The 54,684-nt window shown below is 70.1% G+C and carries 49 protein-coding genes; 28 read left to right on the plus strand and 21 right to left on the minus strand.

Features of this window, described 5'->3' with window-relative positions:
* Positions 1-100: 100 nt before the first annotated feature.
* On the minus strand, positions 101-439 hold the full coding sequence (locus HCR68_RS10545; RefSeq protein WP_167149289.1) for a hypothetical protein: 339 nt from the start codon (positions 437-439) through the stop codon (positions 101-103).
* Positions 440-457: 18 nt separating this feature from the next.
* Here HCR68_RS10545 and HCR68_RS10550 point away from each other — a divergent pair, with 18 nt between their 5' ends.
* Positions 458-634 (plus strand): hypothetical protein, encoded by a 177-nt coding sequence (locus HCR68_RS10550; protein ID WP_167149291.1) that lies wholly within the window; start codon positions 458-460, stop codon positions 632-634.
* 145 nt (positions 635-779) lie between these two features.
* Here HCR68_RS10550 and HCR68_RS10555 read toward each other — a convergent pair whose 3' ends face one another.
* Genes HCR68_RS10555 through HCR68_RS10565 form a run of 3 tightly spaced genes read right to left on the minus strand, consistent with a single transcriptional unit; the run spans position 780 to position 2,768 of the window.
* The gene (locus HCR68_RS10555) at positions 780-1,112 is read right to left on the minus strand and encodes a MoaD/ThiS family protein (protein WP_243859063.1); all 333 of its coding nucleotides are present in this window, start codon (positions 1,110-1,112) and stop codon (positions 780-782) included.
* A gap of 57 nt (positions 1,113-1,169) precedes the next feature.
* Positions 1,170-2,414 (minus strand): GTP 3',8-cyclase MoaA, encoded by a 1,245-nt coding sequence (gene moaA / locus HCR68_RS10560; protein ID WP_167149293.1) that lies wholly within the window; start codon positions 2,412-2,414, stop codon positions 1,170-1,172.
* 57 nt (positions 2,415-2,471) lie between these two features.
* The gene (locus HCR68_RS10565; RefSeq protein WP_126414012.1) at positions 2,472-2,768 is read right to left on the minus strand and encodes a DUF2249 domain-containing protein; all 297 of its coding nucleotides are present in this window, start codon (positions 2,766-2,768) and stop codon (positions 2,472-2,474) included.
* A 237-nt stretch (positions 2,769-3,005) separates the two neighbouring features.
* Between HCR68_RS10565 and HCR68_RS10570 the strand changes: the two genes are divergently transcribed.
* The 3 genes from HCR68_RS10570 to HCR68_RS10580 are packed head-to-tail and all read left to right on the plus strand — an operon-like array spanning position 3,006 to position 7,302.
* Entirely contained in the window at positions 3,006-4,292 is a 1,287-nt protein-coding gene (locus HCR68_RS10570; protein WP_167149295.1) for an NnrS family protein, read from the plus strand.
* Positions 4,289-5,668: a hypothetical protein gene (locus HCR68_RS10575; RefSeq protein ID WP_167149297.1), complete on the plus strand. Its 1,380-nt coding sequence runs from the start codon at positions 4,289-4,291 to the stop codon at positions 5,666-5,668. Before HCR68_RS10570 ends, HCR68_RS10575 begins: the two co-directional genes overlap by 4 nt.
* On the plus strand, positions 5,665-7,302 hold the full coding sequence (locus HCR68_RS10580) for a multicopper oxidase domain-containing protein (RefSeq protein WP_167149299.1): 1,638 nt from the start codon (positions 5,665-5,667) through the stop codon (positions 7,300-7,302). Before HCR68_RS10575 ends, HCR68_RS10580 begins: the two co-directional genes overlap by 4 nt.
* Positions 7,303-7,460: 158 nt before the next feature.
* Here the strand turns inward: HCR68_RS10580 and HCR68_RS10585 are convergent, their stop codons facing one another.
* The 6 genes from HCR68_RS10585 to HCR68_RS10610 form a co-directional block, all read right to left on the minus strand.
* Positions 7,461-8,201: a helix-turn-helix domain-containing protein gene (locus HCR68_RS10585; protein ID WP_167149301.1), complete on the minus strand. Its 741-nt coding sequence runs from the start codon at positions 8,199-8,201 to the stop codon at positions 7,461-7,463.
* A 131-nt stretch (positions 8,202-8,332) separates the two neighbouring features.
* Positions 8,333-9,010: a GNAT family N-acetyltransferase gene (locus tag HCR68_RS10590; RefSeq protein ID WP_167149303.1), complete on the minus strand. Its 678-nt coding sequence runs from the start codon at positions 9,008-9,010 to the stop codon at positions 8,333-8,335.
* Positions 9,011-9,152: 142 nt separating this feature from the next.
* Entirely contained in the window at positions 9,153-10,250 is a 1,098-nt protein-coding gene (locus HCR68_RS10595) for a ribosome small subunit-dependent GTPase A (RefSeq protein ID WP_167149305.1), read from the minus strand.
* The gene (aroA, locus tag HCR68_RS10600) at positions 10,250-11,740 is read right to left on the minus strand and encodes a 3-phosphoshikimate 1-carboxyvinyltransferase (RefSeq protein WP_167149307.1); all 1,491 of its coding nucleotides are present in this window, start codon (positions 11,738-11,740) and stop codon (positions 10,250-10,252) included. Before aroA ends, HCR68_RS10595 begins: the two co-directional genes overlap by 1 nt.
* Positions 11,737-13,995 (minus strand): NADP-dependent isocitrate dehydrogenase, encoded by a 2,259-nt coding sequence (locus HCR68_RS10605; RefSeq protein ID WP_167149309.1) that lies wholly within the window; start codon positions 13,993-13,995, stop codon positions 11,737-11,739. The genes aroA and HCR68_RS10605 overlap by 4 nt, the downstream gene beginning before the upstream one ends.
* A 137-nt stretch (positions 13,996-14,132) precedes the next feature.
* Positions 14,133-14,633, minus strand: coding sequence for a DoxX family membrane protein (locus HCR68_RS10610; RefSeq protein WP_167149311.1), 501 nt, complete (start codon positions 14,631-14,633; stop codon positions 14,133-14,135).
* Positions 14,634-14,992: 359 nt separating this feature from the next.
* Between HCR68_RS10610 and HCR68_RS10615 the strand changes: the two genes are divergently transcribed.
* The 3 genes from HCR68_RS10615 to HCR68_RS10625 all read left to right on the plus strand — a co-directional run bounded on the left by HCR68_RS10615 (position 14,993) and on the right by HCR68_RS10625 (position 17,438).
* A complete protein-coding gene (locus tag HCR68_RS10615; protein WP_167149357.1) occupies positions 14,993-15,661 on the plus strand; it encodes a sigma-70 family RNA polymerase sigma factor in 669 nt (222 codons plus the stop codon).
* The gene (gene rsrA, locus HCR68_RS10620; RefSeq protein ID WP_167149313.1) at positions 15,658-16,113 is read left to right on the plus strand and encodes a mycothiol system anti-sigma-R factor; all 456 of its coding nucleotides are present in this window, start codon (positions 15,658-15,660) and stop codon (positions 16,111-16,113) included. Before HCR68_RS10615 ends, rsrA begins: the two co-directional genes overlap by 4 nt.
* 593 nt (positions 16,114-16,706) lie before the next feature.
* The gene (locus tag HCR68_RS10625; RefSeq protein WP_167149315.1) at positions 16,707-17,438 is read left to right on the plus strand and encodes a hypothetical protein; all 732 of its coding nucleotides are present in this window, start codon (positions 16,707-16,709) and stop codon (positions 17,436-17,438) included.
* Between the two features lie 40 nt (positions 17,439-17,478).
* Here the strand turns inward: HCR68_RS10625 and HCR68_RS10630 are convergent, their stop codons facing one another.
* A complete protein-coding gene (locus tag HCR68_RS10630) occupies positions 17,479-18,072 on the minus strand; it encodes a GDSL-type esterase/lipase family protein (protein WP_003785741.1) in 594 nt (197 codons plus the stop codon).
* Positions 18,073-18,193: 121 nt separating this feature from the next.
* Positions 18,194-22,045 carry a multifunctional oxoglutarate decarboxylase/oxoglutarate dehydrogenase thiamine pyrophosphate-binding subunit/dihydrolipoyllysine-residue succinyltransferase subunit gene (locus HCR68_RS10635; protein WP_167149317.1) on the minus strand — a complete coding sequence of 1,284 codons (3,852 nt, stop codon included), beginning with the start codon at positions 22,043-22,045 and terminating at the stop codon, positions 18,194-18,196.
* A 223-nt stretch (positions 22,046-22,268) separates the two neighbouring features.
* Here HCR68_RS10635 and HCR68_RS10640 point away from each other — a divergent pair, with 223 nt between their 5' ends.
* The 20 genes from HCR68_RS10640 to HCR68_RS10735 all read left to right on the plus strand — a co-directional run bounded on the left by HCR68_RS10640 (position 22,269) and on the right by HCR68_RS10735 (position 39,970).
* The gene (locus HCR68_RS10640) at positions 22,269-22,439 is read left to right on the plus strand and encodes a hypothetical protein (protein ID WP_167149319.1); all 171 of its coding nucleotides are present in this window, start codon (positions 22,269-22,271) and stop codon (positions 22,437-22,439) included.
* Positions 22,436-23,773: a hemolysin family protein gene (locus HCR68_RS10645; protein ID WP_167149321.1), complete on the plus strand. Its 1,338-nt coding sequence runs from the start codon at positions 22,436-22,438 to the stop codon at positions 23,771-23,773. The genes HCR68_RS10640 and HCR68_RS10645 overlap by 4 nt, the downstream gene beginning before the upstream one ends.
* Positions 23,770-24,858 carry a hemolysin family protein gene (locus tag HCR68_RS10650; RefSeq protein ID WP_167149323.1) on the plus strand — a complete coding sequence of 363 codons (1,089 nt, stop codon included), beginning with the start codon at positions 23,770-23,772 and terminating at the stop codon, positions 24,856-24,858. The genes HCR68_RS10645 and HCR68_RS10650 overlap by 4 nt, the downstream gene beginning before the upstream one ends.
* 344 nt (positions 24,859-25,202) lie before the next feature.
* Positions 25,203-27,545: a M23 family metallopeptidase gene (locus HCR68_RS14465; protein ID WP_208320585.1), complete on the plus strand. Its 2,343-nt coding sequence runs from the start codon at positions 25,203-25,205 to the stop codon at positions 27,543-27,545.
* Positions 27,546-27,557: 12 nt separating this feature from the next.
* On the plus strand, positions 27,558-28,313 hold the full coding sequence (locus HCR68_RS10660; protein ID WP_167149325.1) for a glycerophosphodiester phosphodiesterase: 756 nt from the start codon (positions 27,558-27,560) through the stop codon (positions 28,311-28,313).
* Positions 28,314-28,853: 540 nt separating this feature from the next.
* The gene (locus HCR68_RS10665; RefSeq protein ID WP_143227115.1) at positions 28,854-29,168 is read left to right on the plus strand and encodes a hypothetical protein; all 315 of its coding nucleotides are present in this window, start codon (positions 28,854-28,856) and stop codon (positions 29,166-29,168) included.
* A gap of 17 nt (positions 29,169-29,185) precedes the next feature.
* A complete protein-coding gene (locus tag HCR68_RS10670) occupies positions 29,186-29,434 on the plus strand; it encodes a hypothetical protein (protein ID WP_076251292.1) in 249 nt (82 codons plus the stop codon).
* 83 nt (positions 29,435-29,517) lie between these two features.
* A complete protein-coding gene (locus HCR68_RS10675) occupies positions 29,518-30,117 on the plus strand; it encodes a single-stranded DNA-binding protein (protein ID WP_167149327.1) in 600 nt (199 codons plus the stop codon).
* Between the two features lie 20 nt (positions 30,118-30,137).
* Positions 30,138-30,524, plus strand: coding sequence for a DUF6248 family natural product biosynthesis protein (locus tag HCR68_RS10680; protein WP_167149329.1), 387 nt, complete (start codon positions 30,138-30,140; stop codon positions 30,522-30,524).
* A gap of 108 nt (positions 30,525-30,632) precedes the next feature.
* A complete protein-coding gene (locus HCR68_RS10685; protein ID WP_167149331.1) occupies positions 30,633-31,490 on the plus strand; it encodes a hypothetical protein in 858 nt (285 codons plus the stop codon).
* A gap of 69 nt (positions 31,491-31,559) precedes the next feature.
* Positions 31,560-32,147 carry a recombinase family protein gene (locus tag HCR68_RS10690; protein ID WP_167149333.1) on the plus strand — a complete coding sequence of 196 codons (588 nt, stop codon included), beginning with the start codon at positions 31,560-31,562 and terminating at the stop codon, positions 32,145-32,147.
* Between the two features lie 19 nt (positions 32,148-32,166).
* The gene (locus HCR68_RS10695; protein WP_017177503.1) at positions 32,167-32,436 is read left to right on the plus strand and encodes a hypothetical protein; all 270 of its coding nucleotides are present in this window, start codon (positions 32,167-32,169) and stop codon (positions 32,434-32,436) included.
* Between the two features lie 24 nt (positions 32,437-32,460).
* Entirely contained in the window at positions 32,461-32,796 is a 336-nt protein-coding gene (locus tag HCR68_RS10700) for a ribbon-helix-helix domain-containing protein (RefSeq protein WP_167149335.1), read from the plus strand.
* A gap of 43 nt (positions 32,797-32,839) precedes the next feature.
* Positions 32,840-34,420, plus strand: coding sequence for a hypothetical protein (locus HCR68_RS10705; RefSeq protein WP_167149337.1), 1,581 nt, complete (start codon positions 32,840-32,842; stop codon positions 34,418-34,420).
* Positions 34,421-34,423: 3 nt separating this feature from the next.
* A complete protein-coding gene (locus tag HCR68_RS10710) occupies positions 34,424-35,299 on the plus strand; it encodes a DNA adenine methylase (protein WP_167149339.1) in 876 nt (291 codons plus the stop codon).
* A gap of 751 nt (positions 35,300-36,050) precedes the next feature.
* Positions 36,051-36,224 carry a hypothetical protein gene (locus HCR68_RS10715; protein WP_167149341.1) on the plus strand — a complete coding sequence of 58 codons (174 nt, stop codon included), beginning with the start codon at positions 36,051-36,053 and terminating at the stop codon, positions 36,222-36,224.
* A 615-nt stretch (positions 36,225-36,839) separates the two neighbouring features.
* A complete protein-coding gene (locus HCR68_RS10720) occupies positions 36,840-37,727 on the plus strand; it encodes a tyrosine-type recombinase/integrase (protein ID WP_167149343.1) in 888 nt (295 codons plus the stop codon).
* 348 nt (positions 37,728-38,075) lie between these two features.
* Complete coding sequence (locus tag HCR68_RS10725) at positions 38,076-38,858, plus strand: ParA family protein (protein ID WP_167149345.1); 783 nt, start codon at positions 38,076-38,078, stop codon at positions 38,856-38,858.
* 239 nt (positions 38,859-39,097) lie between these two features.
* Positions 39,098-39,472: a hypothetical protein gene (locus HCR68_RS13990; RefSeq protein ID WP_208320586.1), complete on the plus strand. Its 375-nt coding sequence runs from the start codon at positions 39,098-39,100 to the stop codon at positions 39,470-39,472.
* A gap of 60 nt (positions 39,473-39,532) precedes the next feature.
* Entirely contained in the window at positions 39,533-39,970 is a 438-nt protein-coding gene (locus tag HCR68_RS10735; protein ID WP_167149347.1) for a hypothetical protein, read from the plus strand.
* A gap of 497 nt (positions 39,971-40,467) precedes the next feature.
* Here the strand turns inward: HCR68_RS10735 and HCR68_RS10740 are convergent, their stop codons facing one another.
* The 4 genes from HCR68_RS10740 to HCR68_RS10755 all read right to left on the minus strand — a co-directional run bounded on the left by HCR68_RS10740 (position 40,468) and on the right by HCR68_RS10755 (position 45,220).
* Complete coding sequence (locus tag HCR68_RS10740; RefSeq protein WP_167149348.1) at positions 40,468-41,361, minus strand: DUF2637 domain-containing protein; 894 nt, start codon at positions 41,359-41,361, stop codon at positions 40,468-40,470.
* The gene (locus HCR68_RS10745) at positions 41,358-41,960 is read right to left on the minus strand and encodes a hypothetical protein (RefSeq protein WP_167149349.1); all 603 of its coding nucleotides are present in this window, start codon (positions 41,958-41,960) and stop codon (positions 41,358-41,360) included. Before HCR68_RS10745 ends, HCR68_RS10740 begins: the two co-directional genes overlap by 4 nt.
* Before the next feature lie 888 nt (positions 41,961-42,848).
* Positions 42,849-43,937, minus strand: coding sequence for a hypothetical protein (locus HCR68_RS10750; protein ID WP_167149350.1), 1,089 nt, complete (start codon positions 43,935-43,937; stop codon positions 42,849-42,851).
* Positions 43,938-44,200: 263 nt separating this feature from the next.
* On the minus strand, positions 44,201-45,220 hold the full coding sequence (locus HCR68_RS10755) for a hypothetical protein (protein ID WP_167149351.1): 1,020 nt from the start codon (positions 45,218-45,220) through the stop codon (positions 44,201-44,203).
* A gap of 1,573 nt (positions 45,221-46,793) precedes the next feature.
* Here HCR68_RS10755 and mobF point away from each other — a divergent pair.
* Positions 46,794-50,639: a MobF family relaxase gene (mobF, locus tag HCR68_RS14470; protein WP_167149352.1), complete on the plus strand. Its 3,846-nt coding sequence runs from the start codon at positions 46,794-46,796 to the stop codon at positions 50,637-50,639.
* Here the strand turns inward: mobF and HCR68_RS10765 are convergent.
* The 5 genes from HCR68_RS10765 to HCR68_RS10785 all read right to left on the minus strand — a co-directional run bounded on the left by HCR68_RS10765 (position 50,634) and on the right by HCR68_RS10785 (position 54,525).
* Positions 50,634-51,341: a hypothetical protein gene (locus HCR68_RS10765; protein ID WP_167149353.1), complete on the minus strand. Its 708-nt coding sequence runs from the start codon at positions 51,339-51,341 to the stop codon at positions 50,634-50,636. The genes mobF and HCR68_RS10765 overlap by 6 nt on opposite strands.
* 65 nt (positions 51,342-51,406) lie before the next feature.
* Positions 51,407-51,931: a hypothetical protein gene (locus HCR68_RS10770; protein ID WP_167149354.1), complete on the minus strand. Its 525-nt coding sequence runs from the start codon at positions 51,929-51,931 to the stop codon at positions 51,407-51,409.
* Between the two features lie 2 nt (positions 51,932-51,933).
* Positions 51,934-52,338: a hypothetical protein gene (locus HCR68_RS10775; RefSeq protein WP_075406572.1), complete on the minus strand. Its 405-nt coding sequence runs from the start codon at positions 52,336-52,338 to the stop codon at positions 51,934-51,936.
* Positions 52,338-52,649: a glutaredoxin family protein gene (locus HCR68_RS10780; protein ID WP_167149355.1), complete on the minus strand. Its 312-nt coding sequence runs from the start codon at positions 52,647-52,649 to the stop codon at positions 52,338-52,340. The genes HCR68_RS10775 and HCR68_RS10780 overlap by 1 nt, the downstream gene beginning before the upstream one ends.
* 19 nt (positions 52,650-52,668) lie before the next feature.
* Positions 52,669-54,525, minus strand: coding sequence for a TraM recognition domain-containing protein (locus tag HCR68_RS10785; protein WP_167149356.1), 1,857 nt, complete (start codon positions 54,523-54,525; stop codon positions 52,669-52,671).
* Between the last annotated feature and the right edge of the window lie 159 nt (positions 54,526-54,684).

A 54,684-nucleotide genomic window follows, 5' to 3' on the forward strand; every position in this document is an offset into this window, starting at 1 on the left:
CCGAGGCGATCGTGCGGTCCTTCTCAATGACCTCACGCACGACCTGGGCCTTGAACTCCTCTGAGTATTTCGCTGCTGGCATGGTCTCCATCCTATCGACTCACGGGAAGAAAAACTCCCCCTGTCCGAGAAACACCACGCACTCCAGGCCCAGGTCGACGCCTTCGACCACGTCTACAACACCCAGCGCCCCCACCAGGGCCTGCCCGGACGCCTCACCCCGCAGCAGGCCTGGGACGCCACCGAGGTCGCCCAGGCGCCCCGACCAGACCACGACACCGACCCCATCACCCCCGGAGGCCCAGACCCTAAGCAGGACACCACCACTGGGCGCCGGGTAGGTCGGCACAAGCCCATCGGCACCACCGGGGAGCGCGAGCTGACCATCAACCGCAACGGCACCGCCCACATCGGCGGGATCACCTTCCTGGTCAACCACGCCCTGGCCGGATCCAAGGTGATCGCGATCTGGGACACCAGCACCATCACCTTCGCCGACACCCACGGCGAGATCCTGACCCAATACACCTGGCCACCCCAAGGCATCACCTACGTCTCCCACCACCCACCCGACCCCACCAACCAACGCGGAGGCCGCGGCCGCAAGAAGCCTCAACCGTCACCCATGTCCTGACACACCAACCGTCACCCATGTCCCGACACAGAACCGTCACCCATGTCCCGAGACATCACAGCATGTTTCGCGTAGCCCTACGGTTTTTCTGTCCGGCTACGCGAGAAATGTCCGACTCGATGTAGCTGGGGACGCAGCGGGAGGCTCACCCGCCGGCGAAGGGCGGCAGCACGTCGACGGCGTCGCCGTCGGCCAGGGGGGTCAGGGAGTCGGCCGGGGTGGAGACCGAGTTGACCAGGAAGCTGCAGATCGGGACCACCCGGGCCATCTCCAGGCCGCGCCCGGCCAGCTGCTCGCGCAGGCCCGCCAGCGTCGTGCCGGCGGGCAGGTCGAGGCGTTCCTCGGGGCGGCCGGCGGCGTCGGCCGCGGCGGCGAAGTAGCGCAGGGTCACCGACAGCGTCTCAGGGCTCGGTGCCGCGTCTGCCCGCGTGCCTGTCTGAGGAGGCGCCGCGCTCGCGGGCTCGGGGGTAGGGCTCATCTCGGTGACTCCTTCTCTGGTGCGGTGTGGGCGTGGCTGGGCTCGGGCGGTGAGCAGTCAGCCGCCGATGGCCGACATGGTGCGCTGCGGCCTGGCGAAGCCGTCGGCCGCGGGCGGCGCGTCCGAGCCGTGCGCGCGGGGCTTGAGCCAGGTGGCCCCCGCCCAGATGCGGATGAGCTCGTCGTCGTCGGCCCCGGCGCGCATGGGGCCGCGCAGGTCGGTCTCAGTGGTGGAGAACAGGCAGGTCATGAGTCGCCCGTCGGCCGTGATGCGGGTGCGGTCGCAGTCCGAGCAGAAGGGCGCGGTGACCGAGGCGATGACACCCACGCTCCCGGCCGGGTAGGCCCGGCCGGCGTGCGTTCCCGCGGCCACGCGCCACAGGGCCGCCGGACGCCGGTCGGGGCGGCCCGCCTCGGTCAGGGCGAAGCCCGCCTCCCTCAAGGCCGCCAGGACCTGCTCGGCCCCGACGACGTCCCGGCTGCGCCAGGTCTCGCGCGGTCCCAGCGGCATGTGCTCGATGAAGCGCAGCTGCCAGCCGCGGCGCAGGCACTCGGCCAGCAGCCGGGGGGCGCGGGCCTCCACGGTCCCGGGCAGGGCGACGGCGTTGACCTTGATGGGGGACAGGCCCGCCTCCTGGGCCCCGGCGATCCCGGCCAGGACGTCGCCGAGCCGGTCGCGGCGGGTGATGGCGGCGTAGTCCCGGGGGTCCAGGGAGTCGACGGAGATGTTGACGCGGTTCAGGCCCGCCTGGCGCAGACCGGCGGCCCGCTTCTCCAGACCCAGGCCGTTGGTGGTCAGGGCGATGTCCGGCTTGCCGCCGTCCGCCGTGCGCAGCACGGCCAGGGAGGCGATGACCTCCTCCAGATCCCGGCGCAGCAGGGGCTCGCCCCCGGTGAGGCGGATCCGCTCCACCCCCAGGCGCTCGACCGCCAGGCGCCCCAGCCGGGTGAGCTCGGCGGTGGTCAGCAGCTCCGGGGTGGGAAGCCACTCAAGGCCCTGGGCAGGCATGCAGTAGGTGCAGCGCAGGTTGCAGCGGTCCGTGATGGACAGGCGCAGGTCGCGCACGGTACGCCCGTACCGGTCGGTGAGGCGCTCAGGGACGCCGTCGGGCACCAGGGCCGCCAGCTGTGGAATCGGCTCGGCCGGGCGGACCGGCGCGGGTGACCCGGCCGCCCCTGCCGACCCGACCGAGCCGGGCAGCACCGACGGGACCGTCGGCATGGGCAGGTCCGTGAGGCGAGCACGAGAATCGCCCGAGCCGACGACCGCGGAATCGACGGCGTCGAGTGGCGCTGGCGTCATGGATCGAGCATATCGTCCGGACGTTTCAGGCCAGCAGGCGCGCTGCCCGGCCGGGAATCAGGCGGTGCGCAGGATCTCGACGCGCGCGAAGCCCTCGGACTCCTCCAGCAGCGTGTGCTGGAAGGTGAAGGGCAGCTGGTCGATCTGGGCCAGCAGCGGGGTGGGGACGTGCGGAGCCACCAGGTCGAAGCCCTCGCCCGGGTTGAGGGAGGAGGCCGCCCCGATGACCGCGGCGTGACGCAGGCGGTGGGGGATGGCGCGCGCGTCCAGCGTCAGCCGCTCGTCGCTGTGGCCGTGGCAGCCGCAGCCGTGCTTCTTCTCGGTGACGGGCAGCAGCTCGGGGTTCTCGCTCATAGGAGCTCCTTCAGGGTGTTCGTACTGGTGGGCGTGACACTACTACCGAGGCGGGCGGTCGGGAACGCTCGTCCGCTCCCGGCGGCACGACCCCCATCAAACCAACAAAAATCTCATAGACGACGCGGAGCCGTGTCTCCTATGAGATTTTTGTTGTTGTGTGTGCGAGGGGACTGCGAGGAGCGGGGTGCGCCACCTCTCGAACACGTTTCCAGCCCCGTTGGATACGGTTGGCCCGTGGAGACGGACAAGCCGGCATCGGCGCCAGGAGCGCACCCCGAGGCGCGGGGCGCCGACGGAGCAGCCGGCCGTCAGTCCCGGGCAACGACGGTCAAAGCGACGGTCAGGGCAACCGGGGCGACCGACTGGCTGACCACCCGGGTGGCACCGCGGCTGGTGGCCCTGGCCCTGGGCGCCGCCTGCATCCTCATGGGCCTCAACGCCGCCCTCCTGCGCCTCAACCTGCCCGCCCCCGTCGACGGCGCCACCCTGGCGGCGCTCCACGGCCCCCTCATGCTCGTCGGATTCCTGGGCACCGTCATCGCCCTGGAGCGGGCGGTCGCGGCCCGCACGCCCTGGGCCTTCCTCGCCCCGCTCGGCAACGCCGCGGGCTGCCTGACCCTCATGGCCGGCGCCCCGGACGTCGTGGGCCGGGGGCTCATGACCGCCGCCGCCACCATCCTGTGCGCCATCTACCTGCGGGTCCACCGACGCGCCCCCAGCGCCGCCGTCGACGTCGAGGCCATGGGAGCCGCCGCCCTCCTGCTGGGAGACGTCCTGTGGCTGGGCGGCCGCGGCATCGAGGACGTCGTCCCGCTGTGGCTGCTCTTCCCCGTGCTCACCATCGTCGGTGAGCGTCTCGAGCTGGCCCGCATCGCCTTCCTCGACGAGACGGTCGAGACCGTCGTCGAGGCCCTCTCCGGTGCCGCGGTCCTGGGTGCCTGCCTGCTGCTGGTCGGGTCGGGAGCCCACCTCGTGGCCGGCCCGGCCCTGCTGGGACTGGCCGTCATCATGGCCTACTACGACGTCGCCCGGCGCACCGTCCGCGCCCGCGGCGGGGTCCGCTTCATGGCGGCCTCCATGCTCGCCGGCTACGTCTGGCTCGCCCTGGCCGGGGCGGTCTGGTCACTGTGGGGCCTGGAGGGCCTGGGCGGCTCGGCCTACGAGATCGTCATCCACGCCATCACGGTCGGCTTCGCCTTCTCCATGATCCTGGCCCACGCCCCGGTCATCATTCCGGCGATCGTTCACCGCTCCCTGCCCTACCACCGGCTCATGTGGCTGCCCTACGTCCTGCTGCACGCCGGCCTGGCGGTGCGCGTCGCAGGCCTGCTGGCCGGCGGCGCCGGCACCTGGCAGGTCGGCGGCGCCGTCGGGGTGGCGGCGATCCTCGTCTTCATGGTCCTCACCCTGGCCCGCGTCCTCACTTCCGGCAGCATCCGCACGGCTGTCCGACCGGGCCGTCCGGCCACGGCCCAGGCTTCCGGCTCGATGACGACGCAGCCAGGCGGGGGCCCGTCATGAGCCTGTCCATCAGCTCTCCCGGTACCCGGCCAGGTTCCGGGAAGCCGCAGCGCCCGGGCGGCCGCCCCGCCAAGAAGCCCTCCCGGAGCACCACCCAGGTGCGCCGCAACGCCGTCGTCATGGCCTGGCTGCTGACCGCCGCGGTCCTGGCGGTGCTGACGATCGTGGGCCCCCTGGTCTCCTGGGGCACCTGGCTGCCCCTGCACGCCCTGCTCCTGGGCGGGATCGGCAGTGCCATCACCATCTGGTCCGCCCACTTCGCCGACACCCTCCTGCACCGTCCGGCCCTGGGCGGCGCGGCCCTGCTGGACGCGCGCCTGTACGCCCACAGCCTCGGCACCATCATCGTGCTGACCGGCATCACCATGGGGCACCAGGTGCTGGCCCTGGCCGGGGCGGGCATCGTCATGGCCCAGGCCCTGACCGGCGTCGTCGCCATCACCGTGCAGTACCGGCGCGCCATCGCCCCGCGCCTGGCATCCCTGGCCATCCACTACGCCGTCGCCCTTCTCCTGCTGGCCACCGGCGCGCTCCTGGGCTTCCTCATCTCCTGGTCCAGCGCCCGCGGGCGCTCGAACCTGGCCGACGGCTTCTACCTGGCCCACACCACCACCATGCTGCTGGGCTTCGTGGGCACCACGGTCCTGGGCACGCTCACCGTCCTGTGGCCCACGATGCTGCGCACTCCCATGGAGCCGCAGGCCGCCCGCTGGACCACCCGCGGCCTGCCCTACCTCGTGGGCGGAACCGCGCTCGTGGCCGCCTCCGGGCTGTGGCCGCCCCTGGCCGGACTGGGCACCCTGGTCTACCTCGGCGGCGCCTGCGGGGTCCTCGTCCCCGCCTACCGGACCGCCCGCCGGGTCCCGCCGACCTCCTTCGCCACCGCCTCGGCCACGGCCGCCGTCTCCTGGTTCGTCGGCTGCGTCGCCGTCCTGGGGGCCCGCATGGCCCTGTCCGACGACGTCGCCGCCGCCCGCGACGCCATCCACGCCCTGCGCCTGCCCCTGGCGGCCGGCTTCGCCCTCCAGATCCTCGTGGCCGCCCTGAGCTACCTCGCCCCGGTGATGCTCGGCGGCGGACCCGCGGCCACCCGGGCCACCAACGCGATCATGGACCGCCACGCCGCCTACCGGGTCACCGCCGCCAACGCCTGCCTCCTGCTCGCGGTCAGCCCCGCCATGCCCTGGCAGGTGCGCGTCGTCGCCGGGGCCCTGGCCGCGCTGGTCACCTCCTACCTGCTGGTGGGCATCATCCTGTGCCTGCGTGAGCTCTCCCGCCGCAAGCGAGCGCCACGCGCAGCCAGTACGTCCACCACGCCTGATCCGATAGACCCCGCGGGCCGTCGGCCCGCCCAGCCCCGAGGGGGACCCCGATGACGACACCCAGCGATCGCACGCCCTCCCCGGACTCCCCGGAGGAGGCCCCCCAGGAGGCCGTCCCGACTACCGGGCAGGCCGACGCCGCCCACCGTCGCGCCGTCACGGCCGGCACCGCCCCGGCCATCGACCGCGGCCGCCGCAAGCAGGCCCAGTCGACGGGCTCGTCCGGAGCCTCCGCCGCGTTCGGCTCGACGGCGTCGTCAGGGGCGGCAGGGTCATCAGCGTCATCGTCATCAGGGTCATCGTCGGGCGGCCTGCTGCACTCCGCGGACCGTCGCGGCGTCCTCATGGGCCTGCTCACCGCCGGCGCGGCCGTCGTCGTGGGCAGCGTCATGGGCAACCGTGGCCAGGGCGGAACCACCCAGGACGTCCGGGCCACCGGCAACACCGTCAACGCCACCATCAAGGTGGAGGGCATGCGGTTCGTTCCCGATACGGTCGACGTCACCCCCGGCGACCGCCTCGTCATCACCCTGGACAACACCGCCGACCAGGTCCACGACCTCGTCCTGGCCACCGGCCAGTCCACCGGGCGCGTGGCCGCCGGCGCCAAGGGCACACTCGACGCCGGCGTCGTGGCCGGGCCGGTCGAGGGGTGGTGCTCCATCGCCGGACACCGCGCTCAGGGCATGGTCTTCCACGTCACCGCCGGCGGAAGCGGGGCGAGCGCCCACCAGCACGGAGCCGGCCAGAGCGGCACGGCCGGCTCGGGCGGTGATGCCGTCCCGGACTACTCCGCCGCGCTGCCCTCCGACTTCACCGCCTTCGACGCCGCCCTGCCGGCGGCCCCCACCAACCCCGACGGATCGAGCGGGCCGGTCACCCACCGCCACACCTTCACCGTCAAGGAGCAGGTCATGCAGGTCGGCGGCGGCGTCACCCAGCGGCGCATGACCTTCAACGGCCAGGTGCCCGGCCCCGTCCTGCGCGGCAAGGTGGGGGACACCTTCGAGATCACCCTGGTCAACGACGGCACCATGAGCCACTCCATCGACTTCCACGCCGGCATCACCCCGCCCGATGAGGCGATGCGCTCGATCAACCCCGGTGAGTCCCTCGTCTACACCTTCACCGCCCAGCACTCGGGGATCTGGCTCTACCACTGCTCCACCTCGCCGATGAGCCTGCACCTGGCCTCGGGCATGCACGGGGCCGTCATCATCGACCCGCCGGGCCTGAGCGCCGTGGACCGCGAGTACGCGATCGTCGCCTCCGAGGTCTACCTCGGCCCGGAGGGCGGCGAGCCCAGCACGGACAAGATCGCCGCCAAGACCCCGGACCTGTCCACCTTCAACGGGGTGGCCTTCCAGTACTCCCAGCAGCCCCTCAAGGCCCGCGTGGGTGAGCGCGTGCGATTCTGGGTCATGGCGGCCGGCCCCTCGCTGCCGACCTCCTTCCACGTCGTCGGGCTGCAGTTCGACCAGGTCTTCTTCGAGGGCGCCTGGACGCTCGGCGGCCCCAGCCAGATCGGGGCCGCCTGGTCCGGCGGCTCCCAGGCCCTCGGGCTGCAGCCGGCCCAGGGCGGCTTCGTCGAGTGCGTCGCCTCCGAGCCGGGCCACTACGTGTTCGTCACCCACGCCTTCGCCGACATGGAGAAGGGGGCCCGCGGCGTCCTGGAGGTCATCGCCTGATCCGAGGCCGCGTCCATGGCCCCTTCTCACCTGGTCACCCCGTGCGGTACGGCCCTGAGCGCTGACTCGGCCCCGGGCGACTGTGCCCGGGGCCGAGGCCTTGCGATCTCAGTAGTGGTTGGTAGGTGGACGGATGGTGGTTGTTCGAGCTGTGCCGCTCAGGCGACGTCGGCGCGGACGACCTTGAGGTCGGGCTCCTGCTGAGCCGACTGAGCCGGTTCAGCAGGACTGATCTGGCAGCCGTCGGGCCCGTTGGGCAGGAACTTGATGCGCTCGTATGCGGCCGGGTCGGGGCCGACGACGGTCTGCAGGAACCCCTCGTGCATCGTGCACACCAGGTCGCGCGGCCGGTGGTTGCGCGTGACCAGTGGGCAGGAGCGCAGCACGACGGTGTCACCGGAGACCTCCGGGGCGAAGCCCATGACCGCGAGGTAGGGGATGAGGGCGGTGACCCGGTCCACCTCCTCGCCGTCGACCGTCGGCTCGGCGACGGTGCCGGGGGTCAGCTCGGCCCAGCGGCGACCGATCTCCAGGGCGGTGGCGCGGGCGTCCTCGCCCTCGCCCAGGGTGTCGGCGATCGCGTCGAGCAGCAGCAGGTAGGCGTCGACCATCTGCTGGGGGTCGGGGGCCGTCGAGGCGTAGCGCAGGGCCGGGCGGCCCCGCTTGCCCGTCGGCTTGGTGGACACCGTGACGAACCCGGCGTCGACCAGGGCGTCGAGGTGCTCACGGACGGTGTTGTGGTGCAGGTTGAGTGCGCTGGCGACCTGAACGGCCGTCATCGCGTCGTTTGAAGCCTCCACGACCTCCAGGACGCGCCGGCGCGCCGCTGAGAGGTTGGCGCGCGCGGACAGATCGCCCAGGGCGGGGCGTGGGAGTGAAGGGATCGGACGGTTGTGCATGTCATGAGACTAACGCGCTTTCGCTTGTGGGAACCGTCAAAATCGGCTTGTAGTTGAATCCTGCAACGGCTCTGTGATGTGAGTTTTAGCACACAGTGTCCAATAGGGAGTCCGTTGAAGCGTGAAAAAACTCAGTGATGGCGCCGTTTTGGGCGGGTCATTGCCCAGTAGGTGGGTAGGCGGCCCGCAGAGTTAAGGATCGCGCTGTCGACGAAACCGTGACGCTCATAGAAGGACGCCGCCCGGCGCGTCGTGGCCTCCAGGTGGGCGGCCGCGGCGTCGGCGTCCACCCGCTCCAGGCCCCGGCGCAGGAGCGCGGCCCCGGTGCCGGTTCCGCGGGCTCCCGGCGCGACGGCGATCATGTACAGGTACCAGTGGGGCTCGGCGGGGCGCTCGGCCTCGCATATGGCGCCGTCGAGCAGGCACAGCTCCCACGCGTCCCCCAGGAGACCCAGGTCGAGTCCGGCCGGCGGCACGTCGTGCGGCCCGAGCGGGCCGGCGGGATTGCCGGGATTGCCCGTATCGGTTGCATTGCTTGAGTCCGCGGGGGCGTCCCATAGGGTGGCTCCGAGGAGGCGCCCGGCGTCGTCGACGGCCAGGTCGACCATGGCCCCGGGATGGTCGGGGTTCAGGTAGGTGGCGCCGAGCTCCACGTGGTGCAGGTGCTCCAGGGCGGCGCGCGGGTCGGGGGCTGCGCCTGCGATGGCGCTCATGAGCGGGTCGACCAGGAAGACGTCGGTGAGCAGGTCGCGCACGGCGTCGAGGTCGGTCGCCTCGGCGGGACGCAGGCGGGGGCTGGGCGTGGTCACGACCCTGTATTTACCACGGCGGGCGGCCGGTCCTCCTCCGGGACAACCGGTCGCCCTCCGTGGGTGTCACCGAGTCGTGAGACGCTCTGGGGAGGCCGTGGGAGCGCTCCTGTTCCGTCACCGCTCCGGGGTGGGAGGTTGTTCAGGGTTTGGTGGGATCCTCAGCCTCGAGGGAGGGGGCCAGCAGCCGTCGGAAGGAGCTGACCCGCTCGCGCCTGCCCTCGGGCGCAGCCGGCTCACCCGCCCAGGTATCCAGGGCGCAGTCGACGACGCCGTCCTCGTGGGTGCAGCCGCGCGGGCAGTCCTCGGCCACGGCCGCCAGGTCCGGGAAGCCCCGCAGGACGTCCGCACTGCTGACGTGGGAGACCCCGAAGGAGCGCACACCGGGGGTGTCGATGACCCAGCCGCCGCCGGGCAGGGCGAGGGCCTGGAGACTGGTGGAGGTGTGGCGGCCGCGGCCGGTGACCTCGTTGACGTGGCCGGTGGCGCGGTCGGCGCCGGGCACGATCGCGTTGATGAGCGTGGACTTGCCGACCCCGGAGTGGCCCACGAGGACCGAGACGGCGCCGTCGAGCGCCCGACGCACCGCCTCGACGCCGTCCTCCGCCGGCTCCTGCGTGTCACCGGCCGCTGAGGGGCCGGTCTCCCGGCCGCGGGGGTGCAGGCGCGTGGCCAGGCAGCGCACGCCCAGGGGGCTGTAGAGGTCGGTCAGCGGGGCGGCGTCGGCCAGGTCGGTCTTGGTGAGCACGATGAGCGGCTCCATGCCGGCGTCGTAGGCGGCCACGAGGTAGCGGTCGATCATCCGCGGACGCGGCGCGGGGTCGGCCACGGCGGTGACGATGACGAGCTGCTCGGCGTTGGCGACGATTCCTCGCTCGGTCCCGGCGGCGTCACCGTCCTCGGCGCTGCGGCGCAGCAGGGTGGTGCGCTCCTTGATGCGGACCATGCGGGCCAGGGTGCCGCTGCGTCCGCTGGTGTCCCCGACGACGGCGACACGGTCCCCGACGACGACCTTGCCCCGGCCGAGCTCGCGGGCCTTCATGGCAGTGATGTCGCCGCTGGAGTCCTCGGTGAGGCCCGGGGCGTCGAGGCGGATGCGGTAGTGGCCCCGGTCGATGCGGGTGACCATGCCCAGCACCGCGTCGGCGTGGCTGGGGCGCTGCTTGGTGCGGGGGCGCGAGCCCCGGCCGGGGCGGACCCTCACCCGGGGGTCGTCGGTGCCGATATCTCGCCTGGCCATCAGGCGCCGGCTCCCTGAGCGCCCGGGACCGTGCCCGAGCCCGTACCCGTCCGGGGGCTCGACTCGCCGCCCGCGGTCGCGAGCACGGCGGCCCACAGTCCCGTGAAGCCGGGCAGCGTCTTGGAGGTGCACTCGACGTCGTCGAGGGTGACGCCCTCCACACCCAGTCCGATGATGGCGGCGAAGGTGGCCATCCGGTGGTCGGCGTAGGCGTGCAGAGCGGCACCGTGCAGCGGCGCGGGGCCGATGACGAGCCCGTCGGCGGTCTCCTCGGCGTGGCCGCCCAGACGGCGGATCTGGGTGGCCAGGGCGGCCAGGCGGTCGGTCTCGTGGCCGCGCAGGTGCGCGATGCCGGTCAGGGCGCTGGCGTGGCCCTGCGCCCCGGCGAGGGTGGCCAGGGCCGCGACCGTGGGGACGAGCTCGCCGACGTCGGACAGGTCCGCCTCGATACCGGTGAGCCGGCCGGTGCCGCTGGCCGTGAGGGTGGAGTCAGTGGTGGAGCCGGTGAGGGTCACGGCTCCGCCCATGCGGGGCAGCAGCTCGCGCCAGGCGTCGCCGGCCTGGGTGGTGGCCGCCGGCCAGTGGGGGACGCTCACCCGGCCGCCGGCCACGAGGGCCGCCGCCAGGAACGGCCCGGCGTTGGACAGGTCCGGCTCGATCGTCACCTGCCCGCCGCGGGGACGGCCGGGGTGGACCCGCCAGGTGCGCTCGCCGTCGCCGGCCCCGGGGCCGGGCTCGTCGACGGCGACGCCCCGCTCGCGCAGCGTCGCCACCGTCATGGCCACATGCGTCAGCGAGGGCACGGGCCCGGTGGGGGTGAGCTCCAGGCCTCCGGGCAGGAGGGCGCCCAGGAGCAGCAGGGCGGAGACGAACTGGGAGGAGGCCGAGCCGTCGACCGCCACCCGGGCGCTCTGGGCGCGCAGCAGGGCGCCGTCGCCGGGCCCCACGCGCACGGGCAGGAATCCGGGCTCGCCGAGGTAGGTGACCTCCGCGCCCAGGGCGGCCAGCGCGTCGAGCAGCGGTGCCATGGGGCGGCGCCGGGCGGCCTCGTCCCCGTCGAGGACGACCGGGGCGTCGGCCAGGGCGGCGAGCGCGGGCACGAAGCGCATGACGGTCCCGGCCAGGCCCGTCTCGATGCGCCCGACGCCGTCGGGGCCGGTACGCACACGCAGCGGCAGGGGAGCCGGCGTGACGCGCAGCCGCGTGCCGGAGGCGTCCAGGTCCTCGAAGCGGGCGCCGAGCACGGTGAGGGCTGCGAGCATGAGCTCGGTGTCGCGCGAGCGCAGGAGCCCGGTGAGCGTCGTCGGCGCGTCGGCGACGGCGGCCAGCAGCAGGGCACGCGCGCTCAGCGACTTCGACCCCGGCAGCTCCACGACGGCGTCCAGAGCCCCCGCCGCCACCGGCGCGCGCCACGGCGCGACCGAGTCGTCTGAGCCGACCGAGGCGGCTGAGGCCGCGGCGCCGCAGGCAGTCCCGGGACCGTCGGTCATGCCAGCGCCTCGACGACGGCGTTGAGGGTCGTCGAGGGGCGCATGACGGCGTCGGTCAGGGCCTGGTCGGGGCGGTAGTAGCCGCCGATGTCCACCGGTGAGCCCTGGACGGCCAGCAGCTCGGCCTGGATCGTGTCGTTGAAGGCCTCGAGCTGCTGGGCGATCGGGGTGAAGACGGCGGCGAGCTCGGGACTGGTCTCCTGGGCGGCCAGCTCGCCGGCCCAGTACAGGGCCAGCCAGGCGTGCGAGCCGCGGTTGTCGACCTGGCCCAGGCGGCGCGCCGGCGAGCGATTCTCCTCCAGCAGCCGGGCCGTGGCCGCCTCCAGGGCGTCGGCCAGCACCTCGGCGCGGTCGTTGCCGCTGACCTGGGCCACGTGGTGGAGAGCCTCGGCCAGGGCCAGGAACTCGCCCAAGGAGTCCCAGCGCAGGTAGTCCTCCTCGAGCAGCTGGCGCACATGCTTGGGGGCCGAGCCACCGGCCCCAGTCTCGTACAGGCCGCCGCCGTTCATCAGCGGCACCACCGAGAGCATCTTGGCGCTCGTGCCCACCTCGAGGATGGGGAACAGGTCCGTGTTGTAGTCGCGCAGGACGTTGCCGGTCACCGAGATCGTGTCCTCACCGCGGCGGGCGCGCTCCAGGGACAGGCGCGTGGCCGCCACCGGGTCCAGGACGCGGATGTCCAGGCCCTCGGTGTCCTCGTCTGCCAGGTAGCGGCCCACCAGGTCGATGAGGACGGCGTCGTGCCCCCGCTCGGGGTCCAGCCAGAAGACGGCCGGGGCGCCGGTGGCCCGGGCCCGGGTGACGGCCAGGTGCACCCAGTCGCGCACGGGGGCGTCCTGGGTGGTGCAGGCCCGCCAGATGTCTCCGGCCGTCACCTCGTGGGACAGCAGCACCGTGCCGGGCTCGGCGCCGGCGCCCTCGATGACGACGACCTCCACGGTGCCGTCGGCCGGGACGAGGAAGGTCTTGTCGTGGCTGCCGTACTCCTCGGCCTTGCGGGCCATGAGGCCCACGTTGGGCACCGAGCCCATCGTGGCCGGGTCCAGGGCCCCGTGGGTGCGGCAGTCATCGATGACGGCCTGGTAGACCCCGGCGTAGGAGGAGTCCGGGATGACGGCGATCGTGTCGGCGGTCCGGCCATCGGGCCCCCACAGGTGGCCGCCGGCCCGGATCATGGCGGGCATGGAGGCGTCGATGATGACATCGCTGGGCACGTGCAGGTTCGTGATGCCGCAGTCGGAGTCCACCATGGACAGGCGCGGCCCGGCGGCGAGCTCGGCCTCGATGGCGGCGCGGATCTCCTCGCCCCGGGCCAGCCCCTCCAGGCCGGCCAGGATCGAGGCCAGGCCGTCCTCGGCGCGCAGGCCCGCCTCGGCCAGCGCCTCGCCGTAGGTGGCGAAGACGCCCGGAAGGGCGGCGCGCACCGCGTGACCGAAGATGAGCGGGTCGGAGACCTTCATCATCGTGGCCTTGAGGTGCACCGACAGCAGCAGGTCCTCGTCCTTGGCGGCGGCCACCTGACGGGCCAGGAACTCGTCCAGGGCGGCGGCGCTCATGAAGGTGGCGTCCACGACCTCCCCGGCGCTCACCGGCAGCGACTCGCGCAGGACGACGGGGGCTGCGCCGTCGGCCGGGCGCAGCCGGATCTGCAGGGTGCCGGCCTCGGGGACGACGACGCTGCGCTCGTTGCGGCGGAAGTCCCCGACCTCCATCGTGGCCACGCGGGTGCGCGACTCGGGCGACCAGGCGCCCATCGAGTGCGGGTGGGAGCGGGCGTAGGCCTTGACGGCCGCGGGGGCCCGCCGGTCGGAGTTGCCCTCGCGCAGGACCGGGTTGACGGCGCTGCCCTTGACGGCGTCGTAGGCGGCGCGCGCCTCGCGCTCGGCGGGCGTGGTGGGGGAGTCTGGGTAGTCGGGGACCTCGTGGCCCAGGGCCTGCAGCTCGGCGATGGCGGCCTTGAGCTGGGGCAGGGAGGCCGAGATGTTGGGCAGCTTGATGATGGTGGCCGTGGGCGACTGGGTGAGCTCGCCCAGCCGGGCCAGGTCGTCGTCGGCCAGGGAGAAGGCCGCCAGGATGCGCCCGGCCAGGGAGATGTCCGCGGTCCCCACGCTCACGCCCGCCCGCTGGGCGAAGCCCCGCACGATCGGCAGGAAGGAGTGGGTCGCCAGCATCGGCGCCTCGTCGGTCCAGGTGTAGACGACGTCGGGCTCGGCGGTCTGGGCCGACTGGCTTGACTGGGCGGACTGGACGGTCATAGGGGCTCCCTGCGGGTCGATATCTGCGCGTGGTGAGGTGGGCTGGAGTGAACGAGGCGAGGCTAACCGTCACCTGTGACGCCCAGGTGACGGCGACGGAGTCTGAGCCGGGGCCGGCAGTCCCGAGCTGGTGCGGCTCAGGCGGTCACGTAGCGCTGACGGACCGCCTCCTGAGCGGCCTCGATCGCCTCGCGCTGCTGACGGGAGTTGCGCATCTGCCAGGCCAGGGACGGCCTGCCCTGACGGTCGACGGCGGCCAGGACCAGGCCGGCACCCACGGCGGCGCCCCGCAGCAGGCCGGAGAGGGCCTCCTTGCGGGCCTTGGTCCCCTCAACCGCCCACACGGGGTTGTTGACGACCGTGAGCGGGACGTTGAGGGCCGCCAGGACGGTGGCGTTCGTGCGGGGCGCCCGGCCCGCGGCCAGCCCCAGCCCGGCCACGAGGCTCACGGCGCCCGAGGCGCGGGTGAGCATGCGGGCGTCGGAGGTGAGCACCGGCGGCAGCCCGGCGCGCTCCAGGGTGGGGGCGACCTTCTCGAACTTCTCCACGTGGCGCGACGGGCGCACGAGGGCATCGATCCCATCGACGATGAAGGGCGCGGCGAGCATCGGGCGGGCGAAGGATCGCAGAATGTTCATGTCCCCATCCTGACGCACCGGAGCGGCTCGGGCCAGCAGTATCACCGCTCGAACGTGGCGCGCGCCTCGCTGAGCGCGGACGGGGAATGAAACCGGGGCGCCGTCCTGTTGGTCAGAACATGAGCACTCAGCAGCCGACCGTGCCGACGTCGAGCCGGACCGCCCGACGTCGTAGCGCACCAACGAGCGGCCCGCGGCGCCAGCGCGACCGGCTGGAGCGGCCCGGTGGGCACGCCGGCACCGGTGGCCCGGGACCGAGCCGGCCCGCCGTCGGCTTCTCGGACCGACCCGCCCCGTTGACCAGCCCCCTTGGCGCCGATGACGGCTGGGAGGCCCGTCTCGGGCTAGGCTCGTGGGCGATGACGGACATCGACGACCACACAGACGAGATCACCCTGGATGAGGTGATCGATCCCGACGACGGCGCGGACGGCCTCGACCGCGCCCCCGCCGACGAGGACGAGGTGGCCCGGGCGGCCCGCTTCGAGGCCGAGGCCCTGCCCTACCTGGACCAGCTCTACGGCGCCGCCCTGCGCATGACCCGCAACCGGGCCGACGCCGAGGACCTCGTCCAGGACGCCTACGCCAAGGCCTTCGGCTCCTTCCACCAGTACCGGCCCGGCACCAACCTCAAGGCCTGGCTCTACCGGATCCTGACCAACACCTTCATCAACTCCTACCGCAAGAAGCAGCGCGAGCCGCTCCAGTCCGACGCGGACGCCGTCGAGGACTGGCAGCTGCACCGGGCCGCCTCCCACGACTCGGTGGGACTGCCTAGCGCCGAGAACCTCGCCCTGGACGCCCTGCCGGACTCCGACATCAAGGAGGCCCTGGGCCAGCTCACCGAGGACCGGCGCCTGGCCGTCTACCTGGCGGACGTGGAGGGCTTCTCCTACAAGGAGATCGCCGAGATCATGGACACGCCGATCGGGACCGTCATGTCCCGGCTGCACCGGGGACGCCGCCAGCTGCGCGAGCTGCTGGCCGACTACGCCCGCGAGTACGGCTACGGGGAGGAGGAGAAATGAGGGACCGTATGGAGCCGGGAACGAACGGCGAGAAGAACCCCGAGCCCGCCGAGGCCGCCAAGACCACCGAGGCGGTCAAGGCCGAGGCCGTGCCCCAGGACTGCTCCTGCGCCGAGGCCCGCGCCCACCTGGAGGCCTTCCTCGACCGGGAGTGCACCGCCGACCTCACCGAGCGGCTCGCCCAGCACGTCGCCACCTGCCCGTACTGCTCGCGCATCGCCGACGCCGAGACCCACCTGCGCGAGATCCTGCGCTCGCGCTGCGCCGAGCAGGCGCCCCCCGAGCTGCGCGCCCGGGTCCTGGGGCGCCTGTCGACCCTGCGCGCCACCGCCGTGAGCGTGACGACGACGTCGACGACGACCCGCACTCAGACGACCGCCTCCGGGCGGGTCGTGCGCGTCGTGGAGTCCCGGGTCGAGTCCTCACGAACCGTTCACGTCGAGGGCGACTGAGGCGCGCCGTCCCGCGCCCGTCTTCACCTGATCTGCCCACTCCGCCCTCTTGATGGCCGGCGCCGATCCGTCAGCGGTGGTGTGTGGTCGCCTTCACCGGATGGCCGGCGGAGCGAGACTGGCCGGGTTGCAGCGCCGTGTGCGACAATCAGCGGCGTTCCGTGCCCCCTCGTGGGGCAAGTCCAGACACGAGGAGGCAGTTATGAGCAAGCGCGGTCGTAAGCGTCGTGCACGTGCGAAGTCCAGCGCCAACCACGGCAAGCGTCCCAACGCCTGAGTCGGGTGGCGCGCTGAGCGCGGCACCCTGAGACGCGAAAGGACGTCGGCCGGTCACCACCACGGTGACCGGCCGACGTCGTTCCTGGGCAGTTCCGGAACCGTCTTGTTGCCGATCCGGAAACGCCCTGGTCAGGTGCTGACTCGATGTCGCCTCCTGGGTCCTACGGCCTTGACGGTGATGAGACGCTGAGGTGTGAGCCGCGAGACACGGCCTGGTTCACGGTGGGGAGCACTGTCCGGCTCCTTCCTGAGGAACTGGCGGCGTCTTGTCGGCATGGCCTTGGCCGGCTCCTCCACAACGACGGCGGTGCGACATGAACCTGAGGAACCTGACAGCGAAAGACCAGTGGACACTCTCCGACAACTCGCTCCTGCGACGCATCCTCGTGTGCTTCCTGGGGGAGGTGATCACAGCCGTCGGGATCGCGATCTGCCTGGAGGGCAAGAGCGGAGTCGACCCGTTCACGGCCTTCCTTCAGGGAATCTCCCACGTCTCGGGGATCTCCTTCGCCGCGATCGTCCCGATCGTCAACATCATCATGCTGATCCTTGTCTTCCCCTTCGACCGGTCCATCTTCGGCCTGGGGACGGTCATCAACTTCACGATCGTGGGCGTCCTCGTGGACTACTTCCGCCCGCTGTACCGAAGCGTCTTCCATATCGAGTACTCCTTCGGCAGCATGCTCCTTCACCTGGCGATCGGGCTGCCGCTGTTCTGCCTGGGGGTCTCCATGTACATCACCTGCGACCTGGGCCAGTGCCCCTACGACGGGATCGCCCCCTCGCTGCGGCGCCACTTCCCGCGCTACAGCTACCGCGCCTACCGGGTGGTCCAGGACGTCATCACGATCCTCCTGGCCCTCCTCCTCATCAGGTTCGACCTCTCGCTGGGCATCATCGCCCTGGGCACGGTCATCATGGGCTTCTTCATCGGTCCCATCGTCGGCTTCTTCAACCAGCGGGTCTCCAACCGCCTGGTGGGGATCACCGGAGACATCTTCGCCGCCTCCGAACCGGCTGCGGAGGCCTCAGCGGCCCCGGCCTGACCGGCACGGCCAGGCCGGCTGGCTGCGGCGTCCCGGGCCCTCAGGACTCGGGGCGCTCGACGCCGAGCCACTCGTACCAGCCGCGGTGCAGCACCAGCCAGGCCAGCAGCCCGTAGCCGGCCTGGCCCGGGTGCGTGCCGCCGGCGGCGGCGACGTCGGCCGTCCACTGCTCGTGGTTGCGCAGCGGCTCGAAGGCGTCCACGTAGGGCACGTTGCGGCGCAGGCACACCTCCTCGGCGGCCTGGGACAGTTGGGCGGTGGCGTCGGGATCGGCCTCGGGCAGGGGCGGGGGCCCGACGACGAAGCACTCGCGGTGGTCCGAGGCGGCCGTGTCGAGGATATTGGCCAGGGCCAGGCGGGAGCGGGCGTAGGAGATGCCGGCGAGCACATCGGCCACGCCCAGTCCTACGACGAGCCGGTTGATCCCGGTGTGCGTGGAGCGGCGGGCCACCTCCGGCCCCCAGCGGTCGGACATCTGCGCCGTCGTCTCCCCGGGGACCGCCAGTGAGGTCCACAGGATGTCGGCGTCCCGGGGCGTGCGGGCCATGACCCGGCCCGTCCATCCCAGGGCGCGCCCGTCACCATGACCGGCCACCAGCTCGTCACCGATGAAGCTCAGCCTCGTCTCACGCATGGCAGCGCCTCCTCATGCCTCATGATCCCTCATGCTGCCTTGACATTATCGTGACCTTGCGCTGTGGCGCGGGAGGCTGACGGCATTTCGGCGGGGTTGACCGGGGATGACCAGCATGCTCTCAGTCTCGGGCGAAGGCCTGGTGGATGATCTCCTCCTGCTGGGCGCGGTGGACGCCGGCGGTTCCCACGGCCGGGGCGGCGGCCTCAGGGCGGGAGACCAGTGTGGGCAGCACGCCTCCGGTCAGGTCGCTCGGCAGGTGGAGCGCCAGGTAGGGCCACATGCCCTGGTTGGCCGGCTCGTCCTGCACCCACACGAGCTCGGCACCGCTGAAGGGCGCCAGCGCCTCGGCGATAGCCTCGGTCTCCAGCGGGTAGAGCTGCTCGAGGCGGACGATGGCCGTGCTCGTGTCCCCGGTCTTGGCGCGGTGGGCCAGCAGGTCGTAGTAGACGCGCCCCGAGCACAGCAGCACCCGGTCCACGCCCTGACCCGCCGCAGCCGCCAGGACGGCGTCGTCGACCTCGCCGATGACCGGCTGGAAGGTGCCGGAGGTGAAGTCCTCCACCGGCGAGCAGGCGGCCTTCAGTCGCAGCAGCTGCTTGGGGGTGAAGACGATGAGAGGGCGGCGCGGGCGGTGGTAGGCGTGCTCGCGCAGCAGGTGGAAGTAGCTGGCGGGTGTGGAGGGCTGAGCCACCAGCATGTTGTCCTGGGCGCACATCTGCAGGTAGCGCTCGATGCGCGCCGAGGAGTGGTCCGGTCCCTGTCCCTCCTGGCCGTGGGGCAGGAGCATGACCAGGCCGGAGCGCTGCCCCCACTTCTGGGCGGCGGAGGTGACGTACTCGTCGATGACGGACTGGGCGCCGTTGGCGAAGTCGCCGAACTGGGCCTCCCACATCGTCAGACCCTCGGGCCGCTCCACCGAGTAGCCGTACTCGAAGGCCAGGGCGGCGTACTCGCTGAGCAGCGAGTCGTAGATCTCCAGGGGCGCCTGGTCCGGGGTGAGGAAGCTCAGCGGCGTCCACTCCTGACCGGAGGCGTGATCGTGCAGGACGGCGTGGCGCTGGGCGAAGGTGGCGCGGCGCGCGTCCTCACCGGCCAGGCGGATCGGCACGCCCTCCATGAGCAGGCTCCCCAGGGCGATGAGCTCGCCCAGGCCCCAGTCGATGCCGCCGGCGCGGGTGGCCTCGCGGCGCCTGGCGAGCATGGTCTGGAGCTTGGGGTGGACGGTGAAGGACTCGGGCCAGGCGACCTGGGCGTCCCCGATGCGCTCGACGACGTCGCGGGCCACGGCCGAGGTCCAGCCGATCATCATGCCGCTGCCCGCCAGCTGGGAGGAGGGGACCTCCAGGGAGGAGCGGGGCACGCCCACCTTCGTGGGGTCGGACAGGTCCTGGGTGGAGGCGTCGGTTCCTGAGGAGGCCGCGCCGTCGGCGCCATCGGAGCCGTTGCCCCCGGTGACCTGGACGCGGGCCTCGGTGAAGATCCGCTCGAGCTCGTCCTGGTAGCTCTCGGCGATCTCGTGGGCCTCCTCGGGCGTGATGTCGCCGCGCCCCACGAGGGCGGCGGTGTACACCCCGCGGGTGGAGTCCAGGGAGTCGATGAGCCGGTACATGAGCGGCTGGGTCATCGAGGGGTCGTCGCCCTCGTTGTGCCCGCGGCGCCGGTAGCAGATGAGGTCGATGATGACGTCCTTGTGGAAGGTGCGCCGGTAGTCGTAGGCGTGGCGGGCCGTGCGGGCCACCGTCTCGGGGTCGTCGGCGTTGACGTGGAAGATCGGCACCTGCAGGCCCTTGGCCAGGTCGGTGGCGTAGGTGGTGGAGCGGGCCGAGGCCGAGCCGGTGGTGAAGCCGATCTGGTTGTTGACGATGATGTGGACGGTGCCGCCGGTGCGGTAGGCGGGCAGCTGGCTCATGTTGAGGGTCTCGTAGACCACGCCCTGCCCGGCGAAGGCCGCGTCGCCGTGGACGAGGACCGGCATGACCGTGTAGCCCCGCTCGCCCAGGCCGATGCGGTCCTGCTTGGCGCGCACGATGCCCTCGACGACGCCGTCGACCGTCTCCAGGTGGGAGGGGTTGGCGGCCAGGGACACGCGGGTGGTCACGCCGTCGGTCCCGGAGAAGACGCCCTCGGTGCCCAGGTGGTACTTGACGTCCCCGGTGCCGGCGCCCTCGATGACGCCGTTGCCCTCGAACTCGTCGAAGACCTGGGCGTAGGACTTGCCGGCGATGTTGGTGAGCACGTTGAGCCGGCCGCGGTGGGCCATGCCGATGACGACCTCGTCGAGGCCGTCGTGGGCGGCGGCGTCGAGCAGACGGTCCAGGGCCACGATGAGGGACTCCCCGCCCTCGAGGCTGAAGCGCTTCTGACCCACGTACTTGGTCTGCAGGAAGGTCTCGAAGGCCTCGGCCTGCTCCAGCTTGGTGAGGATCCGACGGCGCTCCTCGTCGCCGACGTCCTCCCAGTCGCGCTCGAGGCGCTCCTGCCACCAGGTGCGCTGGGCCGGGTCCTGGATGTGCATGTACTCCACGCCCGCGGTGCGGCAGTAGGCGTCGTGCAGCATCTTGAGGATCTCGCGCAGGGTGGCGCGGTCGCGCCCGCCCAGGCCCCTGGTGGGGAAGGTGCGGTCCAGGTCCCACAGGCTCAGCCCGTAGGAGGTGATGTCCAGGTCGGGGTGGCGGCGCAGGCGGTAGGTGAGCGGGTCGGTGTCGGCGGCCAGGTGCCCGCGCTGGCGGAAGGCGTGGATGAGCTCGGCCACGCGCGCCGGCTTGCCGGTCTCCAGCTCGGGGTCGTAGGTGGTGTCGCGCACCCACTGGACCGGCTCCAGCGGGATGCGCAGGGACTCGAAGGACCGGTTCCAGAAGCCGTCCAGGCCCAGCAGCTTGCGCTCCACCAGGCGCAGGAACTCGCCGGAGGCGGCGCCCTGGATGACGCGGTGGTCGTAGGTGGAGGTCAGGGTCACGACCTTGCCGATGCCCTGGCGGGCCAGGGTGTCGGGACTGGCGCCGGCGAAGGCGGCCGGGTAGTCCATGCTCCCGACCCCCACGATGAGCCCCTGGCCGGGCATGAGGCGCGGCACCGAGTGCAGGGTGCCGATCATGCCGGGGTTGGTCAGGGTCACGGTGGTGCCGCGGAAGTCGTCGATGTCCAGCTTGTTCTCGCGGGCCTTGGCCACGAGGGCCTCATAGGCCTCCACGAAACCGGACAGGTCCATGAGGTCGGCCTGCTTGATGGAGGGCACCAGGAGGCGGCGCTGGCCGTCAGAACCCGGAACGTCGATGGCCAGGCCGAAGGCCACGTGGGCGGGCTCGCGCAGGACCGGCTTGCCGGCCTCGTCGATGCCGTAGGAGACGTTCATCGAGGGCATCTCGGACAGGGACTCCACCACCGCCCAGCCGATGAGGTGGGTGAAGGAGACCTTGCCGCCGCGCGTGTGGGCCAGGTGGCTGTTGATGATGGCGCGGTTCTCGATGAGGACCTTGGCGGGGACGGCGCGGGCGGAGGTGGCCGTGGGCATGGACAGGGAGTCGTCCATGTTCCTGGCGGTGCGGGCGGCCGCGCCCTTGAGACGGGTGGCGCCGTCGTCGCAGGCGTCGCCCTCCGGGTCGTGGACGTGGTGGGCGGCCAGGCGCTGGGCGTAGGGGGAGGTCGGGGGAGCGGTGTCCGACGGCGGGGCCGGGGGCAGGTCCGAGCGGGTGACGTCCTGGACCGCGGAGGACCGGCGCTGGGGGACCGGGGCCTGGGGTGTGATGGTGGCCCGGCGGGGCTCGCCGGGGGCCGACGACGCGAAACCGTTGCCGTACCCGTTCGAGGCCGTGGAGCTCGGCCGGCGCAGGCCGGCGCTCGGGTCGGTCTCGAAGAGCTCTCGCCACTGCGGGCTCACGGAGGAGGGGTCCGCCGACCAGGCGGCCCGCATCTCCTCCACCATCCACTCGTTGGCGCCGAAGCCGGGGCTGGTCTGGTCCTGCGTGGGCACGTCGGATCTCCTCGGTGAACTCGTCAGTCTGCCGTCCCGGCGGTGGGGGCCATGGGTGGGCCCCGGGGAGGAACGGCGGTGTTCGTAGGACATCCTAGGAGGTGAAGAGCGTCTCAGGCGAGCAAATGCGGGACTAAGGACACATGCGTGTCCCGACCGTGACGCGTAGCGGGGCCGGGCATGACCGGCCCCCGGAGTGGGACGGTGGTACCGTTCGGTCACTATGCGATCGGCTTCCCGCCGGGCCCGCAGGCGCCGCACCCGCACGCACCGCGCCTCCTCGCCCGCCTCTGACCACCCCCACCCCGACTCGTCGACCGAGCTCACTGGGCGCACTGACCGGCCCGCCTCCGGCTCCTACGCCGCGCCCCGCGTGGGGGAGGGGCTCGCATGACCGACTGGCTCATGATCGCCGTCGGCGTGGTTCTCACCGTGGGCACCGCCCTGTTCGTGGCCGGGGAGTTCTCCCTGGTGGCCCTCGACCCCTCCACCGTCGAGACCCGCGCCGCCGCCGGGGACAAGCGCGCCGGTACCGTCCAGCGCGCCCTGGGGCGCCTGTCCACCCTCCTGTCCGGCGCCCAGGTCGGCATCACCCTGACCACCGTGCTCCTGGGCTACACGATGCAGGCCGCCCTGGCCAACCTGCTCACCGACCTCATGAGCCACTGGCTGGCCGCCTCGGTGGCCACCGGCGCCGCGGTCGTCATCGCGCTCATCGTTGTCAACGCCTTCTCCATGGTCATGGGCGAGCTCATCCCCAAGAACGCCACCCTGGCCGACCCCATGCGCGCCGCCGGCCTCGTGGCCCCCTTCCTCATGGGCTTCACCACCCTGCTCAAGCCCCTCATCGTCGTGCTCAACAACGCCGCCAACGCCGTCCTGCACGCCATGGGCATTGAGCCCGCCGAGGAGCTCAGCGGCGCCCGCAGCGCCGGCGAGCTCGCCTCCCTCGTGCGCCACAGCGCCGAGGAGGGCACCCTCGACGCCTCCACCGCCACCCTGCTCACCCGCTCCATCGGCCTGGGCGAGCTCACCGCCGTCGACGTCATGACCGACCGCGGCCGCCTCTACACCCTCGAGGCCGACGACTGCGCCGACGACGTGGTGCGCCTGGCCCGAGCCACCGGCCACTCCCGCTTCCCCGTCATCGGCCTTGACGTCGATGACGTCCTGGGCATCGTCCACCTGCGCCGCGCCATCGGCGTCCCCTACGAGCGGCGCGCCGACGTGCCCGTGGCCTCCACCTCCCTCATGACGCCCGCACCCCGCGTGCCCGAGACCATGCCGCTGGCCAACCTGCTGGTCGAGCTGCGCGCCCAGGGCTCCCAGATGGCCGTCGTCGTCGACGAGTACGGCGGCACCGCCGGCGTCGTCACCCTCGAGGACGCCGTCGAGGAGGTCGTCGGGGACGTCGCCGACGAGCACGACCGCCGCCGCGCGGGCGCCCACCTCGACCCCTCCGGCCACTGGGTCGTCCCCGGCTGGATGCGCCCCGACGAGCTCGCCACCCGTGCCGGCATCCAGGTGCCCGACGACGGCCCCTACGAGACCCTCGGCGGCCTGGTCATGACCGAGCTCGGCCGCATCCCCGTCGTCGGCGACGTCGTCGACCTGCCTCACGCCTCCCTGAGCGTCGACGCCATGGACGGACGCCGCGTCACCCGCCTCCACGTGCGCCCCACCGACACCGACGCGATCCCGGGCACGCAGGAGGGGCAGCACCGATGAGCACGCCCCTGGCCCTCCTGGTCACCGTCATCCTCCTGGCCGGCAACGCCTTCTTCGTCGGCGCCGAGTTCGCCGTCACCTCCTCGCGCCGCAGCCAGCTCGAGCCGCTGGCCGAGGCCGGCGACGCCCGCGCCACCACCGCCCTGTGGGCCCTCCAGAACGTCTCGCGCATGCTGGCCACCGCCCAGCTCGGCGTCACCCTGTGCTCCACCGGCCTGGGCGTGGTCGCCGAACCCGCCATCGCCCACGCCCTCGAGCCGCTGCTGGCCGCTGTCGGCGTCGGGCACGCCGGCTCCCACGCCGTCGCCGTCGTCATCGCCCTGGTCATCGTTGTGGGCCTGCACGTCGTCGCCGGGGAGATGGTGCCCAAGAACATCTCCATCTCCTCCCCGGAGAAGGCCGTGCGCTGGCTCGCCCCGCCCCTGGTGTGGTGCTCGCGCGTCCTCAGCCCCGTGGTCAACGGGCTCAACGGCTTCGCCAACGGGGTCCTCAAGGCGCTGGGCATCGAGGCCAAGGAGGAGATCTCCGCGGCCTTCAACGCCGAGGAGGTCGCCTCCATCGTCGAGCGCTCCACCGCCGAGGGCGTCCTGGAGGACTCCACCGGCCTGCTCAGCGGCGCCCTGGAGTTCTCCGAGGAGACCGCCGGCAGCGTCATGGTGCCCCTGAGCGAGCTCGTCATCCTTCCCGAAGGCTGCACCCCGGAGGACGTGGAGCGGGCCGTGGCCTCCACCGGCTTCTCCCGCTTCCCGCTCGTCGCCGAGTCGGGGTCTGACGCTGATGGAGGAGACGAGAGGGAGCCCGTCATCACCGGCTACCTGCATCTCAAGGACATCCTCTACGCCGACGGCGCCGACCGCAGCGAGCCGGTCCCGGCCTGGCGGGCCCGCGCACTCGTGCCCGTCGGCTACGACGATGAGGTGGAGGAGGCCCTGGCGGCCATGCAGCGCTCGGGGGCCCACCTCGGACACGTGCGCAACGCCCAGGGCCGGTTCGTCGGCGTCCTCTTCCTGGAGGACATCCTCGAAGAGCTCGTCGGCGAGGTCAACGACGCCATGCAGCGCGAGGAGCACCAACGCCGTGATTAAATCGTGATCTCCCGGCGATGGCCAGTGGATACCCACAACTCAGACCGCCTCACTCGCCGATGGTCGGCCTCCTGGACGGGGTCGGCCGTCTGACGCCGATTCATTCGTATGACACGTATTTCTGCTTCTTCATTGGTGTCATAGGAGGAACCTTGCGGATTGTCTGAGAAGTGCAGGTCACACAAAGGTGTGCTGGTTCTCCTGGCGAGACCTACAGGAGACCGCTACTGTTTTAACCGAGCACAATCCGAGACTGTCGCCCCGGCAGCCAGCGAGTCGTCAACCACCGGATCGCCGGCAGTGACGACACTCCCCATGACACCAGCCACCTGGAGGCTTCCCGCGTGACCCCGCAGCCCATGAGTCGACGCCAGCGTCGCGAGGCGGAACGTGCTGCCGAAGTCGCTCGCCAGCTCGCCGAGGTGGAGGCCGGAGCCAACCCGCCGTCAACGCCGACGACGCACACCGCCCACACCACGCATGCCGCCGGCCCCACCCGTCGCTCGCGCCGTGACCTCCACGCTCACAGCTCCCAGACCGGTGCCGCTCCCAGCACCGTTACCGCCCCGAGTCCCTCCGCTCTCCCAGACGTTCCGGTTGCCCCCCAGAAGCAGAACCACCCGCAGCGGCCCACGGCCCAGGCGACACCTCCGGCTGCGGCGCCACCCACGCGAGCAGGGGCGCACGCGGCCGCCGGCCCGACGCGCCCAATGCCCGTCGAGCAGACCGGGCAGGGCGACCAGCAGCTGGTCGCACCGATGAGCCGCATGGCCCGCCGTCGCCAAGGCGCTGCCCAGCAGCCCGGTCGGCCCGCGGATCCGCGTCCCCCGGCGCCCGAGCCCGCCGCTCCTTCCTCATCGGTGAGCCCCTCGGTGGAAACGGGTGCGGTGCAACCCTCACCGGCGGCCCCCTCCGCCTTCTCCGCCGTCCCGCAGACGCCGAGGGAGGAGCGCCCCACCCGCCGCTCCCGCAAGGACCTGCGCGCCGCCCACGTCTCCGAGGACACCCGGCAGACACGCGAGAGCCCCGCCGTCGCCAACGTGCCGCAGGCCCAGCATCATCAGGCCGAGGCGCGGCCGGATGGCCGACGCAGTCGACGCCGCTCCCACGCCGCCGAGCAGCCCGCCGCCTCATCGACGCCCTCGGCCGCGGCGCCGTCGGCCCTGTCGCCTCTGGTCGCGGCCTCCCTGGCCGAGTCCACCTCCGGCCTTGAGCCGGCCGCCGCCCAGCCCGCCGGCAGCACGCCGTGGTGGGCCGCCGGCGACGCCTCCCCCGCCTCGTCCAGCGCGGCGCAGTCCCACAGCCACGCCGCCCCCGCCGGTCCGGGTGCGGCCGCTGCCTCCGGAACCGCCTCCCGCTCGCAGAGCCGTCGTAGGATGCGCGCCTCCGCGGCAACGCCCGCCAGCGTCCCCGCCAAGCCCGTCGTCGCCTCCACCACCCATCACAGTGCTCCCAGTGCTCCTAGCGCTGCGGCGGGTGCCGTCTCCACCGCCTTCACCACGACGTCGCAGCCCGAGCCCGCGGTGACCGTCGAGGCCGCTCCCGCGGCGCCGTCGGCTCCCGAGGTCCCTCATGAGATCCGCTTCTCGCGGCGGATCACGGACTTCCGCGGCGCCGAGACCGTTGAGGTCCCCGAGGTCCGCAGGCTCATGGCCGCTCGTAAGGCCGGGGTGCCGCTCGCCGATGAGACGGCCATCCGCGCTGCCAAGGCCGCCCAGCAGACTCAGACGGCCGGATCGGCGGAGACCGCTGAGGTCACGCCCTCGGATGAGGCGACCGCCTCGGCGCCGTCGGCCAGGGTCTCCACAGCCTCCAGACCGGACACCCACCGCGACTCCTCGACCGGTCCCGCCCCCGTGCGCCCCGCCCGGCGCCGCACCGGAACCGGGATCCTGGGACGCACCGCCGTGCTGTCGGCCCTGGCCGTGGCCACGGTCCTCGCCCCGTTGTCCAGCCACCTCGACAACACGCCGTTGGCCTCGGCCGCGATGAAGATGCACGCCGGAACCGCCTCGCAGAGCCAGAGCCCGGCCGCCGCCGGGACGAAGCCGTCATCCGTGGCCAGCGCCGTGCTCGGCAGCGATGACCTGGATGATGACTCCGACACCCAGCTCTCCAACGTCCCCGACGCCGCCACTCGGGCCAGGATCCGCGAGGCCTACCAGAACGCGGCCAAGACCTGCTCCTCGGCCACCGGCGCCTCCGGCGACACGAGCGCCTTCAGCTCCAAGCCGCAGCTGTTCTACCCCATGCTCCCGGACACCTACACGATCTCCTCGGAGTACGGATACCGCACCCACCCCACGCTCGGCATCCAGAAGCTTCACGCCGGCCAGGACATGGCTGCACCGGTGGGCACCCCCATCTACGCCGCCGCGGCCGGCACCGTCACCACCGCCGGCATGGTGGACGGCACCGGAACCGTCACCATCAAGCACGAGATCGACGGTCAGGTCTGGTACACCAGCTACCTCCACATGTACGAGGACGGCATCTACGTCAAGGCCGGCGACACCGTCACGGCCGGCCAGATGATCGCCGGCGTGGGCAACACCGGCCGGTCCTCCGGTGCGCACCTGCACTTCGAGGTGCGCACCAAGGACGACTCCGCCGACGAGTCCACCGTGGAGCCGTGGGGCTGGCTCAAGCAGCACGGCGCCGTCGAGCTCACCACCAACTGCAGCTGAGGGAGACCCACTGTGCCGCCTGCCGCGTCACGAACACGACGTCCTGCTGTCATCGCGCACCGCGGCGGGGGGCGCGAGGTACCTGAGAACACCTGGAGCGCCGTCGAGCACGTGGCCGCGCTCGGGCTGGAGTGGATGGAGACCGACCTACGGCTGACCGCCGACGGCATCGTCGTCCTCAGCCACGACGAGGACCTGCTCCGGACCGCGAACGACCCCCGCACCGTCGGCGAGGTCATGTGGGCCGAGCTGGCCGACCTCGACTCCGGTGACGGCCGCGGCTTCGTGCGTCTCGACGACGCCCTGCGCGCCCACCCGACGATGAGGTTCAACGTCGACCTCAAGGACTCCAGCGTCGTCCAGGCCGCCCTGCAGACGGTGCGCGACGCCGAGGCCCTCGAGAGGGTCCGCTTCGCCTCCTTCTCCGCCCGCCGGCTGGCCGTGCTGCGCCGCCAGGAGCCCCGGGCCATGACCTCCCTGGGCGTCAGCGACGTGCTCGGGCTCATGCTGCGCAGCGAGGCGGCCGTCCCACTGCCGCAGACCCGCTGGGGCTGGAGCCGGGGGAGGGTCGACGCCGTCCAGGTTCCCGAGAGCTACCACGGCGTCCCGGTGGTCACCCGGCGCTTCGTCGCCTCCGCGCACACCGCCGACCTGGAGGTCCACGTGTGGACGGTGGACGAGCCCGCCAGGATGCGCCGGCTGGCCGAGCTCAACGTGGACGCCATCATGACCGACGTCCCCACACTCGCCCTGAAGACCCTGGGCTGAGCCTCGTCGGCTCCCGGCACTCGCCGTTCGTCCCGCCCAGTCCCGTCCGGTGACGGCCGACGGCGTCGCAGACCGAGCCGGGCACCTACTGCACGAGGACGGGGTCGTACTGGCCGGGAGCTGACCGCACTGCACGAGCCTCCGGTCCTCGTGGAGTACACCCGGACCTCCCCCAGTAGCACCCCGACCTCGTGCAGTACCAGCGAGTGAAGACTCGAGCCCCCGGCGCGGGTGGCGACGGGGGCTCGGGGGTGGTGCCCCGGACAGGATTCGAACCTGCGACCTTCTGCTCCGGAGGTCACATTCCCACCCCTGACGAAGATCAGGTGAACCCCATCAACAGGCCTACGTGGCGTCTCGCCGCGTAGGCCTCTCTGTCGTGCCCTGAGACACCGACGTCTCACCACCCCATCAAGCCAGGTACACCCATCCTCGACGCCGACGTCGAGCACCCCTAGTCATCAAGGCAATCAACACCTCTCTTTACGAACCCAGGAGACGACCGTGCAGTGCCCTACATTTCTTCAGTCATTACTCACGATGGAGGCCACGACCGAGTACGCCGACTACTTACGCTCCCTCGTGGCCGCAGGCAACAGCGAGTATCAGCGCGTACTTATCGAGGTCGAGAAACTTGAAGACGACCTCACTACAGGAACCATCGTCATCACCCCAGCCCCTGAGCCCCCACACCTCAGGGAAGCAATAACCGCATTCATCAACAAGATCCGCTCCCGCATAGAGAACGGAGAGACGGTCCTCCAGGAGACCCTCGACGAGGTCCAGGTCGTTATGCGCCACCTCGACGCTGGGAAGATCCGCATCGAGCCCGTTCCGATTTCGGCGGCGGCCTGAAGTAAGGGGCGAAGAACATGAGAATCACCGTTCATGAGGTCCTGCTCCTTCAAGCTGCGGTAAATGAGCTCATTGCCGCTGGCCACACGAACCGCTCCAACATCCTTCAGGAGGCAGTCGGCAAGTTCGCCACTGAAATCAGGGTGAGAGTCGAAGCTGGTGACTACTGGCTGACGAAGACCCTTACTGCCGTCGATGTACTCGACCACAAACTCCGCAGCGCGACGATAGTTCACCACAGCCAAAGAATCGGAGAAGCAGCATAACGAATTATCCGACAAGGTCCTGAACATCCTCGACAACAACATCTCAACAACCACAACCAGTAACAAGAAAGGACCCAACCATCATGGCCGGAGACACCATCATCACCATCGTCGGGAACCTCACCAAGGACCCCGAGCTCCGCTTCACGCCCTCCGGGGCAGCGGTGGCCTCCTTCACCGTCGCCTCCACACCGCGCACCTTCGACCGCCAGACCGGCGAGTGGAAGAACGCCGAAACTTTGTTCATGCCCTGCTCAAGTTGGCGCGACACCGCGGAGAACGTGGCCGAGTCGCTGACCAAGGGCACACGCGTCATCGTCCAGGGCCGACTGGTCCAGCGCTCCTTCACCACCCGTGAGGGCGAGAACCGCACGGTGGTGGAGATGCAGGTCGATGAGATCGGCCCCTCACTGCGCTACGCCAAGGCCCAGGTCACCCGCCAGCCCCGCGGGGGCGGCCAGGGAGGCTTCGGCGGAGGTCAGGGCGGCCCCCAGGGCGGCGGCTTCGGCAACCAGAACAACCAGGGCGGATACAACCAAGGCGGCCCCCAGCAGGGCGGCTACAACGGCGGTGGCGGCATCGGCCAGGGCCAGTCCGGGTACAACGCCCCCGCCGGCGGCGCCGCGGACGACCCATGGGCCACGGGCGGCTCCACCTCCTTCGATGACGAGCCCCCGTTCTAAAGGCACGAAGGCGATAGACCATGAACGACGCCGAAGCCGCATGGGTGCGCGATCATGCCTGGACCCCGGTCATGCGTAAGACCTACAAGTCAGTACCAGCCGTACTGACCATGTGTCCCTGTGAATACGGGCCGTGTGGCCATTGCTCGGCCGGCAGTCACGAAAACTGCGCATACGACGATCCCAATAACGCTCAATGGGCAGCCAACCGTGCCAACGTTCCCGCTGGCTGGATCACCACTGCCGACGAGCAGGTCCCCACCCTCGGGGGCGCAGAGAGCTGGCAGTTCTGGGAAGCCGGCATCCAGCACGACGGCCGGTGCCCATGCGCCATAGCCGGCCATCACGGAGCCATCGGGATACAAACCACAATCTTCGACATCATCGGACAGAACGTCCAGAAGTGACCGATTTTGGACACCGTCCAAGCCACCTGCGACACGCCGCCGTATTGATGTCCAAAACCCGTGTACAAAACTCTTACACACCTCATCTACCCGAAAGGAACTGAAACCATGATCAACTGGCGCCGCGATCTTCGTCGAGCCATCACCGTCGGTCTCCTCGTGTGGATCCTCCTCGCGTACTTCGACGATCTGATCTCTCTTGCTAAGGCATTCGTAGCAGCATTCCCAGGCGACCGAGCACTCGTCGTGTCCTTCACGGTGATCGGCCTCGTAACGGGTTACGCCCTCTGGGTCCTCATCGCACTCGTCTTCAAGGAGGCAGTCAACGTCTTCAAGAAGTCTGAGGAGCCCATCGACTTGGACCTATTGCACTGGGCACTGGTCCAGCCACACAAAGGCTCCGAGCCCACCGACGACATCGTCTCTCGCCTGAGCCCAATCTGGGAAGAAGCCCACAGCAGCAAGTACACCGTCAGTATCGAGCAGGCACGCCGCCAGGTGGCCGCCCATGCAGCCGTCACCTGGACACTCGGCGGAAGCGTCCTGTCCATCGAAACACACCGTCACACCAAAATGGTCATCCCGCTTCCACACCCGGGACTTGCCGCGGCGAGCTGGCACCACATCCAGGTCGACCTGGCCGGCCTAGCCCAGGACGCCATCGACAACCGACAGGCCTACAACTCCTTCGACGAAATCGACTCAGCCCTCAAACGCGCAGTGGTACTCGTAGCCATGGACTGGCGTCCCGACGGCTACACCGGCCCGCTCACCCCTAGCGATCTCATCACCTACGCCATCAATGCAGACAAGGCCATCCTGGCCGAGCACCAGGACGTCATCACCGCAATCGAGAAGAGGCTGAATGACGACGATGACAAGCTCAACGGAGTAGAGGTTCACAGCATCCTCGACAACTTCCGTCCCCAACAACCTCAGTACGTCCACTCCGAAGCCGGATACTGAGACAACCAGCCAACCGGCCGCTCCCCAGCAAGAGCACCCGACCAAGAGCAACGTGGTGTCATAGGAGCCATGGCCACCACCATCGGATACGCCCGCGTATCCACCAGCAGTCAGCATCTCGACATGCAGCTCGACGCCCTCACGGCGTCGGGCTGCACCCGCATCCACACCGACACAGCCTCAGGCGCCCTGGCCGCCCGCCCCGGCCTCGACCAGGCCCTGGCCGAGCTCGACGAGGGCGACACCCTCGTCGTGTGGCGCCTAGACCGCCTCGGACGCTCTCTCCCGCATCTCGTGGCCACCATCGACAACCTCACCCGACGAGGCGTCAACCTGAAAAGCCTCCATGAGGCCATCGACACAACAACCCCCACCGGCCGACTCATGGTCCACCTCATCGCCAGTTTGGCGGCGTTCGAGCGCGAGCTCACCATCGAGCGGACAATCGCCGGCCTCGAAGCCGCCAGGGCCCGAGGCGCGAGCCTCGGCCGCCCCACCGTCTGGACACCCCAACGTGCCGAAGCCGCCACCGCCCTCCTGGCCGCCGGCGCCACCATCACCGAAGTTGCCCAAGCGCTCAACGTCAGCAGAGCAACCGTCTACCGCCACGCCACCCCACCCAAGAACGCGCCAATAAGGTCTTGCCCACACCACTAAACGGTACTACCATAATCGTGTGAGGTTCGAGTTCACCGATTCAGCGGACAAGCACGACGTCCCCCGTCCCGACGCGGAGTACGCCGTCATGCACCACGTCGACTACGAGATCCTCCAGCCCCGCCGTCCAGGCGAGCAGTCATTCATGTTCGTCGGCCTGCCCCACCCACAGGCACTGCGTTACCTCGAAGTCGGCGTCGCCGTTGACGGTCGCGGCCGACGCATCATCTTCCACGCCATGGAGGTCACAGACCTCTACCGACACCTCATCCCACCCACAGACCGCTGACCCACCAGAACAGAAGGAAGCACCATGACCAACGATCCTGCACCCACCCCACTGACTGAAGCCGACCAGGCCTACTACAACCAGCTCGACGAGGACGTCACCGCAGGCCGCATCCCCACCATCGGACACGGAACCCACCGCGACGGCTCACGCATCAGCGACACCGAACTCGACGCCATCCTCCGCGGACGCCCAGGACTCGGACAGTCCCACGCCACCGGCCGCGGACGCTCCCCACGCCGCCAGGTCCGCCTACCCGAGCACACCAACGCGGCTCTTGACGCCTACATCGAGAAGCACGGCACCACCGCAAGCGCCGTCATCCGCGACGCCGTCGAGGCATACCTCGCCACCGCCTGAACCACACCGATCCGGCCATCCACCGCCCCTCCCACCTATCCCTATGTCTGAAAGGGCTCCCACCGTGGCCACCAACGGGCACAAGAACCGATCCATCAAACGACTCCACCTCGACCTACGAAACCCCCGACTCGGACGCCCCTCCGTCGACACCGAGGCCGATGCCATGGACCGGCTACTGAAGGAGTTCGGTCCCAAGATCGTCGGCTTGGCAAGAAGCATCGCCGAGTACGGACTCAACCCCACCGAGTCGTGGGCGATCGTCCACGAGGACAACAAGTACGTCGTCCTGGAAGGCAACCGCCGCCTCGTCGCCTGCCGCCTCCTCGACAACCCCCGCAAGGCCCCCGACCCGCAGACAGCTGCAACCTTCGAGCGCATCAAACGAGGAGTCCGCACCGCTAGCTCCTACCTGAACCCCAGCTGCGTAGAGTTCGAGCACCGCGCCGACGCCCGCTACTGGATCCACCTCAAGCACCACGGCGCAGGCAGCGGCGAAGGCACCGCCGCTTGGGGCCCAGAGATGGTCTACCTCGACCAGGTCAACAGCGGCAGCACTCCTGTGGAGTGGAACGAGTTCTGGTACTGGCTGGAGGAGACCTACCAGCACGACCGCCCACTGGTCGACCTCATCGACCAGGCCCGACGCGAGCAGTACACCCTCATGGACCGCGTCTACACCTGGAAAGTCAAAGAGCTCCTCGGCGCCAGCTTCACCCAGCCCGGCCAGATCAACGTCAACGTCGACACCGAGAAGATCAAGCCGTTCATCCACAAGCTCATCACCGGGATGCTCACGCCCCAGCCCAAGGATCCCAAAGCACCAGGCGCAGCTGACGTCCTCGTCATCTCCTCCCGCACCCTCAACAACAGAGACGCTGCAGAGGACGAAATAGGAAGGGTATGGCAGGACACCATCGGCGACACCGACGTCACCCCCACCAGCCAGGCCAGCACCAGTACAACCAGCCCCGCCCAGGATGCCGGAGGCGCAGAGCAGGCGTCTGGCCCCTCTGGCGCGTCCTCCTCCACCGCAGGCACCGGAGCCGCAGACAACCTTGCCTCAGGATCCGCTACCGAGCAGAAGAAGCCTCGCTCGGAAGGCAACTCCCGATCCCGCCATCCCAAGCCCCGCAAGAGCGAGACCCACCTCTACCACGGTGTACAACGCACCCACATGCCCAACCGACTCAGGAACATGCTCCAAGAATGCAGCCAGCTGGAGATCGCCACATCCCCGGAAACGGCATCGATCATGGCGCGCGTCGTGGTCGAGCTCGCCGCCGACGCACTCATCGACCACCAGAACCTCAGGCCGAAAGGCAAGCAGCTCACTGACAAACTTGCCGCTGTCCTGCGTCACCTCGACCCTCTCCTGGACTCCAAGAACCCCACCCGCCCAGACCTAGCTGGAACCTGGGCGGCAGTACGCACCGACACCGCTGACGGACACATCGTCCGCGACCTCCACAACTGCGTGCACGCCTACCAGTTCACCGCCGCACCCGAGATGGCCAAACGAGCAAACAACCTGTTCACGCCCCTGCTCAACGCCATCAACACTGAGCTCGGCAACCCACCCACCGGGGTGGTGGCCACGAGCAACCAAAACGGGCAGGCTTGACCCGTGAGGTACCTGTCCCCCCTGCGCTACCCCGGCGGCAAAGCCCGCCTGGCCCCCTTCTTCACCCGCCTGATCCGCTCCCAGGTCCCAGCACCGACCCACTACGCCGAGCCCTACGCCGGCGGCGCCGGCGCCGCCCTACGACTCCTGACCGACAGCGCCGTCGACCACATCCACATCAACGACATCAACGCCGGAATCGCCGCGTTCTGGCGCACCATCACCACCCCCGACGGCGCCGAAGCCTTCAACCAGCTCATCAACAGCACCCCCGTCACCATCGACCAGTGGCACCACCAGCGCGCCGTCTACCAGGCCGGCCAGGCAGACGACCTCACCCTCGGCTTCGCCACCTTCTACCTCAACCGCACCAACCGATCCGGCATCCTCGACGCCCGCCCCATCGGCGGCCTCGAACAGACCGGCAAATGGAAGATCGACGCCCGCTACAACAAGCCCGCCCTCATCGAAAGAGTCAAGCACGTAGCCACCCTCGGCCACCGCATCCACGTCACCCAGCTCGACGGCCTCGACTTCCTCACCACCATGGAGCCCCACGCCACCGACGTCCTCGTCTACGCCGACCCGCCCTACGTCGAGCAAGGAGGAAGCCTCTACCTCCACACCTTCAACGCCAACGACCACCAAGCCCTAGCAGACAAGCTCCTAACAGCCACCTACCCATGGCTCCTGACCTACGACGACCAGAAAATCATCTGGGCCGACCTCTACACCGCCGCACGCTGCGCACGCTTCAACATCGCCCACACCGCCGCCATCCAGCACGTCGGCAAGGAAACCATCGTCTACGGCCCCACCCTCACCGTCCCCACAGGCCTCGAAATCACCCCCGGAGTCCACGCAACCTGGATCGCCTAACCCAGAGAGCACACCTGAGACACGGCCCTACCCGCTCCCACGCACCAGACTCCCACTGAGCAGCAAGCCCAGACATAGCCGACGGTATCGACGACACCCCACACCACCGTACGTGCCCCATACTGAATCCGCCTCAGCCATAGGAGGCCAGAGGCGGTGGTCAGCTACGCCGGCCCCGTCGTCAGGCGCACCGCGCCATGAGGGACGTACTCGTGCGCCCACGCGCCCGTGTCCTGGCACCCCTGGGCCAGGACGACGCGGCAGTGCTCGCACCGCCAGGCGTCGTGCCACTCAAAGTCCCCCGAGCACGAGCACCGCAGCGGCAGGGGCAGCATCCCATCCAGCACCTTCCAGCTGGCCCCACACCCCGGGCACACCCCAGGACGCCCGTCACTCACGCTCGCCAAAGTCGTCATGCCCACGGACCCTAGCGGCGAGCACCGACACGAATACCTGCCCGTTGCCGGCCCACCGTGCTCCTCAGGTCACCAGTCCTGGGTCACCTTCAACCCCGTCTCGTGGGACACCCATCCTAGCCCACGGCCGGTCAGCCGATCGTCAAGGCACGCTCCACCTCACTGGCCCCGGCACTCGTCACAGCTCCTGCGTCGCCATGACGAGTGCCGCCGCGCGAGGCTCCGCTCTTCGGCCTTGACGATCACCGGCCGCAGGCTGCCACAGGGCGCGTCCCCCAAGCCCGGGGGACACCGGTCTCGCAGACCGACAAAGGAAAGACCCCAAGGAGGTCAACATGCCCAACAACGCGCCGCGCCAGTACACCCCGGACCAGGTCAAGGAGTTCGTCGCCGAGGCGATCGAGAGCTATGTCGAGGCCGCTCGCACCGACGCCGACATGACCCTCGATGACCTGGAGTACACCCTGGACATCGCCCGGTACGTCCTGGCTCAGGACGCCCAGTCCTGAAACACCCCGGGGCCGGGAGAGCTGGATCCTCTCCCGGCCCCGGCCGGCGCGTGACCCACCATGGATGCGGCCTCGCAGCCCGCACCACCACGTCGCCGGACCCCAAGGAGGACATACACGGCGACCCGAGTGAGTCACCCCAATTGTAGCCGGTTCACCTGCCGAACCGCAGGGCTACCGAGCCCGCTGACGCACCTGTGGAGGCCGCCGGCTATCGCCGAGGCCGGCGGCCACGCACAGGCGGACAGCGGGACCCCGTACCGGGGCCGTGGACAGGCCCGGGGCGCCGCCGGCCAGACTCCTTCGTCGCCCGACAAGGCCGAGCGGCGCCAGCCTGCCCACCGCCCCTCAGCCACGCTGGCGACGTCACCATCCGTAGCGGGGCCGACCTGCACCCCGGCCGCCACCCACCGTGGCCCGAGTTTGCTGGCCGGCGTCGAGGCGGCCCGGGCACAGCCCTCCTGCCGTCACCGGTCAGGTCGCCTGCCGTTGCTGGTCACCCGCTTATGGTCACCGCCAGCCCTGGGGGAGTGGCTCACCAGCAAAGAGAGGTTGTGACATTCAGGTCTCTACAAGGTGGCGTGCCAGGAATCTACAACCGGGATTATTCCTGTCATGAGAAATTCTCTGAAGGTCGTCCGTGCCGACGACGCTCCCGACACCCTCCTCGACGCCTGGACCCTGACCATGCAAGCACAGGGACTCTCTCAGACCACCATCACCGAGCGCCCGCGCCTCATCCGCCAACTCGCCCGAACCACCGGCACCGACCCAGCGGCCCTCACCCCACACACCATCATCGCCTTCCTCGCCACCACGAACTCACCAGTCACCGCTGACAGTTACTACTCCATCATCCGAGCATGGTGTTCCTGGCTAGTACAAGCCGGCCACCGCGACGACGACCCCACCATGCGAGTCCCCAGACCCCGCGTCCCACCAGCAAGACCCCGCCCCGTCACCCACCCACAGCTCGACGCAGTCCTCGCACTCCCACTCCGCCCAGCCACCCGCACCAGGATCCTCCTAGCCGCATACGCCGGCCTACGCATCCACGAGATCGCCAAGCTCAAAGGCCAAGACATCGACCCCGCCGGCGGAACCCTCACCGTCACCGGAAAAGGCGGCAGAACCGACCTTCTACCCGCACACCCCGTCATCCTCGACCAGGCCGCCAACTACCCCCGCAAAGGCTACTGGTTCCCCTCCCCACTCCGACCCGGACAGCACGTCGCCGCCAAGACCGTCGGAACCGTCATCGCCCGAGCCCTACGCCGCGCCGGGATCGACGCCACAGCCCACCAGCTGAGGCATTTCTTCGCCACCAGCCTCCTGGAGTCCGGCGCCGACAGCCGCATCGTCCAGACCCTCATGAGACACGCCTCGCTCGCTACCACAGGCCGCTACCTTGGCGTCACCCTCACCCAACAGCGCCAGGCCCTGGATGGCCTCAAAATCGTTGCCAGCGCCACCCTCGACACCGACCCATGGCCTGAGGTGTAGAAGAGGGGTACCCGGACAATACCCGGGTACCCCAGAAGAAGTAACCTACCCCTTCAGTAGCTGGACCAAATTAATCACAACTCCCGCTATGGCTGCGATCACCATTACGATGTCGCACCATGTCGGAGCACTGCCAGCGCCGTCCGAGGTGGCGTGTTGAAGCCGGCAGCTTCTACACATCTCCTTCACCTCCTCTCAGGTAATCAACGTTGCGCAGGCGTGACGCGCACCCATCGATCACTGAGATCAGAGGCGAAATCACCTTACCCAAACACTCGAAACTATTGCAATACCTCAATAATATTAGTAGTATTAGTAGAACCAGATGCCTTAGAGAGGTCAGCGATCATGGTGACGTACACGGTGGCCACCCCCAAAGGAGGGGTCGGCAAGAGCACTACCGCAGCCGAGCTCGTGCTCGCCCTGTCCCAGCTCGGCCGGCGTGTCCTCGCCATAGATCTGGATCAGCAGGGCAACCTCACCAACCGTCTAGGCCTGACCGCGTCCAGTGAGGTCGACGGCACCACCGCCGACGTCCTCACCGGAGAGCTCGACCTGGACCAGGCCGCCACACCCTCGCCCGTCCTGGACGGTGTTGACGTCCTGGCCGGCACCCACGCATTGGCCGACACCGAGGCCAACCCGCCAGCCGACCTCGCGACTTTCCTTCGCGACGAGCTCCCAGCCCACGACGGCCGGTGGGATGAGGTCGTCATCGACACCCCACCGTCGGTCGGGGCGCTCACGCAGGCCGGCCTGGCCGCCTCCGACGTCATCATCGCCCCGGTCACCCCGAGCGTGGAGGCCTACGACCAGCTGAGACGCCTGACCGCCGTCCTCGACGCACGCATCGCACGCAGGATCAACCGCGGCGCGAGCATCAGCTGGGTGGTGCCCGTCGCGTTCGACTCCCGCGCCAGGGACGGTCGTGGGCGTCTCCTCGACAGGGAGATTCTCACCCAGCTGTGTAACACCTACCCCGCCCGGGTCACCCCACCCGTGCGCGACTCCGTCACCGCCCGGGACTCCTACATGGAAGGACTCCCGGTCGGGGCCTACGCCCCCGACACCCCCGTCGCAACCGACTACGCCGCCGCAGCCAGAGTCATCATCGAAGGAGCAGCATCATGACCCCCAGACCCAAGCGGCGCACGCTCGCCGAGCGCGACGCCCAAGCCATCCAGACTCCACCGGCCCCACCACAGAAGGCGCTGACCCGCCCTCGGGGGCTCGGCCGCGGAGCACCGGCCCTGATTAAGGCCACTAAGAACAATAATGCTACTAGTGCTACTAAGCCTTCTAAGGCTGGAAGGAAGGGAACTCCCAAAGACAGTTCGCCACGGCGGCGCGGAGCCCCGGCCACCGGACGGGTGATCGTCAACATCTGGATAGATCGTGTCTTATGGGCCCAGGCCAGGACCCTGTACCTGCGCGCCCACCCAGGTCACGAGGTCGCCCTCGTCGAGTGGGTCGACGGCGTCATCAACACCTACCTCGACCACCGCCGAGACGCGCTCATCAGCAGCACCATGGGCGACGAGGGACAGATCGTCAAGATCACCCTCACCCCGGCAACAAAGCAAAGGATCATCGATACCGTCGAGGACCACTCCCTGCACGGCCGGGCGATCTCACGGTCCGCCGTCATCAGCGCCGCCCTGCGCCGCGCCGTCGCCGACGCCGGAGGCAGCACCGTCCCCGTCTTCCAGGGCCGCCTGCCCCGAGGGCGGCGCCCCCAGCCATGACCGCACCAGCCAGACCAACGAGGAGGAACCATGCACAGCGTGTACGGAGCATTCTTTAAGATGCTCGTCGTCATTGCCATCAGGTCGCTGATCCCGCTCGGAGCGGCCACCATCTTCTTGCTCTCCACCCAGCCCAAGGCGATCGCTGAGGTGCCCAACCAGGCCGGCGCCGGCATCGGGAGGATCATGATCGCCCTCTGCGGCCTCGTCTTCCTCCTCTGGGCCGTGTGGCCGTGGAGAAGAGTATGGGGCCGTTTCCCCTGGGCCTTCATCGTCTCCTTCCTCGCAGCAGTCGGGGCCGGCGGCCTCCTCATGGCCGTCAGCCCCGACTACGCTGCATCCATCTTCATCTCGCTCCTGCTGCTCGCCGGCTCCTACGTCGTGCTCGCCGTGGAGATGGTCCTGACCCGGCCACGCGTCCTTCCGCCGGGAGCGTCGTGGCCGCCCACCAGCAGCGGCAGCACGAGCCGCCGTCCGACGCCTCCCGGCTGGCAGTGACGCGGCATATTCCGTTGGTGCGCTAGAACAGTCGGTGCAGACGGCAACGGCCGGTTCTCGGGCCAGGGAGCGGGCCATGGCTGGGCGCGCCCACGACGCCGGATCCTCAGGAACCCCTTGAGCGCCTCCCAGCGCGCCTGGCGGGCCAGGCGGCGCGCGCGCTTGCGTTTGACCGCCCTGACCCGTTTCAGGCTCGTTGGCATCGCCGTCGGTGACATCGTCCCGTCCGGCCGGATTCGTAGCCACTTGCCCGTCTCGACCTGGACATCGATCGCGCGCCCCATTGTGCGCGCCAGCTCCACCAGGTCCCGGGCCAGGTCAACGACCCCGACCTGGAGCTCTTGGTCAAAGGCCTCCACAAGGCGGCGGTTCCCGTTGGCCAGCACGAACACCGGGGTCACCGGCAAGATGGAGTTCCACATCTCTCTCGCCTCAAGCCTAAGCCTCATCATCTCTCTACTCCCTCCTAAGTCTTCTTCTCATCTCGTTTGCTTGCTCTACTCATTGCTGGCCAGCCGCAGGTGCGGCTGGCGCGCCTTGCGCAACGCCGCCAGGCGCCGCCTTCCCGTCGAGGGCGAGACCCCGAGGCGCTTGGCGACCATCGTCCCCGTCACCGCCTGGCCGGCGGCCTCACGCCGAGCGACCCACTCCTCAAGACTCAGCTCGCCGGCATCGTCGGCATCCTCGCCCTGGGCCTCCTCGTCAGCTGTGTCGCTCGGCTCGGTCTCGACGTCAGTGACGTCAGTGGTCGGCGCTGGACCATCGAGTTCGTCCAGCTCGCCGTCACCCGGCGCTGACGGCGACGGACCAGGCGCAGCTGGCTCCTGGCTCACCGAGGCCTGCTGCTCCCGGGTCTCATCCACCGCGGACGCAGGCGCCTCGTTGCCGCGAGGTGGGGTACTGCCACTGTCGTCGGGGCCCGGCTGCAGCTCGGTCCCCACCGGAACCCCCGTGAGCCCCGTTGAGTCGGTGGCGTCGGGGGCGGCCATGAGCAGCACCGTCAAATGGGTGGTGGCCAGCAGCACCACCGGCGGCACTGAGGCCGCCGCTGCCCCGGCCCACCCATGGCCTGTGACCATCGCGTGGACACCGTTGGAGCCCACCGACACCACGGCACCGACTGCCAGGAGGAACCACGCGTACCACACGGCCTGAGATCCGCGCTGTGCCAGGGCCACGACCGCCAGGGTCGCCTCGACGATCATCCCGTCAATCAGCAAAGGCCAGATCCAGCCCAGGTCAGCGGGCATCCCCACCCTCACCGCCAGGTCCCTCAGCGCCGCAAACGACAGGACAAAACCACCGATGGCGAGCAAGGCCGTTCCCGCGACAGAGATGCGGCCGACCCACGAGTGGCTCCAGCTACGCAGCCCGGTACCGGTGGCGCTCACAGCGCAGGCTCCACCCGCCGGCCACCGCGCTCAGGATGAGCCGGGAAGCTGGCCACCACAGGACTGGAACCAAGCTGCATAGCACCGCCCGCCAGGCGCGGCATACGCCCCCGTACCGCGCGCTGCACCGCGACCTCATCCATGACCGCCCGGTCCTCTGGACTAGGAGGCCGCCTCACCGCCTCCTGCTCGCTGACCCAGGAGACACGACCGCTGGGCATCGACAGCTCGACCAGGCCGGCGTCGACGAGGCGGATCAGGCGCCCCTCACCGGCCCGACCGACAGCGACACAGGGCGATCCGTCCCTAACGAGGACCCGAGTGCTCAGTGCCCCGGCCGTCTCCACGACTCTTCTGGTCCGCTCAAGCAGCTCTTCGCCCACAGCACCGGGGGCCATGTTCATCAAGCTCTCACTGAAGCGCTGAACGAAGCGGGCCTCCACCAGGTGCCGGGCAGCCTCCACCGAGACTCCCTTGGCGTAGAGCTGACCGTCCCGGTACAGGTCGACCCGACGAGGGGCGAAGGGCGCAGTGCCGTTGACCTCGACCTCCACCGTCCAGCCCTCATCCGCGACCGTGCCCTCGGTGCTGTACGTCACCGTCCGGCCGCTCGGTCCAACATGAAAGAGGCCGACAGGCGGCCACGACGGTCCGTTATCAGCCGCACTCACCGGCCGACCCAGCGAGCTCTGCGTGGCCGACCACGCAGTCAACGCCGCCTGACGTACCGCATAGCCAACCTCCTCCGTGCCCGGAAGAACGTAAAGCCCCGACCCTGGCTCCACCGGCTCAAGCCTGGACCGGCCCCCATCAGCACGGTCAGCCCACAGGTCACAGGTCTCGTCATAGTGCGTCGTATAGGACTCCCGCCCAAGCCCGATCCGGCCGACCCGACTAGCCTCGAAACCATCGACCGCCGCCCCATCAAGCGTGGGCACAGCCGGCACCAGTTTGCCGCTGCTGGTCTCCACCAGCGTCCTCCTGCCCGACTCCGCGACCAGACGCTCTAGGCCCTGCGATACCGCCGCCGGGACGGCGTCCCACAAGGCCATTGCCACCTCGATCTCGACTCCCAGGTAGTCCGCGATCTCCTCAGCTGTCGTCAGCTCGCTGCTGCCACCATCAGGACGCCTGCCCGTCACGCTGTGCGACCCCAGCGCCTCCATATCAGTCGCCTCGAAAACAACCGCCCCGGCGCGGGACTCGAAGATCACGGCGAAAATACGAGGAAAAGCAAACGTCCCCAGCGACCACTCGATCCAGTCCCCGATCCCAGTACTGCGCACCACAGCACGTACATCCTCGGTGATCTCGTCAAGCCACCGGCCAGTGACCTCCAACGGAAAATCCTCCATGACTATGCCCTCCTCCTAGGCTGCTCTGTTACCCGTAACCGTGCCCAGGTGCGCCACACCGTGTATGGCGCAGCCACGTCACGAGGGGCCGGCGCACGTAGCGCCGGCCCCTCAGTCCAGAACCGTTTGAGCTCACGAGGTCTCCACCAGCGAGCTGCTCGCAGCGGCGGGATGTGCCCCGCGCTGCCGGTTGACCTCATCGAGCACGCGCTCGTCCTCCTCAGTGGAACGGTGTATATCCCACAGGCCCTCACGCCACACCTCGCCGCTAGGTGTGGCGGCCTCGACAACCCCGCCAGCACCTTCAATCAGGCGAATGATGGACTCATCCTCGGTCCACACATAAGGGGTGCCGTCGAAGTAAGCCACGTGGATGCCGACCCAGTCAGTAATGCTGTCGATCTTCTCAGTCAGGTCAGCGAGCTCCTGGCTAAGTCCCTCAGGGGCAGTGCTCGTGCTCATCCCAGGCTGGCTGGCCTGCCAGATCAGGTCGGCCTCGATCAGGTAGCGCGCAGCAGAAACCGGGATACCCGTCGCGTAGGTCTGCTCACCTTTGACGAGGTTGACCAGCTCGGTGTCCTCAATGCTGACGACTGTCGTCCACTCGCCGCTCTGATACCTCACCGCAGGGACACCGCCATCCTCACCGTCAGTCATGCAGACGCTGAAGCTGCCCGTTGGGTGCCACTCGTAGACGTCTTTGCTCTCGCGCGGGCCGACCCGCCCAAGTGCGTGCTCCTGGGCGGACCATGCCGCCCAGGCGGCGTAATGCACCTCCTCGGTGACGGTCTCAGCCCCGGGCAGGACAACGTAGCTGCCCCACCGCGTATTGATCTGCTCCAGCTCGATGGGCTCACCACCGTCGACCGGCTGTGCCCACACGTCATCGCCATCACGGTGGACGGTGTAGGCCGCCTTCCCCAGCCCCAGTCGCCCGGCGCGCTTCGCCCGGTCGATGTCCACCATCGTGCCGCGCTGAGTCATCAGCCCCGGCAGCAGCCGGCCTCCGCTGGTCTCCACCAGCGTCCACCCGTCGTAGTGCGACAGCGCGGCGTGACCGCGTTCGACGACCGCGGTCATCCCCGCGACCGCGATCGCTGCCCGCTCAAGGGGCATGTCAAGGCACTCAGCGATCTCCTCGACGCTGACGGTCGGTACGGCGTGGTCCTCACCTACACGCTGGCACCACACCTCACACGTGCCGCTGGCGCTCTCACCCACGAAGCCGACGATCCCGGTCTCTGACTCCCCGACCACCTGGAAGTAGCGAGGCTGGTCCATCGAGGACACCCGCCACCCACCCCGGTCGCTGATACCGGCCTTGACCATCACGTCGTCAATCTGCCGGTTGATCTCATTCACCCACGCCCCGGTAGCCCTGAGGTACTCCATTTCCTGATCTCTCCTTCACGTTGTCGTGTGATCTGTTGCCTCTAGCTGCGACGGTGACGGGGTGCGCTCACCCCCGTCACCGCAGTCACCACTTACCGGTCCATCGACGGACGCTGGCTGTGACCGTGCTGGGCCTGAGCGTGGCCGCCGACCCTCGGCGCGCCACCGGGGGAGGGAACCGACGCCGCGGGCGCAGGCCCCACCCTGTGAACATCCCGGCCCGTCTCGACCGAGGGACGCACATCCCGTCCGACCGCCGACACCCCTGGCCCCTTCGTGGCCGCCGGCCCCGGCGGAGCCTCCAGCGGCAGAGGCTTGCCGTCGGTGTACCCATCGAGCTGGAGGTGCTCGGCGTTGAAGACTCGCTGCTGCCGGAGCCGGGACAGTGTCTCCTTGTCCCCGAGGCCGGTGGCCGCGATGGCCTGCCCAAGCTCGCGATAGATCGGAGTGTCCATGTCGTCATTGCCGTGCCACTCACGGCTGTGCGGGTGAGCCGCGAGGTCCTGGACGACGGCGAGAATGCCATCGGCGTCAGGGTGCTGTGCCAGCGCCTGTTTGGCTGCCGCCAGGTGCTCCTCACTCTCGGCCCGCAGCTCGGCCGACGGCTCCTGCCCACGAGGCAGGCGGGCCTCAGCCTGCTCCTGACCAACCTCAAGGGCGTGGTTGAGGTGGAGCATGCCCCGCAGCTCCTGGCTGCCGGCCTGCTCGACGAGCGGCTCACCCGCGGTGACGAAAATGCGGAAACGCTCACCTGCCGCAGGGTTGCCGGTGGCCTCAGCAGCCACCTCATCCATTCGAGAATGACTGTCCACGATGCGGTCGTAGGCGATGCTGGACATGTTCTCGCGATGATCCAGCTCCTCGTAATCAGTCGTGTCCCCAAGCAGGTCCGACCACCGGTTGTGAGCGATCCCCCAGGAGTCAGCGGCCGTCCTCCACTCATCGAGAGCCTCACGGACCTGAGGTGATGCCACGAGCTGGCCCACTTCGTCAGTGCTCAGCGATGCGGCGTGGGCGGCGCGGTCAACGGCCTCATAATGCAGGCCGTTGATCTCCTGATCTCTCCCGCGCCCCAGCATCCTGGTCACAGAGTCAATATCGATATCAACCACAGCAGTTCCTCCTTCAATTACCTGTTTGCTGGTCACTACTAACCGTGCCGAGGTACGCCACACGCGCCCCTACGGGGCTCGCATGCCAGGAAGGGCGAGAACCCGATCTGGGTGACGGCGTCACCCAGATCGCCGGGTCGCCGAGCCCGCTGACGCACCTGTGGAGGCCGCCGGCTGTCGCCGGGGCCGGCGGCCACGCACAGGTGGACAGCGGGACCCCGTACCGGGGCCGTGGACAGGCCCGGGGCGCCGCCGGCCAGGCTCCTTCGTCGCCCGACCAGGCCGAGCGGGCGCCCAGCCTGCCCACAACCCCTCAGCCACGCTGGCGTCGTCACCGTCCGTAGCAGGGCCGGCCTGCACCCCGGCCGCCACTCACCTTGACCCATCAGCGCCAGCCCCCGTCAAGGCGGCCCGGGCACAGCCCTCCCACCGTCACCGGTCAGGTCACCTGCCGTTGCTGGTCGCCGATCTGCCTGTGAGCGCCGCGCGCGAGCCCCGTGGGGGCTCGCGCGCCAGAAGGGGGAGGGGAAACCTACGGCCCGGGTACCCCGTGCCCACATGTGGACGGCCCGGCTACCGCCGGGGCCGACCCGCCCACATGATGGACACCGGGACCCATAGGACCGGGGGTGTGGCCGCCTCGCGAGCGGCCCTGTCTTCGCCCGCGGGCCGCTCCTCGCGACTCGCCCACACCCCGCTGGCTGGTACCCGCTCACCTTCCGGGCCGATCACACCCGTAGTTGCTCACCTACACGCTCGGTCCCACCAAGACACTCACTCACTTACCCCTGTACCTGTCTGAGTCGGCTCCCAGCGCACTCACCTACCAGCGCCCCTCTCACCATCCCCGTACCTGACGCTAAAGCGTTCCGAACGGACGATGCCGTGCACGCCGAAACGTCACCTTCTCGTCTTTTAGCAAGCCGAGAAGAGATAAATCGAGGCACATCTGGCACTGCGGAACCAAAACCCCAAAGTGTCAGGGGCAGGTGTGGCGCACCTCGGCACGGTCATAGGCGACAGTGACGATCTCAACCCAAGGACTGACTGTGATCCAGGTCATATGTGTGCAGTGTGGGTGCACCTTCAACGCCAAGCGCCGCAGCAAGCGCTACTGCTCCAAGGAGTGCCGCCAGGCATGGAGAGCTGACCACCAGGTCACCTGCCCCGGGTGCGGTCAGCTCTTCACCCCCAGCCGCTCAACCCAGGTGTACTGCACGGCAGCGTGCAGAGAGCGAGCGGGCAGGCGTGCACGCTACGCGCGCGGCCGCGAGCACGTGCGCGCCTACACCCGGGCTAGGGGAGAGGGTGAGCGCTCAGCGATCTGCCCGGTGTGCGCAGCGGTGTTCACGCCGGCGCGCAGCAGTCAGGTCTACTGCTCGCCGGCGTGCAGGCGTGCGCGCGCAGGCGCCGCGCGCACGCGCGCAGCACACATGACCGCGGCTGCGCGCGCGTGCGCGCTCATCAAGCGCCTGCACGTGCCCGACGAGGACGGGGCGTGCGCGGAGTGCGCGCACCCCTGGCCGTGCGAGACCAGGCGCCTGACCGAGGCGGTCACCGGTGGTGAGCGCCCGTGATCACGGTCAAGCGCCTCTACGACACCGGTCGGGAGGGTACGAGCATTGTTGACTACCTGATCGAGTCCGTCGCCGATGGTCCCGCCCAAGAGGCGCACGCGCACTTCGACGGCACGCGCTACTACACCAGCGCGGGCACACCCCCAGGGCGGTGGCTGGGCGCCGGCCTAGACGGCCTGGGCGACGATGACCGCCACCTGCACGCCGGGCGGCGCGTGGGCGCCGACCAGCTGCGCGCGCTCATCCAAGACGGCGCCGACCCGATCACTCACCAGATGCTTGGGCGCGCGTTCCCCGCGCACGTGTCCACCGCTGACCGGGTGCGCGCACTCACCGCCGACCTGAGCGCTCAGCTGAGCGCCGATGAGCGCGCAGCGCGCATCGAGCAAATCGAGCGGCAGGTCGCGCGCACCAACAAAGCCAAGGCGGTGCACGGCTTCGACTTCACCTTCGCCCCACCCAAGAGTGTGTCGGTGGTGTGGGCGCTCGGTGACGCCGGCGTGCGCGAGCAGGTCGAGGCCGCTCACCACGACGCGATCAAGCACATCGTGGCCATGATGGAGGCCGACTCCATCCGCACCCGCCAGGGCGCCGGGGGAGTCGTCCAAACAGAAACGCGCGGCGTCGTGGCCGCGGCGTTCGACCACTGGGACTCCCGCGAGGGCGACCCCCACCTGCACACCCACCTCGTGGTCGCCAACCGGGTCCAGGGCCCCGACGGGGCCTGGCGCACCCTGGACTCCCACGGCGCGCTCATGCCCGCCCAGGTCGCCCTGAGCGAGGCCTACGACAACCACCTCATGGACGGCCTCTCCGCGCGCCTGGGGGTGGAGTGGCACGTGCGCTCCGTCTCCCGCACTGGGCGGGAGCACTGGGAGATCGACGGCGTCGACGACCGCCTCCTGAAGGTCTTCTCCACCCGGCACGCCCAGATCGAGGCCGCCCGCGACGAGGCAGGCGCCGACGGTGCGGGACACTGGGACGCCGACGCCAGGGCCTGGGCCGGCACGCGCAGCGACAAGAAGCACCACTCCCTGGAAGAGCTCACGCGCTCGTGGCGTGAGCGCGCACGCCAGGTCGCCGGCGATCAGCCCCTGCGCGGCGTGACCGGACGGCCCCTGCCCGCGCCAGGGACGATGCCCGGTCAGCCCGGCACGCGCTCCCACCCCGTGCGCGCAGCCGACATCACCGACGACCAGGTCGTCCACCTAGCCGGTGGCGTCCTGGTCGCGCTCCAGTCATCGCGCGCTCACTGGAGCACCTGGAACATCCGCGCCGAGGCCCAGCGCGCAGCCCGCCGGATCCGCTTCGAGACCCCCGGTCAGCGCGATCAGTTCACTGGCCGGCTCACCGAGGCGGTCACCGCCAGGTGCGTGCGCGTGGACTACGCGACCACCGCGCATACCCCCGCCCGCTACCGCCGCCGGGACGGCTCCAGTCAGTTCGTCCCCGAGAACAGCGAGATCTTCACGACCCAGGTGCTCCTGGACGCCGAGGACGCTCTCTTGCGCTGGAGCCGGAGCACCGATGCGCCCAGGCTGGCCAACCCGCAGGCCCTGGCGACCTCCGGGAAGAGGGCGCCCAGCGCCGACCAGCTGGCCGCCATCGAGGCCGTGGCCACCAGTGGCCGGCGCCTGGACCTCATGGTCGGGCCTGCCGGCGCCGGCAAGACCACCGCGCTGTCGGCTCTGGTGGAGGCCTGGCAGGCCGAGCACGGGGCCGGTTCGGTCACCGCCCTGGCCCCCTCCTCGGCGGCCGCCGAGGTCCTGGGCGAGTCCCTGGGAGCGCCGGCCGACAACACCGCCATGTGGCTCACGCTGCGCCGAGCGGCCGCCGAGCGCGACAGCCACATCGACTTCCTGCGCCGGGCCGGCGACTGGCTCGACCAGGGCGGCCGGGTCGCGGACATCCGCGACTCCCTCGCGGTCGTTGACCCCACCACGGCGGGCCTGCCCGACCGGAGGATCCGGGCCGCGATCGACACCGCGCTGCACCGCATCGAGACCACTCCCGTGCAGAAGGCGCGCCTGGAGGCCGGTGACCTCATCATCGTCGACGAGGCCTCCATGGCCGCCACCCTGCCCCTACGCGAGATCGTCGCCCAGGCCGAAGCCGCCGGCGCCAAGGTCCTCGCCGTCGGGGACCCCGACCAGCTCTCCGCTGTCGAGGCCGGCGGAGCATTCGGCATGCTCATCGACTCCCACCCCGAGAGCGTGCCTTCCTTGAAGACGATCCACCGCTTCGTCGACGACTGGCAGGGGCCGGCCTCCCTGGCCCTGCGCGCCGGTGACCGCAGGGCGGTGGAGACCTACACCGCCCGCGGAGCCGTCGAGGCCGGGATCCAGGAGGAGGTCCTCGACCAGGTCCACGCCGCCTGGGCGGCCGAGACCGCCCAGGGCCGCACGAGCCTCATGGTCGCCGCCGACAACGCCACCGCCGCCGAGCTCGCCGCCCGAGCCCGCTCGGACCTCAAGGCCGCCGGCAAAGTCGGCGGCCGGGAGGTCACCCTGGCCGACGGCAACCAAGCGTCAGCCGGCGACCTCATCGTCACCCGCAAGAACGCGCGAGCCCTACGCTCAGGTCGCCACTGGGCTCACAACGGCGCCACCTGGACAGTTCAGGCCGTGTCCGCTGACGGTGCCATGCTCGTCACCCCTGCCGCCGACCCGGCTACGGAGGCGATCCACCTGCCCGCCGACTACGTCGCCGCCCAGGTCGAGCTCGGCTACGCCACCACCATCCACCGCGCCCAGGGCCGCACCGTGGATGACTGCCACGTCGTGGTCACCCCCGACATGGGCCGACAGGCCCTCTACGTCGGCATGACCCGCGGCAAGTCGGCGAACGTCGCCCACGTCGTCACCGACTCCGCCGCCGCCGATGACGACCTCATGCCCCAGTTCGCGCAGGAGCCCGCCCACATCCTCACCGACGTCCTGGCCCGCGACACCGCCCCGGCCACCGCCCGCAGAGCCGCCAACCGCCACGCCGACCAAGTCGAGTCCGTCAAGCGCCTGGCCAACGAGTATCAGACGATCGCGGCCGGAGAGGCCGCCTGGGGATGGGAGAACTCCCTGCCCCGTCTCCTGCCCGGCCAGGCCGACCGGATCCTGGCCGACGACTACTCTGATGCCCTGGCCAAGGAGCTGCGCCGCAGCCACCGGGCCGGCCTGGACGTCAACACGGTGCTGCCGGCCCTGGCCGGCGCCAAGCCCCTCAACGATGAGCACCCGGCCGCTGATCTGGCCAATCGTGTCGCCAAGGCCCGCAAGGCCCACACCGCCGCCGGCGGACAGCGCCGGCTCATCGCCGGCCTCATCCCCGCCGCACCTCCCTCGGCCGACCCCGACGTCGCCCGGGCCCTGGCCGAGCGCGAGAAGCTCATCACCGCCCGAGCCAGCGCCGTCCTGCACCAGGCCCTGACCGAGGGCCAGCCCTGGACGAAGGACCTCGGCCCCGCGCCGGCCGACGCGCGCGTGCGGTCCCAGTGGCTGGAGGCCGCCCGCACCGTCGCGGCCTACCGGGACCGGTACGGCATCGTCGACCCGCCCGGCGGACCCATCACCGCCACTACCCATGACGCCTCCCTGGAGGCGACCCTGGGGCCGGTGGTCTCCCACATCGACCGCACCGTCGTCGAGGACCGCCGACGCGCCACCCAGGCGCTCCTTAGGGCCCGCAGGCTCTCCGAGCAGGCACCCAGGCAGGCGGCCCCGGCTCCTGGGCGAGCCCCGGGGGTGCCCACCATGAGCCGCACCCCCAGAGGCACGGTTGGTGTACCGCAGCAGCCCAGGACTAGGCAGCGGCCGGGCAGAGAGCAGGACCGGGGCAGGGAGCTATAGGCCCGGGTGGGCGCCCATGGCCTGGGCCACCTCAAGCAGCTCGCCCAGGTCGTCGGCCGGCTCGGACAGGGCCGGACTCGTGTTGCCGGCAGAGTCGACGATCACGCCCCACGGCTGGGCGGTGACGACCTCGGCGACGCCGTCGACCACGACGACCGACCATGGCAGGGCGTGGACGACCAGGTCCTCATCGATGTCGTCCATCTCCGTGTTGAGCACCAGGCGCGCGCCGGCACCAACCACTCCGGCGCCGGCCAGGGCCAGTAGCGTGCCCCCGTCGCACACTGCGGCGCTTCCACCGGCCAGGACCGTGATGCTGGCCGCCCCGGCGGCGATACGGCCACCGATCTCGGCGCTGCACTGGCCCCACGAGCGCACGATCGGGCCCGGGTTGGCCACAACCGCCAGCGCGCCGGGGACGACGTCGACACGTATCTCCTCGGGCACGTACTCCACCAGCAGGCTCACGGCCGTGCTGGTGACCTCGATCCACTCCTGGCCGGCCTCGATCAGCTCGTCGAGGATCGCCTGTCCGGATGCAGGAACCCCCCGCTTGCGCGGCTCAGGCTGTTCCGGGAACGGCACCACCACCGCGTCCTGGGCCGGTGCGCCGCCGGCGGCGCAGGTGACGCACCCGTCCTGATTCGCTGTCTGCCTGGCTTTGCTGCGCCGGGCGGCCAGCGTCGGCAGCCAGGTCAGCATGAGCTGCTCCGTGTGGCCGCACGGCCACAGAACTGTCGCTTCCTTCCAGTCATCAGAGTGTGCCGTCAGGCGCCCGCCGCCGCGACGGCCGCCGCCTCCGCCTCGGTGCGGTAGGCGGCCATCGCCTCCCTGTGGCGTCCGATCCACTCTTGGCTGTCCTTACCCCCGGCAACGATATCTGCCGCCCACGCCTGAGAGCGGGCGGGCACGTGACCGCTGGCTGTGCACGAGCCGGTGAATGCCTCGCGCAGCAGATCACGAGCGAACATGAAATTATGGTGCCACCCGATGAGTGCTTCACCGGGTTGGACGGGGTGTGTCGCAATCAAATAGGAACGATGAAGAGCGTCAAGAATGTGAACGACCCACTCGTGCTTCTCCCAGCACGGAGGAATCACTCCGGCGCCCAGCTCATAGTCCACGACCAGACGGGCCACGAAGATCCTCAACTCTCCGAGCTCCTTGAGACGCTCCTGCGGTGTCAGTGCCCACCAGTCGATCGTCGGGGCGAAAGGGATGTCGGCCCCGTTCGCCCCGCCACTGGTGTCCCACACCCCGCCGCCAGCGGTGGTGCTGCTGTCCTCACTCATCATTACTCCTCTTGGTTTTTGCGTGCTCGTGACTGTCTGATGCTCTTGATGATCGCCAGGGTCACCTGACGCCTCCTGCCCCGGGAGATGAGCCTCTGCCAGGACCGTGAGGCGTCGATCGCCTGGTGGACCAGTTCGTGGCAGGGCCGGCACATGGCCATCAGGTCCTCGTGCCTCTCCCTGCCCATACGGCTGTAGGACAGGTGGTGCAGGTCCCCGCGGGACTGGCTCCACCGGGCCCCGCACAGAGCGCACACGATGCGCCCGTAGCGGCGTTGCTCCTCGCTCGCCCAGCGTTGGCGGCGCCTGTGCCACCCCGGGGAGGCCAACCAGTCCGCATAGCGCTTACCGGCCGCCACCCGCCCCGGGGTACGCAGTGGGCGGCGCCTGTTTCTCAGCCCGGCCATCAGCCGCTCATCTCCATGGTTCTCTCTCGGGTGGGGGCCGGCGCCCGGCTGCGGCTGGCGGCCCCCACCTCAGGGGGACGCAGCCGCTCGATCAGGTCGGGTCGGTATCCGACCCACTCCTTGTCGCCGGCCACCACCAGGGGAAGCTGACGCGCCCCGAGGCGGTCCGCGACCCGCTCCGCCTCACGGGCGGCCTCAGGGTCGTCGACGTCCTTGTAGGTGTAGGCCACCCCCATGGCCTTCATCTTGCGTCCGGTAGCCGTGCACTGCACGCAGTTGGCCCTCCCGTAGAGGACCACCTCATCGCTCATGCTCCTGTCCATGCGTTACTCACCTCCCCACCGGCGTCGTTGTCGGAGGGGTCTGCTGGCCCGAGCCGGCCGGCCACTGCCCGTAGCTGGTTGGTGCCAGCTCGGGCGGCCGGTACGGCTCCGCAGCCACCGCAGGGTCGGCTGGCTTGGCGGCCGCCGAGGTGGGGGACGGGTACCGGCGGCCACGGTGCTTGAGACGGGTGTCGATGTCCATCAGGTCGATGACGGCCGCCGGCGCCGCGCCCTTGAACAGCAGAGCGCTGGCCTTGGCCAGGGCCCGGACCTGGCCGGCGGTAGCGACGTTCTCCCTGACCTCTCCCCACGACGACTGGCCCAAGCCGGTGGACCCGGTCCGTCGCTCCACGGTGCGCTCACCGATACTGGCAACAACGTCACGCTGGGTCTCACCGTCCATGGTCCCGCCCAGCAGCATTCTTGCCGTGGCCGCGGCCCAGATCGCCTGAGCGGCGTCGCGGCCGAAGCGGTCGGCCAGCTGGGCTCGGGCCTGGATCGAGATGATGACCGTGATGTTGCTTCCGCCGCCGGCGCTCATCATCTTCGGCAGTGACGGCAGCACCGCGATGTTCGCGATCTCGTCGAGGCACAGCAGCAGCCCCGGACACAGCCGGTTGCCCTCCGAGCGGTTGGCAAGCTCAGTGGCCACGGCGTAGAAGTCCTCGATCAGGGCCGCCAGGAACGGGGCTGCCGAGTCGTTGTTGTCGCTGACGACGTAGAGGGTGCCCCGCTGGCGGATGAAGTCCTCGATGTCGAGCTCCATCCCCGGGGCGGGGGAGACCATCTCGCGCACCTCAGCGTCCATCAACGGCTCGCCGACACACGATGAGACCGTGGCCCAGATGTTGTCTACCGTCCGACTGTCGCCCGAAAGCTCCCCGTCGAGGCGGTCTGCCCATCCCCGCTCCGCTGTGGATGAGGCGTTCAGGACCGCGACGGCGTCCCTTGCCCGAGCCGAGCTCTGGGTCCACCTGGCCAGGGCCTCGACGCCCTCACCGGACAGGGCCGCGGCGTGCAGCAGCGGGGCGAGAACCTGGCGAGCGTGAGACTCCCAGAAGGCTGCGCTTCCACCGGTGCCTTTGCCGGCGTTGGCGGCCAGGGCCTTGGCACGGCGCAAAGCCACCTTCGAGTTCTCACACCCTCTGGTCAGGGACCAGCGCAGCTGTGCCCGCTCCAGGACCCGTCCGGCCTCACCGGTGGTGCTCACCCCGCCGGGGGCGAAGACCGCTACCGGCCCACCCAGCGCCTGGCGGTGCAGGACGGTGCGGGCCGCCATCTCGGCCCTCACCGAGGTCCCCACTACCGCGCCGGTGAACTCGGCCAGGACAGCCTCCAGCACCAGCCGTGACTTGGAGCTGCGTGAGGGCCCCTCGACCACCAGGGAGTCCTCCTTGGGAAGGAAGGCGTTAACGCCCCGGCACCTTCCCACCCGGTAGCCCAGCTCCCAGCAGGTGGGCCGCGCAAGGTCAGGGCGAAGCCAGACCATCTTCTCCAGCGACCTAGCCCCGAAGTGCTGCACCGCCTGGCTCCTGGTGGCCATACCCTTCTCGTGGCGAAGGTCGCCGCTGCGACCCGACCCACCTAGCAGACCTCGCGCGCTGGCTTGGCGCCACACCCACACGGCACCCGCCACGACCGGCACCAGCATGGACACCCAGCACAGCCAGAACACGATCCCGCTCATGCCCTGGGCACCCCAGGCCCGCGCCGGAGCCACGAGGAGGACCGAGGCGATCGTCCCGCTGACCGGGTCACGACTGACGCTGCACCCGCTAACGGTGCAGGCCACCCCAGCGGACACCCGGGCCGTAACAGCCATGACCGTCGCGGCTCCGGCGACGAGCAGACCAAAGTTCATCATCGAGTCCGACCCACTGCTTGCACTCATTGTCTTGTCAAGCCCCGGGTTTTGTGGAGGCTGGTTTAGCTGGATGTGGTGGTGGCTGGTTGTAGTTGTTCCTGGCGGTGGGTGTCGGGGGCCCAGGCGGCTTCGTGCTCGGCGGGGGTGCGCATGCCGATG

The sequence above is a fragment of the Actinomyces sp. ZJ308 genome (assembly GCF_011752065.1).
Classification (GTDB): Bacteria; Actinomycetota; Actinomycetes; order Actinomycetales; family Actinomycetaceae; genus Actinomyces.

Excerpts from the sequence above, each read along its gene's own strand:
- HCR68_RS10555 (WP_243859063.1), bottom strand. The coding sequence starts at position 1,112 with ATGAGCCCTACCCCCGAGCCCGCGAGCGCGGCGCCTCCTCAGACAGGC.
- moaA (WP_167149293.1), bottom strand. The coding sequence starts at position 2,414 with ATGACGCCAGCGCCACTCGACGCCGTCGATTCCGCGGTCGTCGGCTCG.
- HCR68_RS10565 (WP_126414012.1), bottom strand. The coding sequence starts at position 2,768 with ATGAGCGAGAACCCCGAGCTGCTGCCCGTCACCGAGAAGAAGCACGGC.
- HCR68_RS10575 (WP_167149297.1), top strand. The coding sequence starts at position 4,289 with ATGAGCCTGTCCATCAGCTCTCCCGGTACCCGGCCAGGTTCCGGGAAG.
- HCR68_RS10580 (WP_167149299.1), top strand. The coding sequence starts at position 5,665 with ATGACGACACCCAGCGATCGCACGCCCTCCCCGGACTCCCCGGAGGAG.
- HCR68_RS10585 (WP_167149301.1), bottom strand. The coding sequence starts at position 8,201 with ATGCACAACCGTCCGATCCCTTCACTCCCACGCCCCGCCCTGGGCGAT.
- HCR68_RS10595 (WP_167149305.1), bottom strand. The coding sequence starts at position 10,250 with ATGGCCAGGCGAGATATCGGCACCGACGACCCCCGGGTGAGGGTCCGC.
- aroA (WP_167149307.1), bottom strand. The coding sequence starts at position 11,740 with ATGACCGACGGTCCCGGGACTGCCTGCGGCGCCGCGGCCTCAGCCGCC.
- HCR68_RS10605 (WP_167149309.1), bottom strand. The coding sequence starts at position 13,995 with ATGACCGTCCAGTCCGCCCAGTCAAGCCAGTCGGCCCAGACCGCCGAG.
- HCR68_RS10610 (WP_167149311.1), bottom strand. The coding sequence starts at position 14,633 with ATGAACATTCTGCGATCCTTCGCCCGCCCGATGCTCGCCGCGCCCTTC.
- HCR68_RS10615 (WP_167149357.1), top strand. The coding sequence starts at position 14,993 with ATGACGGACATCGACGACCACACAGACGAGATCACCCTGGATGAGGTG.
- rsrA (WP_167149313.1), top strand. The coding sequence starts at position 15,658 with ATGAGGGACCGTATGGAGCCGGGAACGAACGGCGAGAAGAACCCCGAG.
- HCR68_RS10625 (WP_167149315.1), top strand. The coding sequence starts at position 16,707 with ATGAACCTGAGGAACCTGACAGCGAAAGACCAGTGGACACTCTCCGAC.
- HCR68_RS10630 (WP_003785741.1), bottom strand. The coding sequence starts at position 18,072 with ATGCGTGAGACGAGGCTGAGCTTCATCGGTGACGAGCTGGTGGCCGGT.
- HCR68_RS10640 (WP_167149319.1), top strand. The coding sequence starts at position 22,269 with ATGCGATCGGCTTCCCGCCGGGCCCGCAGGCGCCGCACCCGCACGCAC.
- HCR68_RS10645 (WP_167149321.1), top strand. The coding sequence starts at position 22,436 with ATGACCGACTGGCTCATGATCGCCGTCGGCGTGGTTCTCACCGTGGGC.
- HCR68_RS10650 (WP_167149323.1), top strand. The coding sequence starts at position 23,770 with ATGAGCACGCCCCTGGCCCTCCTGGTCACCGTCATCCTCCTGGCCGGC.
- HCR68_RS10665 (WP_143227115.1), top strand. The coding sequence starts at position 28,854 with ATGGAGGCCACGACCGAGTACGCCGACTACTTACGCTCCCTCGTGGCC.
- HCR68_RS10670 (WP_076251292.1), top strand. The coding sequence starts at position 29,186 with ATGAGAATCACCGTTCATGAGGTCCTGCTCCTTCAAGCTGCGGTAAAT.
- HCR68_RS10675 (WP_167149327.1), top strand. The coding sequence starts at position 29,518 with ATGGCCGGAGACACCATCATCACCATCGTCGGGAACCTCACCAAGGAC.
- HCR68_RS10680 (WP_167149329.1), top strand. The coding sequence starts at position 30,138 with ATGAACGACGCCGAAGCCGCATGGGTGCGCGATCATGCCTGGACCCCG.
- HCR68_RS10685 (WP_167149331.1), top strand. The coding sequence starts at position 30,633 with ATGATCAACTGGCGCCGCGATCTTCGTCGAGCCATCACCGTCGGTCTC.
- HCR68_RS10690 (WP_167149333.1), top strand. The coding sequence starts at position 31,560 with ATGGCCACCACCATCGGATACGCCCGCGTATCCACCAGCAGTCAGCAT.
- HCR68_RS10700 (WP_167149335.1), top strand. The coding sequence starts at position 32,461 with ATGACCAACGATCCTGCACCCACCCCACTGACTGAAGCCGACCAGGCC.
- HCR68_RS10705 (WP_167149337.1), top strand. The coding sequence starts at position 32,840 with ATGTCTGAAAGGGCTCCCACCGTGGCCACCAACGGGCACAAGAACCGA.
- HCR68_RS10715 (WP_167149341.1), top strand. The coding sequence starts at position 36,051 with ATGCCCAACAACGCGCCGCGCCAGTACACCCCGGACCAGGTCAAGGAG.
- HCR68_RS10720 (WP_167149343.1), top strand. The coding sequence starts at position 36,840 with ATGAGAAATTCTCTGAAGGTCGTCCGTGCCGACGACGCTCCCGACACC.
- HCR68_RS10725 (WP_167149345.1), top strand. The coding sequence starts at position 38,076 with ATGGTGACGTACACGGTGGCCACCCCCAAAGGAGGGGTCGGCAAGAGC.
- HCR68_RS10735 (WP_167149347.1), top strand. The coding sequence starts at position 39,533 with ATGCTCGTCGTCATTGCCATCAGGTCGCTGATCCCGCTCGGAGCGGCC.
- HCR68_RS10765 (WP_167149353.1), bottom strand. The coding sequence starts at position 51,341 with ATGCTGACCTGGCTGCCGACGCTGGCCGCCCGGCGCAGCAAAGCCAGG.
- HCR68_RS10770 (WP_167149354.1), bottom strand. The coding sequence starts at position 51,931 with ATGAGTGAGGACAGCAGCACCACCGCTGGCGGCGGGGTGTGGGACACC.
- HCR68_RS10775 (WP_075406572.1), bottom strand. The coding sequence starts at position 52,338 with ATGGCCGGGCTGAGAAACAGGCGCCGCCCACTGCGTACCCCGGGGCGG.
- HCR68_RS10780 (WP_167149355.1), bottom strand. The coding sequence starts at position 52,649 with ATGAGCGATGAGGTGGTCCTCTACGGGAGGGCCAACTGCGTGCAGTGC.
- HCR68_RS10785 (WP_167149356.1), bottom strand. The coding sequence starts at position 54,525 with ATGATGAACTTTGGTCTGCTCGTCGCCGGAGCCGCGACGGTCATGGCT.